The sequence below is a fragment of the Clostridium sp. UBA5988 genome, from assembly GCF_002435615.1.
In the GTDB taxonomy this organism is placed as follows: Bacteria; Bacillota; Clostridia; order Clostridiales; family Clostridiaceae; genus Clostridium_J; species Clostridium_J sulfidigenes.
In genome coordinates this window covers 7,772-65,442 of sequence record NZ_DJBA01000029.1, presented here as the reverse complement: position 1 = coordinate 65,442, position 57,671 = coordinate 7,772, and the positions used below count along the sequence as shown (strand labels likewise).

Sequence of the window (57,671 nt, the reverse complement as noted above, 5' to 3'; positions counted from 1 at the left end):
ATGAAGAACAATAAATTAATAGATGATAAGTTTAACAATGGAAAAGAGACATATTTTCACAAGCATTCGGAATTAGATGATATTACTATAACAGAGGAACATGAAGATGACATTGTAAGTCTGTATAATAATGGAATTGTGAAAGATATAAGAGATACTAGTAACACCAATGAAGAAGTAAAAATAATTAAGACTAAAGAGTTTTATGGTGACAAAGATAAAGGGTCTATATTAGAATCTAAGGAGAAAGACTGTAGTGAAAAAAGTTGGGGAGCAACATTAGTGTTTTGTATACTTTTAGGTTTTATAGGCTTCCATAGATTTTATGTTGGAAAAGCAGGAACTGCAATATTAATGTTACTTACACTAGGTGGTTTTGGCATATGGATTATAGTAGATTTAGTATCTATAATAATAAATAGTTTTACAGATGAATATGGTAGAATTGTTAAAAGAAAAAAGTCCATAGATTAAAATTAAAAAGATGTGGTAAAACATATCTTTTTTAAGTATTATTGAATAATTTTAATAGATTTGATAATATTCATCTTATATAGTACACGAAGTAAAGATTAAGGAGAACAGTTATGGAAAATAAGAAAATTGGTGAGTTTAACAAAGGGGATAGAATTGAAAGTTTTTTCTTAGTAAAAAATGCAGAATGTAAAATAACTAACAATAGTACTACAAATAAATATTTAGATCTTATGTTAATAGATTCAACTGGGGAAATAAATGCAAAGCTATGGGAATGTAATGAAAATATTGAAGCTTCAATAAAGGATAATATACTTGTAAAAGTAAGAGCTGTAGTTAATGAATATAGAGGGAAATTACAGTTAAAGATAGAGAAAATTAGACCAGCTACAGAAGAAGATAATGTTAATATAGATGAATTTATACTAGTTGCTCCTTATAAGTCTGAAGATATGTTTGAAACTCTATTAGATTATATAGAGAAAATACAAAATAAAGATATAAAACATATTACAGAAAATATTATCGGTAAATTAAGTTACAAGTTAATGCATTATCCAGCTGCTAAATCCAATCATCACGCAATTAAAGGTGGTCTTTTATATCATATAACCACTATGTTAAATGCAGCAGAAAAATTATTAGGTATATATAATTACCTAAATAAAGATTTATTGTATTCAGGTATAATTCTTCATGATATAGCTAAAATAATGGAGATGGAATCTAGTGAGCTAGGAATAGTATCTAAATATAGTACGGAAGGCCAGTTACTAGGACACATAATACAAGGCATTGGCTTAATTGAAGATGCTGCAATGGAAGTCAATGCAGATAAAGAAATAGTTATGCTATTACAACATATGATATTAACACATCACTATGAGCCGGAGTATGGAAGTCCTAAGAAACCTATGATACCCGAAGCAGAAATGTTACATCATTTAGATGTATTAGATGCTAGAATGTATGATATGCGTAAAGCTACTAAGGATTTAAATCCAGGTGAGTTCTCTGAAAAAGTATATAGTTTAAATGGAATAAGTATATACAAATCATTCATATAAATACGAATAATATAAATATAAAAAGTGTAATATATTCTTATAGAATATATTACACTTTTTAAGGTTTAAGATAATATTATAATAAATTTAATTATAATAAAAAGCTAATTATATATATTATATTAACAAAATATATTGTATAAAGCCATTTGTATATTATATTTTAGGAGATTTAAAGTTTATTATCAAGAAATAATAAAAGCACTCTATGTTAGAATAGAGTAAATAAATAATGGGAAAAATAAATTTCTAAAGAAATATATTTACGAAGAATTTTAAATGTACTATATAAAATATTCGTATTTTTTATTGAAAATACTACATCTCTTTGTTAATATATTTATGGGGTGATTAACATGTATAAAAATTATGATATTATAATTGTTGGTGCAGGAGCTAGTGGTGTTTTCGCAGCCTATGAATTAACAGCTTTAGGCTCAAAGGCTAAAGTACTAATGATAGAAAAGGGAAATAGCCTAGAAAAAAGAAAATGTCCCATAGATGGGAAAAAAATAAAAGCTTGCATTCATTGTAAATCTTGTGACATTATGAATGGTTATGGTGGTGCTGGAAGTCTTTCAGATGGTAAGTATAATATAACTAATAACTTTGGTGGAGATTTATATAAATATGTGGGTAGGCAAGAAGCCTTAGATCTTATGTATTATGTAGATAAGGTTTTATGTGATCATGGTGGAAGTGATGCAAAGTTATATTCAACTGCGGATAGTACACTAAAGACTGAGGCACTAAAACATGATTTACATCTTTTAGATGCTAAAGTTAGACACCTTGGTACAGATAGAAATGTAAAAATACTAGGTAATTTATATAATAAGATAAAAGATAATATAGAGATGAAGTTTAATACTGAAGTTATGGATATAGAAAAGCACGGTAAAGAGTTTATAGTAAAAACTGAGGATGAAGAATTTAGATGCAAAGATATAATAGTTGCCACAGGAAGATCGGGATCTAAATGGATATCTAAGGTTTGTACTAAGCTAGGTATAGAAAGTAGAAGTAATAGAGTAGATATAGGTGTTAGAGTTGAACTACCTGCAGCTATTTTTGAACACATAACAGATAAAGTATATGAAAGTAAAGTTGTATATAGAACTAAGAAGTATGGAGATTTAGTCAGAACATTTTGCATGAACCCACATGGTGAGGTAGTTAGTGAAAATACAAATGGAATAGTAACAGTAAATGGGCATAGCTATTCAAATCCAGAACTTCATACAGAAAACACAAACTTTGCATTATTAGTTACTAATAATTTTACAGAACCATTTAAAAATAGTAATGAATATGGTGAATCTATAGCAAAACTTAGCAATATGTTAGGTGGCGGAGTATTAGTTCAAAGATTTGGAGATTTAGTACAGGGGAGAAGAACTAATGATCATAGAATGAGTAAAAGTTTTACTATTTCAACTTTAAAAGCTACACCGGGAGATTTAAGCTTAGTTATACCAAAGCGTCAATTAGATGCTATAATAGAAATGATATATGCTCTAGATAATATAGCACCAGGAACAGCTAATGAAGATACATTGTTATATGGTGTAGAAGTTAAGTTTTATAATTCTAATATAGAAGTGGATAATAACTTAGAGACAAAAGTAAAAAGTCTTTATGTATTAGGAGATGGATCTGGAGTTACACATTCACTATCACAAGCATCTGCTAGTGGTGTTTATGTTGCTAGAATATTAGATGAGAAATATAGTAAGCTAGTTTAATTTATAATAAGTTTTACTAATGAGTAAAAAAGGAGATGTAGAATATGTCATCATTTGTGGTATTAGGAGCTCAATGGGGAGACGAAGGAAAGGGTAAAATGACTGATTATCTTGCAGAAAGTGCAGATGTAGTTGTTAGATTCCAAGGAGGAAATAATGCAGGTCATACTGTAGTAGTGGGAGAAAAAGAGTATAAGTTACATTTGATTCCATCAGGAATACTTTATAAAGATAAACTTAATGTAATAGGCAATGGAGTGGTTGTAGACCCAGAGGCTCTATTTACAGAAATGGATTATTTAAAGGGATTAGGAGAAAATATAACACCAGAGAGATTAATAATAAGTGACAGAGCTCAAGTTATAATGCCTTATCATAAAGTATTAGATGCTCTTAAGGAAGAAGCTAGAGGAAAAAACGATATAGGTACTACTAAAAAAGGAATAGGACCTTGTTATACTGACAAAGTTGAGAGATGTGGAATAAGGGTTTGTGATCTTATTAAACCAGAAGTATTAAAAGAAAAATTACAAGAATATCTTCCAGCTAAAAATGATTTAATAGTTAAAATTTATGGTGGAGAAGCCCTAAGCTTTGATGAGGTTTTCCAGGCCTATTTAGAATATGGTAAGAGAATGAAGCCGTTTGTAGATGATGCATCAGTTAGAGTTTTTGATAGCATAAAAGCAAATAAAAATGTATTATTTGAAGGAGCTCAAGGAACACTTCTGGATATAGATTTTGGGTCATATCCATATGTAACATCTTCTAATACAGTAGCAGGTGGTATATGTACAGGTGCTGGTATAGGACCAACTATGATAGATAGTGCTGTAGGAATTGTAAAAGGATATACAACTAGAGTTGGAAAAGGACCTTTTCCAACAGAACAAGAAAATGAAGTGGGAGATTGGATAAGGGAAAAAGGATTTGAGTACGGAGTTACTACAGGAAGAAGTAGAAGATGTGGTTGGCTTGATCTTGTTATATTAAAAAGTGCTGCTAGAGTTTCTGGATTAACTAGTTTTGGAGTAACTAAGATTGACACATTAGCGGGGCTTGATAAAATACAAGTTTGTGTAGGATATAAGTTAGATGGAAAAGTAATAGACTATTTCCCAGCTAGCCTTGAAGACTTAGCAAAATGTGAACCTGTATATGAAGAATTTGATGGATGGGATGAAAGTATAAAAGATGCTAGGAAATATGAAGACCTTCCAGAGAATGCAAAGATATACTTAAGAAAAATAGAAGAATTCACTGGTGTTAGAATATCTATAATATCAGTAGGTCCAAAGAGAGATCAAACTATGAGAATCGCAGATCTTTAAAAGTACGTCATCGCAAGAAATATTAGAAAAATTTAATTCAAAGTTTAAAACTGATAAGAAATACATTTATTTCTTATCAGTTTTATTTTTTAAAATTATTAAATGAAGTGGTATATAAAATCACACAAATTACCTTGAATAATAGCTCTTATGCTAATATGTAATCTTAATCCTTTAGTGCATTATAGATGGCGTTCACAGCAGCGCTAGAGGAGCTCCAGCACCATTGCAAATTAAAACCACCACAATCACCATCAACATCTAAAATTTCACCACCAAAGTATAGACCTGGAGTTAGTTTAGATTCTAAAGTTATAGGGTTTACCTCTGTAGTATCTATTCCACCGATGGTAACTTGAGCATTTTCAAAAGAGTTGGTATCAATAACTTGAAACTTCCAATCACATAAAATCTTATAAAGTTTAAATCTATATTCATATTCTAGGGAATATGTAGGAATGTGAATGTCAGTAATTCCACACTCTTTTAATATAATAGGAATAAGTTTTTTATTTATAATTCCTACTAAATTGTCTGAAATACTTCTATATGAGAACACTGCAAAGTGTGTTTCAAAAAAATCTACTATATGGTCATAATCTGAATTAAGTAAATTTACATGTATAAAAACTGATGACTTATTTAGAATTCCTTTAGAAGCAATTCTACTAAGCTGTAGAATTGGAGGACCTGATATACCATAGTCTGTGAATAAGATTTCGCCAAATTCTTGTTTTTTAGTTTCACCATTTATTTCTATATTACAAGAGCTTTCAAATTTCACTCCAGAAATGGCCTTAAGTCTATCATAGTTTAGTTTTAATTGAACTATACCGGGTGTTAAGTTTATTAATTTATGGCCAAAGTTTTTAGCTAGTTTATGACCAGAGCCATCAGATCCCGTTCTAGTATAACTTTTTCCTCCAGTACATAAGAGAACTTTTTTACATGTATATGTAGTTGAAGAAGTAATAATTTCAAAGTAACCCTTCTTTGTGTTAACGATATTTAAAACTTTTTCACTCATGTAAGTAGGTATATTTCTTTCAGATAAATTCATTCTAAGAATATCTAATACGGAGGATGCTTGAAGAGATAAAGGATATATCTTTCCAGAATCTAAGGTACATGTATGTATTCCTATGGATTTAAAAAAGTTAAGGGTATATTCTAAATCATAGGTATTAATAATATCTTTAAAAAAGTTATTATTATCACTATGAAATCTTGATAAGGACAAATTTTCGTTTGTTAAATTACAACGTCCATTACCAGTAATTAATAATTTTTTACCTATTCTATCGCTACTATCTATTATAGCTACGTCTATACTTAAATCTTTTGCTTTAATTGCAGATACTATGCCACAAGATCCACCACCAACAATAATTAAGTCATGATACAAAATAAAATCACCTCAAGCCTTTAAATGTATTTTATAACATATTAACTAATATATTAACTATAGTATATAGAATTATACTACATATTAAAACTATAATATAAGTTTATTATTAAATTATAATATATCTAATAAATAATATATTTTGTATATATAATTTTGGAGAAAAAAATAAAAAAAATTATTTTTAAAATTTTGTTGACAAAAGTTTAAATTTTTTGTATTATAATAAATGTCGGATGACCCGGCAAACACAAAACAAAAGCAAAATGACATATGGCTCCTTGGTCAAGCGGTCAAGACACCACCCTTTCACGGTGGTAACAGGGGTTCGATTCCCCTAGGAGTCACCATACTAGGTCGCATAGCTCAGCTGGGAGAGCACCTGCCTTACAAGCAGGGGGTCACAGGTTCGATCCCTGTTGCGACCACCACATAATTTAATGTGGCCCAGTGGCTCAGTTGGTTAGAGTGCCGGCCTGTCACGCCGGAGGTCGAGGGTTCGAGTCCCTTCTGGGTCGCCACTTATGCTGGCATGGCTCAACGGTAGAGCAGCTGATTTGTAATCAGCAGGTTGTAGGTTCGATTCCTATTGCCAGCTCCAAAGATTCTGAATTAATTCAGAATCTTTTTTTATTTTTTGAATTAATACATAAGTAAAAAATAATTAAATATATAAAATTAAGGACATATTTTAATTTAAAATAAATTATTGTCATAAAGGTATATAATTATATCTTTACAAACGAATATTTGTTCGTTAAAATAAGAATGTAAGTTAATTTTGAGGATGTGATATTTGTGGAGAATAAGTCCGAGAGAATAATATTTCACATAGATGTTAACTCTGCATTTCTATCATGGACAGCTATAAATTTATTAAGATGCGGAGAAAGTGAAATAGATATAAGAAAAATTCCTTCTATAATAGGTGGAAGTATAGAAGATAGAAGAGGAGTAGTTTTAGCAGAATCAATTCCAGCTAAGAAATTTAATATAATAACTGGAGAACCTATAGTAGCCGCATTGAAAAAGTACCCTCAATTAAAAGTTTATCCACCAGAACATAAACTATATACAAGGTTTAGTAATGATATGTATAAATTGTTAGAGCCATATTCTGATTTTATTGAAAGATATTCTATAGATGAAGTTTTTATGGAAGCAAGTCATTTTAAATATGACTACATGGAAAAGGCTAAGGAGATAAAAAGAAAAATAGAAGAAGACTTAGGTTTTACAGTAAATATAGGAATAGGAAATAATAAGTTATTAGCTAAGATGGCTAGTGATTTTTCTAAGAAGAATTCTATCCATACATTATTTAAAGAAGAAATAAAAATAAAGATGTGGCCACTTAAAGTAGGCGATTTATTTATGGTTGGAAAAGCAGCAGAAAAAAAGCTTATAGATTTAAATATATTTACAATTGGAGATTTAGCAAATTATAATTTGAGCATTTTAAGAAATATATTTAAGAGCTATGCAAATATAATTTATGAGTATGCTAATGGAATAGATAATTCACCCATTAACTGTGATAATTATGTGGATGTAAAAGGCATAGGAAATTCAACTACTACAAGCAAGGATATTTTAAGTATAGATGAAGCTTTAAAAGTATTATTGTCACTTACTGAAAGCGTAGCTAAGAGACTTAGAGCTAATAAATCTTTATGTGGTATTGTAGCTGTATCAATAAAGTCGAATATATTTACAACTTATTCTCATCAGAAAAAGTTTTTAACTCCAACAGATTCCACTGAAGAAATTTTTAAACTAGTGAAAGTAATATTTAAGGAGATGTGGCGTAGAGAACCCATAAGATTATTAGGAGTCAGAGTAACTAAGTTGAGTGATAATAGTATATATCAAAAATCTTTATTTGATGATGAAAAAATAGATAAACAAAGAAGCTTAGATAGTACCATAGATAAAATAAGAGAAAAGTATGGAGATTCATCCATAATAAGATCTACTTTTATAAGCTCAAATAATAAAAGGGGCTTAGAAGATGAAAAGGCAGAAGATTTTTTAATGATGGGAGGTCTTTATGATTCTTCTAAATAAAAAAACATCCTAACTTAATATAAGTATAAGTTAGGATGCCTTCAATCAAATGAAATTATTTAGAAGATGCTTTACTATTTAAATTTTTTTGAAGTCTTATATCATCACCATAAAACTTAAACAAAGAAAAATTACCAAAAAGTCTAGATGTAATACGTTCTGAATAGATAGATAATAATTCATCTAAAGAAAAGTTACTAGATATTAACATTTTTTTATTTCTTAGAAGCTTTGTATTCAGTAGGTTAAATAACTCAGATATAGCAAATTCTGAGGATACTTCTGTACCTAAGTCATCTATTATAAGCAAATCGCAATTAATTAGGTGATCTTCTAGAATTGAATTGTTATTAAATCTAATATCTTTTAAGTTTTTAATCAATTCTTCAGAAGTCTTATACACTATAAAATATCCATTATCTATTAATTCTTTTGCGATACAGTGAGATAAAAATGTCTTTCCAGTGCCTGGATTACCATAAAAAAGAAGATTTTCTGATGTTGACTCAAAGTTTGCTATATATCTAAAACATTGATTTACAATGCTTTTCATATTTTCCTTTGGACTATATTTTTCACGACCAATTCTTTTATCACTATAGAAGTCCATATTAAAATTAGCAAAATTATGATCATCAGAAACTATGAATAAATCACTATTTCTATAATAAATACTATTAAGTTTTTGTTTATAGCAACTACATTTTTGTAATCCAATAAATCCAGTATCATTACATTTATTACAATTATAATGAATATCTAGATAATCTAAAGGATAACCGTTTGATACCAGTAACTCAGTCTTTTTAACTCTTAAGTTAGTTATATTTTCCCTTAATTCTTTTAAATGTTGTTCTCTATTAGGTGCATCCTGAAAGGCTGCTAGGGAAACCTTAATACATAGCTTCCCAATATGATTTTCAATATCATCTATTTCGGGAACACGTTTTTTTACTTCTGATTTTCTTAATTCTAAAGCATTTTTTTGATTTTTCTTTATTTTATCATAAAGTTTCATAATTTCTAAATGATATTTATTAGTCATTATTATCCCATCCTAAAAGTTTTCTTTCTAAATCTTCAAAATCATAGGTCCTTTGATCGTAACTATGAAATTTACCTTTACCTTTTTTTGTATTGGTATTTGAAACTTCATTAACAATAGGTTTAAAATTAATTTTTTTCTTATCTTTTAACTCAATATCTTGAAGAGTTTTAATTTTGTCTTTAAACCAACTATTAAGTATACCATCAATATATTTAAAGTCGGCTCTACTCAGTCTTTCAAAACATATGTCACAAGCTTTATATATAATTTCTAAAGAAAAATTATATACATTTAACCATTTTTCCAAAAGCTCTTCTTGAGGTTTCATAACATCACCATTTTTCAGACCTAAATAAGTTAAGATCTTTCTTATATTAATCCATTTATCCTCATGCTTTTTTATATAGTCTTGTGCTTCGTCTATACTAGTTATATTGTTATCACTCCAAGATACGGCTATTTTCTCAATATATCTATAGTCAGATTTTCCTTTAGAAACACAATATTCTATAAGTAAAAGTATAATTTCAGGAGAAAAATTAAAGTCGTTTTGCCATCCGAGATAAGTAGTCATTTCTTTGGGCGAAAGTGGACGTGCTAATAATCTTTCTATATCTTGCAACATATCTTTAACCATAGAATTATCTAGTTCTTTTAATAAATTCACAGATTTTCCGTTATCGGGAGCCTTAGTTAGTTCTAAGAATTCTATATTATAATTTCCCATGTTATCTATGGGAACTAATCTTATAACACCTTCGTCATTCCAATAATTCCAAGCATTTATTACGTCAGTTTCTAATAAGGATAGAGCTGAAGCTATAAGAGTTGAGTTTACACCTATTTCTCCACTAACACAATATTTAAGACCAAGTAAATAAACTTTTATATACTCGCCTCTCGCTTTTGCCATGAAGTTATCTATAAACACATTGCTTACGGGAGTATAATTTAAATTTTTGGTTTTAAACATAAAAGTACTCATAGAATCTCAACCTTTCCATGTTATCGTAATGTAATAGCATTACATTAAACTCTTGTTGAAAACTAAGGTTATAATTATATATAAGTAAATAAATTATTTATTTGTTATATAAGTTATATCTTATTGCTCTATTTTTATAACCTTTTAGAATAAGTTTCAATTAAGAATTATATTATAACCTTAGTATATCATATAGTAAACCTATTAAAAGTAAAATTTAATAATTAATAAATGTATAGATAATAGTATATAAAATTAATATTTTATTAATAATAAAATTGACTGTTGTTTTGTACATTATGTTTAAAATATTTTCAATGGGGTATATTATCATTGTAGTAGGGAGGTAATACAATGATGAAAAATATACTACGAGAATTAGTCATAGTATGTGTATCACTCTTATGTATTTTAACTATGATTACCATGAATCCGGTAGAAGCAAAAGAAAATGTAAAAGCGAATGAAAAAATAAAGGCAGTAGTTATGAAATCAGATGGTGTAGAAATTGGCATAGTTGCTGATGAAGCTACAGGTAACAATGCTCTTAATAAAGTAAGAGATATCTATATAGATACATGTAATATAGATAATGTTAAAGAGATTGCTGTTAATAATAAAATAGTATATGAAAAAATAATTTGTAATAAAGAAGATGTTTTAAGTGAAAGTGAAATTTCTAATAAAATAATAGTATACAATAATACAAATGATAACAGTTTAATTAACTTTACAGTTACAAAAGAAAATCAGGTTAAATATATACAAAAGGCTAATAATTCGCAAGTTGCTTTTACACCTCTTAGTAGGGGGAATACCCAAATAAATAGAGAGGTTTTTTTACACAATTCAATAACAACACCTATAAAAGGTATACTAACTTCTACTTTTGGTGAGAAGAGAGAAGGATATTATCATAAGGGAATTGATTTGGCTGCTAATACAGGTACTGAAATTCAAGCTGCATTAGATGGAACAGTGAGCTTTTCAGGGATAGCAGATGGGTATGGTAAAGTAGTAATAATCGACCATAGTGATAACTTGCAGACTGTATATGCGCATTGTAGCAAATTAAATGTGTCTGAAGGTGAACAGGTTCTAAGAGGGCAGGTTATAGCAGAAGTTGGTAATACTGGAGATAGTACAGGTCCACATCTACATTTTGAGATAAGAGTAGATGGAGTTCCAATAGATCCTTTAGGATATACAGGGATAATTGGATATTAAATTTTTAATAAAGTCTAGATTTATCTAGACTTTATTTTTGGTAAAAATGAATAAATTGTGACAAGTTAAATTATTTGTAAAAATAAAAGTGAAAAATATATATTGACTTTATTTTTCTTTAGTAATATACTTTGATTATCAAACTATTTGAAAGTCAAACAAAAGGGGAATAAAGTAGAATGAAATCCTTAAATTCAAATAAATACGTATTAAATGAATTATTAGTAACTATATTTAATGACATTTTAGAGATCGAACAAACTGCACTACAAGAAGGAGTACTTAAAGATTTATCGGTTACAGAGATACATACTATTGAAGCTATAGGAATGTATCATCCAAGAACTATGACGGAAGTAGCAAATGATTTAAATATTACAGTAGGCACTTTAACTACAGCTATAACGAAACTCGTGAAAAAAGGATATGTAGAACGTACAAGAGGAGAAGAAGATAGAAGATCTGTAATGATAGCTCTTACTAGAAAAGGAAAGTTAGCATATAGAGTTCATGAAAAATTTCATCAGGACATGATTAGTGAAACTATAAAAGGCTTAACAGATGAAGAGGAAGAAGTACTAATAAGATCTCTAGAGAAAGTAAATAGCTTCTTTAAGTCAAAATACAATCTTAAAAAATAAGTAAAGGAGAATAAATGTGATTGGTTCAAGAATACTAGGAACAGGTTCTTATACACCATCTAATATAGTTTACAATAAAGATATAGAGAATATTGTAGATACTTCAGATAGCTGGATTAGAGAGAGAACTGGAATTGCGGAAAGAAGAATTTCTACTGGAGAAGATACTTCAGAATTAGCAATAAAGTCAGCTTTAAAGGCTTTAGAAGATAGTAATGTAGATGGTAAAGAAATTGATTTAATTTTAGTGGCTACAGTTTCACCAGATAGTTTAATTCCATCAGTTGCATGTAATGTACAAAAGGAAATAGGTGCTGTAAATGCTATGGCTTTTGATATAAATGCTGCATGTAGTGGGTTTATATTTGCGCTAGATATAGCTAAGGGATATATAGAAACAGGTAGGGCTACAAAGGCTTTAATAATTGGAGCAGAGGTATTATCTAAAATCGTCAATTGGGAAGATAGAAATACTTGTGTATTATTTGGAGATGGAGCAGGAGCTGTAGTTATAGGAAAAGATTCTGAAGAGTATATAAGTTATATCAACTGTAAAAGTGTAGGATCTAAAGGTGAATCCCTTACTTGTGACATACTTCCTATGGAGAATATATGTACCAAGGAAGTTATAAATAATAATAATAAGATTCAGATGAATGGAAAAGATATTTATAAGTTTGCTGTTAAGGTTATGGAAGAGGAATTTAATAGAATTATTGAAAAAAGCAATATAAAAAAGGAAGATATAGATTTTATACTTCCACATCAAGCTAATATAAGAATGATAGAAAGTGTTAGTAAGAAAATTGATATACCTTTATCTAGATTCATTATAAATTTAGACAAAAAGGGGAATACATCTAGTGCAAGTATTCCAATAGCTTTAGATGAAGCAAATAAAAATGGTCAAATTAAACAAGGAAGTAACATAGTAATTATAGGATTTGGTGGTGGACTAACCTATGGTAGTGCACTGTTAAAATGGAATAAATAATTAAAAGTATATAGGAGGAATAAAAAATGGTATTAGAAAGAGTAAAAAAAGTTATAGCAAAAGAACTAGGTGTAGAGGTAGAGGAATTAAATATACAAGCAAGTTTTACAGATGATTTAGGAATAGATTCTCTAGAAATATTTGAAATTGTTATGAGTTTAGAAGAAGAGTTTGATATTGAAATTCCAAATGAGGATATAGAAAACATAAAAAATGTTCAAGATATTTCAAGCTATATCGAAAGCAAAGTTAATTAAAACAAAGGTCAGATAGCTATCTATCTGACCTTAACCATAGGAGGTATATATGTTCAAATCAGATATATGTGAAGCTTTAGGAATACAATACCCAATAATTCAAGGGGCTATGGCTTGGATTGCAGATAGCGTATTAGCAAGTAGCGTATCAAATGCGGGAGGGCTTGGAATTATAGCGGCAGGAAATAACTCTCCAGAAAATGTTAGATTAGAAATAAGAAAAGCTAAAGAACTTACAGATAAACCTTTTGGAGTAAACATAATGCTTCTTAGTGATAATGCTGATGAGGTTGCAAAGATTGTTTGTGAAGAAGGAGTAAAGGTTGTTACAACAGGTGCAGGAAACCCAGGTAAATACATGAATATGTGGAAAGAACATAATATTAAGGTTATTCCAGTAGTAGCTTCAACAGGGCTTGCAAAACGAATGGAGCGAAGTGGAGCAGATATGCTAATTGCTGAAGGTTGTGAAGCTGGTGGACACATAGGAGAACTTACAACTATGGCACTTCTTCCTCAGGTTGTAGATGCTGTAAATATACCTGTTATAGCAGCTGGTGGTATAGGAGATTCTAGAGGAATGTTGGCTGCATTAGCATTAGGTGCTAATGGATTTCAAATAGGAACTAGATTTCTTGCAGCTAATGAGTGCACTATTCATGAAAATTATAAAAAGAAGGTAATAGAATCAAAGGATATAGATTCAGTAGTTACAGGTAGAAGTACTGGGCATCCTGTAAGAGTTCTTAGAAATAGATTATCTAGAGAATATTTAAGACTTGAGAAGTTAGGTACATCAGCTGAAGAGCTAGAACAATTAGGGGTTGGTGGACTTAAAAAGGCTGTTATAGACGGTGATGTAGATAATGGTTCTATTATGGCGGGTCAAATTGCAGCTTTAATAAAAAAGGAAGAAAGTTGTGAAGAAATAATCAAGGATTTTGTAGAAGGTACTGAAACTTTACTAAAATCAATGATAAATAAATTTTAAAATTGAGAGGTAACTATGAAAAATATCGCATTTATTTTCCCAGGCCAAGGAAGTCAGTACGTAGGTATGGGAAAGGAAATACATGAAGAATTCTTAGAAGCTAAGAAAGTATTTGAAAAAGCTAACAAAATTTTAAATAAAGATATAAGTGAGTTATGCTTCAATGGTCCAATAGAAGAACTAACCTCTACTGAAAATAATCAAGTAGCTATAGTAACTCTTTCAATAGCATTATTTGAAATTTTAAAATCTCATGGAATAAATCCTAAGGTTGTTGCAGGATTGAGCCTTGGAGAATATTCTGCTTTAATCTCAAGTGGAATTATGAATTTTGAAGAAGGATTAAAAGTAGTAAGAGAAAGAGGAATATTCATGAAGGAAGATAGTGATAAAACTAACGGCTCCATGGCGGCTATCATTGGTGGGAAAATAGAAATTATAGAAGAAGTCTGTAATGAACTTAGTGATAAAGGAATAATAGGTATAGCAAATTATAATTGTAGTTCTCAAATTGTAATTTCAGGAGAGGATTTCTTAGTAGAAGAAGCTATGAGAAGTTTAAAAATTAAAGGTGCTAAGAAAATTGTTAAGTTACCAGTAAGTGGAGGATTTCATACAGAATTAATGGAAAATGCATCTAAAAAATTAGGAGATGTATTAAGTGAGGTAACTTTTAATGAAAGCAATATAGAAGTAATACCTAATGTTACAGGAGAGGTTTTACAAAATGTAATGGAACTTAGACAGTTGTTAGAAGCTCAAGTTAAATCTTCTGTGAAATGGCAAAAGACCATAGAAAATATGATTGATATGGGAATTAATACTTTTATAGAAGTTGGACCAGGAAAAGCCCTTAGTGGTTTTGTAAAGAAGATAAGTAAAGATGTAAAAATATTAAATGTTGAGGATAAAGAATCAATTTATAGTACATTGAAATATTTACAAGAAGCTCATGTATAGGAGAGGATATATATATGTTTAAAGGAAAGAATGTGGTAGTTACTGGAGGAAGTAGAGGTATAGGAAGAGCTATAGCTATAGAGTTTGGTAAAAAAGGAGCTAATGTGGTTATAAATTATGTTAGTAGTGATGCAGAGGCAGAAAAAGTTGCCGAGGAAATAAAAAGTCTTGGAGGAAATGCTATTTTAGTAAAAGGAGATGTAAGTAGTTTCGAAGAAGGAAAAAAATTAATAGATGAAACGGTAAAAGTTTTTGGAACTATAGACATATTAATTAATAATGCAGGAATAACAAAAGATGGATTAATTATGAGAATGAAAGAAGAGCACTTTGATAAGGTTATAGATATAAATCTTAAGGGTGTATTTAATACTTGTAAGAGTGCAGTGTCTCACATGCTTAAACAGAGAAGTGGAAAGATTATAAATATTTCTTCTGTAGTAGGAGTTGTAGGAAATGCAGGGCAGGCAAACTATGCAGCATCTAAAGCCGGTGTGATAGGTCTTACTAAGTCAATAGCTAAGGAAGTAGGAGCTAGAGGAGTAACCGTAAATGCTGTAGCACCAGGATTTATAAAAAGTGATATGACAGATGTATTAAGTGAAAAAGTAAAGGATGGTATGTTAGGGTTAATTCCTTTAAATAGATTTGGAAATGTAGAAGATGTAGCAAGGACTGTAATTTTTCTTGCATCAGAGGGTGGAGACTATATAACAGGTCAAGTTATAAATGTAGATGGCGGAATGGTAATGTAGTTATTTAAGGAGGACTTATAAAGTGAATAGAAGAGTGGTAATTACAGGTATGGGAGCATTAACTCCTATTGGTAATGATATTAACAGCTTTTGGGATGGAGTTAAGAATGGTAAATGTGGCATAGATTTTATAAAATCTATGGATGTAGAAAAGTTTAAAGTTAAAATAGCTGCAGAGGTTAAAGATTTTGACCCTACAGAAGTTATTGATAGAAAAGAAGCTAAGAGAATGGATAGATATTGTCAACTTGCTATGGCAGCAGCAGAAGAGGCAGTAAAATCTTCAAATTTAGATTTAGATAGTATTGATAAATATAGATTAGGTGTTTTAATTAGTTCAGGAATTGGCGGACTCGATACATTAGAACATGAATATAAAAGAATGTTAGAAAGAGATACAACTAAGGTATCACCATTTTTAATTCCTATGATGATAGAGAATATGGCAGGAGGAAATGTTGCTATAAAATATGGTGCTAAAGGGCCATGCCTATCTGTAGTGACAGCTTGTGCTACAGGAACTAATAGTATAGGTGAAGCTTTTGAGATGATAAAGGCCAATAGAGCAGAAGTAATGATTACAGGTGGGACAGAGGCATCTATAACATCAATAGGGCTTGCTGGATTTACTGCATTAACGGCTTTAAGTAAGAGTGAGGATCCTAAAAAAGCATCTACTCCTTTTGATAAAAATAGAAGTGGATTCGTAATGGGCGAAGGAGCAGGAGTTTTAATTTTAGAAGAGCTCCAGCATGCAAAGGCAAGAGGTGCAAAAATATATGGTGAAGTTATTGGATATGGAGCTACTTGTGATGCCTATCATATCACTCAGCCTAGTGCTGATGGAGAAGGGGCAGCAAGAGCTATGCAACTTGCCATAGAAGAAGGAAATGTAAGTTTAGAAGATATATCATATATTAATGCTCATGGAACTAGTACTCCATATAATGATAAATTTGAAACTATAGCTATTAAAAATTTATTTAAGGAGCAAGCCTATAAGATCCCAGTTAGTTCTACAAAATCAATGACAGGACATTTATTGGGAGCATCAGGTGCTATAGAATCAATTGTATGTATAAAAGCTTTAGAGGAAGGGTTTATTCCAGCTACTATTGGTCTTGAAGAGAAGGATGAAGATTGTGATTTAGATTATGTTCCTAATATTGGAAGAAAAGCAGAACTAAAATATGCTTTGTCTAATTCTTTAGGATTTGGTGGTCATAATGCTACACTTTTATTTAAGAAATGGGAGGAATAAATTATGAATTATGAAGCAATTGAAAGGCTAATTAAATTAATAAATGATTCCGATCTTAAGGAATTAGAACTAGAAGAAGCAGGACTTAGAATAAGGATGAGCAAAAATGATTCTAGCAAAATTATTTATAATGAAGATGCTAGAGCATTAAATCAATCTAAAATGACAGATAAATGTGAGGCAGAGTTTGTTAGTCATACTAATAATGTAAGTGATAATACTTCAGTAATATCAACAAAGCATGAAGAAATAATTACTGAAGAAATAGCTACTGAAGAGAGTAATTTAGAAGAATGCTTTATAGTTAAGTCACCTATGGTAGGAACATATTATTCTTCACCTACAGAAAATGGAGAACCTTATACAAAAATAGGAGATTCAGTATCAAAGGAGTCAATTCTGTGCATAATTGAAGCTATGAAATTGATGAATGAAATTGAATGTGAAGTTGAAGGAACGGTGGCTAAAATATTTGTTAATAATGGAGATGTAGTAGAATTTGGTCAGCCTATAATGGCGATAAAACTTTAGAAATATAGATTATATAAAGGAGGTAGTATAAATAATGTTAGATGTAATAGAAAGTGATGTAATAAAACTCAATATAAAAGAAATACAAGAAATAATACCTCATAGATATCCATTTTTATTTGTAGATCAAATAGAAGGTTTAGAACCAATGAAAAAAGCAGTAGGATATAAAAATATAACTATGAATGAATATTTTTTTCAAGGTCATTTTCCTAAGGAACCAGTATTACCTGGAGTGATAATAGTAGAAGCGCTTGCACAAGTTGGTGCCATTGCATTACTTTATGATGAAAAGTTTAGAGGCAAGATAGCCTACTTCGGTGGGATAAAAAATGCTAGGTTTAAGAGAAAAGTTATACCTGGTGATAGGTTAAAACTAGAAGTTGAAATTATAAAGATAAAAGGACCAATGGGTATTGGTAAAGGAATTGCCACAGTTGATGGAGTAGTAGCTTGTGAATGTGAATTAACCTTCGCAGTAGGAGTATAAAAGTAAGAGAGGTAGCCGTATGTTTAAAAAGATATTAATTGCTAATAGAGGAGAAATTGCAGTTAGAATAATTAGGGCTTGTAGAGAAATGGGAATACAAACTGTAGCTGTATATTCTGAAGGTGATAGAGAAGCTTTGCATGCACAAATGGCAGATGAGTGTGTTTGTATTGGACCATCAGCCTCAAAGGATAGTTATCTAAATGAAAATAATATATTAAATGCTACTATTTTAAAAGGTGCGGAGGCTATTCATCCAGGGTTTGGATTTTTATCTGAAAATAGTAGATTTGCCAAGATGTGTGAAGAGTGTAATATTAAATTTATAGGTCCAACAGCAGAAAATATAAACAATATGGGAAACAAGTCAAAAGCCAGAGAACTTATGGAAAAGGCTAATATACCAGTAGTACCAGGATCAAAGGGAATTATAAATAATGAAGAGGAAGCTATAGTAATAGCTAAAGAAATAGGATATCCAGTAATGATAAAGGCCTCTAGCGGAGGCGGTGGAAAAGGAATTAGGATTGTAAATAATGAGAATCAGCTTATAAGTGATTTTAATGCAGCAAAGAGAGAAGCAAAAGTTTCATTTAACGATGATTCGATGTATATAGAAAAGTTTATAGAAAAACCAAGGCATATAGAAATACAACTCATAGCAGATAATTATGGAAATATAGTATATCTAGGCGAGCGTGAATGTTCTATACAAAGAAAAAATCAAAAGGTGTTAGAAGAAGCACCATCAGTATTTATAGATGATAGTATGAGAAAAAAAATGGGAGAGACTGCAGTTAAAGCAGCTAAATCTATAGGGTATATAAATGCTGGAACTATAGAATTCCTAGTAGATAAGCATAAGAAGTTCTATTTCATGGAGATGAACACTAGAATACAGGTAGAGCATCCTGTAACAGAAATGGTAACAGGAGTTGACTTAATAAAAGAACAAATTAGGATAGCTTATGGAGAAAAGTTAAGTTTTTCACAAGAAGATATAAAAATTACAGGTCACTCTATTGAGTGTAGAATAAATGCGGAGGATCCTTATAAAAATTTTAGACCTTGTCCAGGTGAAATAACTAATTTATATGTACCTGGTGGAAATGGGATTAGGTTAGATTCTGCCGTATATCAAGGATATAAAATTCCACACTGCTATGATTCAATGATTGGTAAACTTGTAGTTCACGGTAAAGATAGAGAAGAAGCTATAAGCAAAATGAAAAGAGCATTAAGTGAATTCATAATAGAAGGAGTTAGTACTAACATAGACCTTCAGCTTGATATTTTAACTAATGAGAATTTTGTAGAAGGAACTTTTGATACAGGGTTCTTAGAAGCATATCTTAATAAAGTTAAATAGTTTAAATCTAAATGAGGTAATTATATGAAAGATTTAAGGTCATTATTTAAAAAAAATGTTTATATTGAAGTAAAACCGAGCAATAAAGAGGGCGAGATAAAAAAGAGACCACAAGTACCTGATGGAATGTGGATTAGATGTCCTAAATGCGGTAATACCATATATAGAGGCGATTTAGTAAATAATTTAAAAGTGTGTTATTCTTGTGGAGGACATTTTAGACTTACAGCAAGAGAAAGAATTAAGCAAACAATTGATGAAGGAACATTTAAAGAATTATTTGCAGATATGATTTCAGACAATCCTTTAGATTTTCCACAATACACGGAGAAGGTAAGTAAGATACAAAGAGTTACTAATATGAAGGAAGCTGTTATAGCTGGTATAGGAAAGATAGATGGTAATACTGTAGTTATATGTGTTATGGATAGTAATTTTCTTATGGGAAGTATGGGAAGTGTAGTTGGAGAGAAGATTACACGAGCTATAGAATTAGCAACAAAGGAGGAACTCCCAATAGTAATATTTACTTGCTCTGGAGGAGCAAGAATGCAAGAAGGAATATTTTCTCTTATGCAAATGGCCAAAACGTCAGCAGCATTATCCTATCATAATGATAAGGGGTTGCTATATATATCTGTACTAACAGATCCAACCACCGGAGGTGTAACAGCAAGTTTTGCAATGATAGGAGATATAATACTTGCTGAACCTAATGCACTTATTGGATTTGCAGGACGAAGAGTTATTGAGCAAACAATAAAGCAAAAGCTACCAGATAATTTTCAGACAGCGGAATTTCTTTTGGAAAAGGGCTATGTAGATAAGGTTGTACACAGAAAGGATATAAAGAGTACTCTTAGTACTATTATAAAAATACATGTGAATTGAAGATACAAGGAATAGAGGTGTTGGAAGTAGATGGATAACAAGTTTAGCTCGTGGGAAAAGGTAAGTATAGCACGTAGTATTAAGAGACCTACAGCACTTAACTATATTAATAGTATATTTGAGGATTTTATAGAGTTAAAAGGCGATAGAGGCTATGGCGATGATAGTGCCATAGTAGGTGGTATAGCTAAATTTGAAAATAAAAGTGTTACAGTTATTGGAATACAAAAGGGCAATAGTACTAAAGAAAATATAGAAAGAAATTTTGGAATGCCAAAGCCAGAGGGATATAGAAAAGCATTAAGACTTATGCTCCAAGCAGAAAAATTTAAAAGACCTGTAATTATTTTTGTAGACACTCCAGGTGCCTTTTGTGGAATAGAATCAGAAGAGCGCGGTATAGGGGAAGCAATTGCTAAAAACCTTATGACTATGAGTAATTTAAAGGTTCCTATAGTTTCTATGATTATAGGAGAAGGTGGAAGTGGAGGGGCACTAGCACTTGCTGTTGCTGATGAGGTATGGATGCTTGAAAATTCTATATACTCAATTTTATCTCCAGAAGGATTTGCATCTATTTTATATAAAGATGTTACTAAAGCTAAAGAGGCAGCTGAAATAATGAAAATAACATCTTCAGATTTATTAGGTTTAGGAGTTATTGATAGGGTTATCAAAGAACCTAAAGGAGGAGCACAGGAAGACTCAAATAAAATGATTTTAAGTATAAAAGCAAATTTAAAAGAAGTATTAGAAAGATTAAGTAAAGAACCTGTAGACTCTTTATTGACTAAGAGATATTATAAGTTTAGAAAATTAGGTAAATATATAGAATAAACTAATAAAATATGGTAATATATGACTAATTATAATATAGTATTGATGTAAATTGTTTTAACTTATAGTAAAATGATTATAATACTAATAATAATTGGTCTTATTTTATTTTGTTAATATATAATTAAATAAATAATTGAACTAGCTATTATAATATAGAAGAGACCATAATTAAAATTAAGTATATAAAATGAATGTAGTAAAAGCTAGATAAATTTATAAATGAGAGGAATATGATATATGAATAACAAAGTAGTTTTAGTAGTTGATTCTGGTAGTGATTTACCTATTGAATTTATAAATCAACCCAACATAGTAGGTTTACCTATTGGGTGTAATTTCAAAGGCCGAGATATAGAGGATTATTTTGGTCAGACTTTGGATATTAAAGAGTTTTATGATGGTTTAAGAGCTGGAGATATGTATACTACATCCCAGATTAACGTATATAAATTTGAAGAAGCTTTTAAAAATATAGTAAAAGAAGGAAAAGCAATTATTTATATAGGACTATCTTCAGGGTTATCAGGAACTGTAAATAATGCAATAAATGCGTCTTTAAGTGTGAAAGAAGAATATCCAGATTGTGATATAACTATAATAGATACATTATCTGCTAGTATGGGAATAGGATTATTAGTATATAAGGTTTATGATATGATGAAAGAAAATAAATCAAAAGAAGAAATAGTTGAGTTTGCGGAAGGAATAAAACTAAAAATAAATCATTACTTTACAGTAGATGATTTAAAACATTTAAAAAGAGGTGGAAGAGTATCAAGTTCTGCTGCAACGGTGGGAACTTTACTTAGTGTAAAACCAGTACTTCATATGAATAATGAGGGGAAACTAATACCTCTTAGTAAGGTTAGAGGTAGAAAAAAGGCTATGCTAGAGCTTGTAAAAAAATTTGAGGAAAGAAGTATAGGAGAAGAACAACTAATAACTATTTCTCATGGAGATTGTTTAGAAGATGCAAAGTTGTTAGAAGAGTTCTGTAGAAAAAGCGGAAGAGTTAAGGATTGTATAATTAATAATTTAGGACCGACTATAGGTAGTCATACTGGAGCAGGATTATTAGCACTATTTTTTGTTGGTAATGGCAGAGAAGAGTAAACAAATCAGTAGATTGTGAGTATATAAGTATTATAGAGGTTAAATTAGAACCTAATTAGCTTTAATATTTAAGATGGGAGGTTGATTATGAAGAGTATAAGACTACTTAAAATAATCAAAAGGATCAAAAGGAAATCCCAACTTAAAGATGAGATAATCAATAGAAAAAACTATGTATATAATAGAGCGAGAGCAAAGGCTTATGCTGAAGCTTATGCAGAGACTCCCAATTTAAAAGAATACCCTGTATTTAAGGATAATGACTGTACTAATTTTATAAGTCAAGTTTTAGTAGCAGGTGGAATGAAAATGAAGGGGGCAGATTATAGAAAGTTTACAGATTGGTTTTGTTATACTAAAGATCCAATGGCTTTAAAGAAAGTTTCCCTGACATGGAGAAGTGCGGAATACTTTAGAAAATATTGGGGAAACAAAGATGGCCAAGGAAATAATATGGCAGATGAATTTAAGGAGTTAACAGTAGAAGAAGCAATAGCTAGGTTTGATGAACTATATACTTATATTATGATAGGTGATGTTATACAATATGCAGACAATAACAAAAAAATATATCATTCTCAAGTAGTACATGCTAAAGAGTTTAATGTAGCATTAAATAGAAATGACTTATTTATAGCTCAGCATTCATTAAATAGAAAGCATGTATCTTTATACGAATACTTAAAATTATTAAAGAACAAAAAGGGAAGACGTATTTATATTTATCATTTTTAATTGTTTAAAGTTTTGTAGATGTATTTCTACAAAACTTTTTTATTTATTATTTACTATTAAAATATGGTAAGAAGGAATAAGTGGTATAATAGAAGTAAAACATATAGTATATAAAATAGAGTAATTATGTAATAGATTTATATATGAATGTAAGAGGTTAATTATGATGGAGGTTAATATGGTTAAATTAAATAGAAATGATAGTTGTTGGTGTGGAAGTGGATTAAAATATAAAAAGTGTCATATGGAGCAAGATAAGTATTTAGAAAAGTTAAGTGAACAGTATGGATATAAAATACCAAGAGAAATTATAAAATCTCAAAAGGATATAGAGGGAATAAGAAAAAGTTGTGCTCTAACTAAAGAGATACTAGATATGGTAGAAGAAAAAATAACAGTAGGAATATCTACAGAAGAAGTAAATAGATGGGTCCATGAATATACAGTATCCCATGGAGCATATCCAGCCCCTTTAGGATATCATGGTTTTCCTAAGAGTACCTGTGTATCTATAAATAGTGTGGTTTGTCATGGTATACCAGACGAAGAAACTATAATAAAAGATGGTGATATAGTTAATGTAGATGTAACTTGTATTCTAGATGGTTATTATGGTGATTCGAATAGAACATTTCTCATGGGAAACGTTAGTGATAAAGCAAGAGATTTGGTACAAACTGCTAAAGAGTGCTTAAAGGTAGGAATAGAGCAAATAAAACCTTTTAATACTTTAGGCGACATAGGATTTGCAATAAATCAGCTTGCAACTAGCAAAGGATATTCTGTAGTTTATGATTATGGTGGTCATGGTGTAGGTAATGAATTTCATGAAGAACCTTTTGTACCTCATATAGGACAAAAGGGCGAAGGAATGATTCTTCTACCAGGAATGACATTTACAGTAGAACCAATGATAAATGAAGGGGTACCAGAAACTGTTGTGTTAGATGATAACTGGACTGCTGTTACAGAAGATAACAAGTTATCTGCTCAGTGGGAACACACCATATTAGTTACTGAAGATGGTTATGAAATATTAACTTAATTTATATTTGTATACAATAGGGTTAAAATTTAATATTAAATTGAAGATTTTTGTCTAAAAATAGAAGAAATTATTTTGTCATTAAGAAAATGTATAAGTACATTATTATGGTGCTGTATGGTATAATATGTAATAAAGATAGATAGTTGGGAGTTATTTAACAATAATCTACATTAAACTTAATATTATTTTAATTAGGTAGGTACTAAATATGAAGATAATTAATGAAAGATATAAAATAGTGGAATTATTAAACCAAAATAGAATTTATTCTGTATATGAAGCCATAGACATAAATAATAACATGTCTATGGTAAACATTTATGTTGTAAATAATTCTAATATAGAAAATAAGATAATTAATTATTGTATATCTGAATATGAAAAAATACCCACTATAAAAAATGATGTTATAAGAATTTTAGATTTTGGTGTAGTAAACAGTGTAGATAATAAAGATAAGATGGATAATTATTATTACACTACAGAAGTTTATAGTGATTACAAGTTATTGCTAGATGCTGTAGAAGGCATTTCTGAAGAAATATTAATTAAAGTATTTTTAGAAATATGTGTAGTAGCACATAATCAAAGTTACAATTATATGAAAGTAGTTCCATTTAGTGATGACAATATATATGTAAGTTTAGATTTTAAAGTTAAACTAAAAGATAAATTAACCACACTTTTACAATCAAGAGAAACAGGCATAGCTAGTTATTCAGAAGACATAGAAGAGGTTACTTCTAATAAATTTAAAGAAGAAAGATACTATATAAATAGATTATGTGAAATATTAATTAGTATTTCATTAAAAAATAAAGGAAGATATAGGGATTCTAAAACTTGTAAAATAATTACAAAACACATGGAAAGTAATGAAGGACAAGAATATAAAGAGTTGTTTGGAGTAAAACTATATAATTTAATAGATAAACTATGTAGTAGTAGAGATAACTCAATAAATAGTATTTTTGATATTATTAAACAAGTTAATTCCATATATAACATGAACTTTAAATATGAAGTTAATAGTGAAAAAAGAGAATTAAATTTTAATATCCCATTAATAGGTAGAGATGAAGAGCTAAAAATGATTATGGAGTCCATTAATCATATAGTTAAATATCATGAAACTAAAAATATTATATTAATTCATGGTGAAATAGGAATAGGTAAGACTCGGTTATTAAAACACATAAAATACATTATGAATGTTAAAGAAAATAAAAGACTTAGATGTTTTTATATGAAAAGTAATAAAGAAGAATCTACAAAGGTTACTATTGCACAGTTATTAAGAAAAATAGTGAGTATTGCAGATAAAAATTTAATTAGCAAATATAAGAAAGAAATAATGCTGCTAGCTCCAGACATTTATGGAGATAATAATAATGAAAATTTGGGATATTTTAAACTAGAAAATAAAGAAAGACTTATACTTATAGCTAAGATATCATCATTTTTACAAGAGTATTACTATGATAACCCAGGGGTAATTATCATAGATGATATGAATATGTATGATACATTAACACTAAATTTAATTCAATATATGTTGAACAACACCTATTTTAGGACTAATGTTCTTATTATTATTGGATATAGGGATGGCGATTGCCTTAATAACAATAATTTTACACAGTTTATTGAATACATTGCAGACAAAGTTGCATTAAATGTTCACCTTAGATCATTAACGGAGAGCAATTCTGCAAAGATGCTAAGAAATATACTAAATGTTGAGAAGATATCCGATGAATTTATAAGTACATTTTATAAATATTCAATGGGAAATCCATTATTCATTGAAGAGTCCTTAAAGGATTTATGTAATAGAGAAATCATATATTTAAACGAAGAAAATGGTAGATGGTATAAGCCTGATAACCATGATATGTATATGCCAGTGAATATGGAAAAGGTCTGTGAAACCCAATTAAAAGATGTAGACAAACTATCCTATGAAATTTTATATATAATTTCATTCTTTTATACACCAATGCCAGTAAGAGTATTAAAAGATGTACTTACAACAAATGAAAGTGATGTAGATAATGTAGTTAATCAGTTGGTAGCTAAGGGTATATTATATAGTTCCATAGGCGATAATGGATTTGTGTATACCTTTTATAATAAATTTTTAAGAAGTTATCTATATAAGGATTTAGAGCAATCTACAAAGGAAGATATTCATAGGAAAATTGTAGTAGTACTTGAACGATATTGCTATGATGAATTAAATATCTATATAGAAGAACTTATCTATCATCTTGAGATTTTAGGGCTTAGTAGAAAACTTATATACTACTATAAGAAAAACGAGCAGAGATTAGAGAATATAAACAGTGTGAATGAAGCTATAAGATATAGTTTTAAGATTCTTCAAATCATTGATAAGTTTGAAAATAGATATGAATTTATTAATGATGAAATAGAAACTAATATGAATTTAGGTAAGTTATACAATAGTATATCTGAAAAAAGTGTGGCATTAGAATATTATATTAAAGCTCAAGAACTATGTAAGTTTCAAGATAAGATAATTACTAATATAGATATTATGGTAGAAATGATCTGGATATACATAGATTTGTGTATGGAAGAAGAGATTGAGAACTACACTAAGGAAATATCAAAATCACTAGAAAATGTAGATTATTTAAAAGGCACTATAGAATACTTAAGAATAATAGTGAGAAACTCATACAATACTGGAGAGTATGAGAAGATTAAAGATGTATGCAGGGAAGGAATAAGGCTTTGTAAAGAAGAGCATATGGATTATAAAGTTGGTTTCTATAATAGTTATTGTAATGCATTGATTGCCCAATGTAAGGAAGAAGAAGCTTTAAAGATATTAAAAGGAACAGTTACTGAATGTTATGAAAAGAACTATACTAAGGCACTACCTAGAATATATAATAGCATTGGAGTTATATATGGAGACTATTACCAATATGGTGATGAAGCACTGAATTGGTTTGAGAGGCTTTATGAAATAAGTAAGATTGAACAAAATAAATTTTATGAAGTAATAGCTTTATCTAATATGGGATTTTTTAGTTATGTTTTAGTAAATTATGATGAAGCATATAGGTATTTAAATAAGGCTTCCAATATAGCTACTCAAAATGAATTGATATATATGAATTTTTATAATTATGTATATATGGCATCTACATTATATAAACAAGGAAAGTATTCTGAATGTTTTAGATATATAGATATATGCAACAAATATATAGAAAGAAATTCAATTTTTGAGCAAGAATTAGTTCCATACTATATATTAGAATATTATATGAATTCCTTAATTGGTAATAGACAAAAAGCTATGGATTATTTATTAGAAGGTAAAAAGGCTTTTGATAATACGAATTCTTTAATGAAATATAAAATGGAGCTACTTTGTATTATAAACAAGATACTTTTAGATAGAAAAATGAAAAGTATAGAAGAGGTAATTGAGGCTAGTGAAAAGATATTATATGTTGATTTAAGGGTGTCAATGTTATCCGATGGAGTTTTACAACTTTTAAATCAAGACTTAAATGGTGTAGCTACAGAAATATTTTATTACATTAAAAAGTTTAAACATGAAATAAAGTCTGATCTTAATAAGTTGACTTTAATATATATTGAAGCAGTTATAGATAAATCTATGCCTATAGGTGCCTTAGAGGAGGCATTAGCTCTATACAAAGATATTAAAAATTCTAATTTATCCTGGAAAATATATTATAAAATAGGATATACCTATTATGAGAATGGAAATAGGGCTAAAGCAGCGTTATATATTTCAGAAGCCTGCGATATAATACTGGATATATTATTGCAAGTTCCTAAGAACTATAGGAAATCTTTTTTACAGAATCAAGGAAACATGGTGGATTGCTTTCGAATACTATTACAAATAAAAGGTTACTATAATCAAAGAAAAGGAATAAAGTTAGACCAAATAAATATTAATACAACAGAAAATATTGAAGATTTATTTCAAATCATATTAGAGAGTGATTTTATAAATGAAGAATTTATAAAATCCTTAAAGGATTCATCTAAGGATTATCTTGCAGATATTGACAGCATTGAGGACTTACTAAATAACTTATGTGGAAATAGTCAAGAAAGTATGGACATCATATGCAAATATATAAGTTATATTAGTTTAGCAACGAAAACTAATATAATAATAGAGAATAATAATAGATTTTCTGTAGTGTCAAGTGATGGAAATGATGTAGAACTGCCAGATGATATGTCTATAGTTAACATAGCTAGAAATAAGGGAATACCTATTAGGTTAAGTAGAAAAGTTATTTGTGATGCCAATGGGAATATACTAAGTTATGATATCGAAAATGATATAAAAGCAGCTATGTGTATACCAATAACTCAAATTTCTAAAAATAGTAGAGGTATGAGTAAATATGATTATAATCATGATGTGTTAGGATATGTATATGTGGAAAGTAAAAGAAAATTAAATAACATAAATGAGGAGACAATGCATCGATGTGTAACTATAGGTAGAATTTTGTACATGATAATTGATAAACTTAATATAAAAAGAAATTCTACTATAGACAAGTTGACTAACACATTAACAAGAAGGTATTTAGAATCATTTATTCATGAACAGATAGACAGATCTTTTAATTTTAACTCTGAATTTTCAACTATAATGGTAGATATAGATAAATTTAAAACCATTAATGATACCTTTGGACATAGAATGGGTGACCAAGTATTAAGTAAGATATGTGAAGTAATTATAAAAAATATTAGACAAGATGATGCAGTAGGAAGATATGGTGGAGAAGAATTTATTATAGTATTACCTAATACAGGTATAGAGGAAGCTAAGATTATAGCTGAAAGAATTAGAGTGAAAATTTATCAGGCAAAAGTTATGGGAGATAAAAGAGTAGTAACAGTAAGTTTAGGCGTAGCTAATTATCCTAATCATACGACTACCTATGAAGAGCTTATTGAAAAAACAGACCAAGCTTTATATGCAGCTAAAAATAGTGGTCGTAATGCTACTAGAGTATGGGAAGAATCCTATGGTTCTAAAATAAGCACTACAAATAAATTAAGTGGTATATTTGTGGGTAGTGAAAATCAAGACTATAAGAATGTCTCAACTTTAATTGAATTCATAGATTTGATTAATTCAGAGGGAAATGTAGATGAAAAAATTGCCATTACAATTAATAGAATTACAGAAATTATTGAAGCTGATTCATGTACATTATTTACCATAAAACAAGGGGAATTAGTCAATAGATATTCTAAAACTATAGATGAAACACTGGATGAATTTGATGAAATACGTAAATACAATAAGATTAAGGCTACAATAAATTCAGGAGAAAATATTTGTGGAGTAGATTGGGATTGCATAGATGAATATGATGAAATTAAAAACATTCCTGATTTAAAATCTAATATTATAGTTTTATTAAAAGATAAAATAGATATAATTGGAGTAATATACTTAACAGCTTCAATTAATCATAAGGAATTTACTTATGATGAATTAAATTTTGTTAATACTTTAGGTAAAATAATTGTTCCAATCCTAAAAGAATATCAATAATATTAAATTTATAGGTATGAAATTAGAGAGCTAGTTTCATACCTTTTATCATAAATAGATAATTAATAAAAACTTAAAAGTATATATTTTTATATATAGTATATATAAGATATACTTTAAGTAGGAGTTATAGCGCTTTTCCATAGGGAAAGGTACTTATAAGTTATTTTAAATTTATATTAAAATATAATAATGAATATTAAAGTTTGGGAGATAAATAATAGTAGTACTATTAAAAGATAAAATAATAAAATAGCAGGAGGAGAAAGATGAATTATAATTTGGGAAAAATATATCATGGATTTAAGTTGCATAGAGAAGAAAAGGTTGAAGAAATAAATTCTATAGCTAGAGTTTTTATACATGAAAAAACGGGGGCAAAATTATTACATCTGGAAAATGATGATTCTAACAAAGTATTTGCAATAGGGTTTAAAACACCACCAAGCGATGATACTGGAGTTGCTCATATATTAGAGCATAGTGTATTATGTGGTTCACGCAAATTTCCTACAAAAGAGCCCTTTGTAGAACTTATAAAAGGATCATTAAACACGTTTCTAAATGCTATGACCTTTAGTGATAAAACTATATATCCACTAGCAAGTAAAAATGAAAAGGACTTTTTTAATTTAATGGATGTATATTTAGATGCAGTATTTTATCCTAATATATATAATACAAAGGAAATTTTAATGCAAGAAGGTTGGCATTATGAATTAGAAAATGCTGAAGATGAGCTAACTTATAAGGGTGTAGTTTATAATGAAATGAAAGGAGCATTTTCATCACCAGATGGAGTGTTAATGAGAGGAATTCAAAAATCTTTATTTGAACATAATACCTATGGATTTGAATCAGGTGGAGATCCAGAATTCATACCAGATTTAACTGAAGAGGAGTTTTTAGGATTTCATAGTAAATACTACCATCCGTCTAACAGCTATATATTCTTATATGGAGATGGAAACTTAGATGAGAGATTAGCATTTATTAATGACAATTACTTAAACAATTTTGAAAAAAAGGATATTGATGCTGAAATATTACCAGAGAAGCCTTTTAAAGAAATGAAAGAGGCTGTAACAGAATACTCTATTTCTAATGAAGATAATGAAGATGAAAAAACTTTCATGGCATTAAACTTTGTTACTGGAGAATGTACTAATGATGAATTATATATTAGTCTAAGTGTTTTAGAATATCTTTTATTAGAAACTCAAGGAGCTCCATTAAAACAAGCAATCCTTGATGCTAACCTAGGAAAGGATGTATATGGAAGTTTTGATAATGGGATTCTACAACCGGTATTTAGTATAGTACTTAAAAATAGTGATGCAAGCAAAAAAGAAGAATTTAAGAATGTAGTGTTTGATACATTAAAATCATTGGTTAAAAATGGAATTGATAAAAAACTAATAGAGGCATGCATAAACATTACAGAATTTAAGTTAAGAGAAGCAGATTTTCAGGGCATGCCTAAAGGGTTATTCTATTATATGACAGCTATGGATAGCTGGCTACATGATGGAGATCCGTTAATTCACTTAAAATATGAAAAAAATATGGAAAAAATAAAGAAAGCACTAACTTCAAATTATTTTGAACAATTAATTGAAAAATATATATTAAACAATAATCATAGCTCATTAATAGTGTTAGCGCCTAAAAGGGGTTTAGCAGATGAAAAGGATAAAAAATTAAGAACTGGATTAATGGAATATAAAGAAAATCTGTCTGTTGAGGAAATACAAGACATAATTAATGAAACAAAGTCTTTAATAAATAGACAAAATACTCCTGATCCAGAGGAAATATTAGAAACAATACCAGTATTATCTATAGATGATATAGACGAGAAAGTTGAAGAATTAGGTGTTATAGAGGAGGATGCTTCCGGAGTGAAACTACTTCATCATGATGCATTTACAAGTAAAATTGCTTACTTAGATTTCATGTTTGATAGCAGAACCATAGCACAAGAAGATATTTCCTATCTAAGTCTATTAACCACACTACTAGGAAAAATTAATACTAAAACCTATAGTTATGTGGATTTATCTAATGAAATACTAATTAATACAGGTGGAATATATTTTAAAAATGAAGTATATGGTGATAGTAAAGATGTTCTTAGATATAGTACTTACCTTGAAGGACATTGTAGTGTAGTAGTAGATAGAGTTCCAAGAGCTTTAGAAATATTGGCAGATATAATTAAGAATACATCCTTTGAAGATAAAAAGAGAATAAGAGAACTTATAAGAGTTTTAATATCAAGAATAGAAATGAAGCTTATGGATAGAGGACATCAAGTTGCAACTACAAGATTAGGAGCTTATTTTTCTCCTGCTTATGAATATATAGAAAAAACTTCAGGATATGAGTACTATAAATTCTTAAAGGAGATAGAAAATAACTTTGATGATAGAATAGATACTGTTATTTTGAAATTTCAAGCTATAATGAATAAGGTATTTAATAAAAATAGCTTATTAGTGGCAGTAACTGGTAAAGATGAAGAGGTTAATGCTGTAAAGAAGAATATTTCAGAAATATTAGAAGTATTATCTGATGAAGAAGTACAAATTAACAAGTATGGCTTCCATGAAGAAAACAAAAATGAAGGAATGCTTACTCCATCTAATGTTCAATATGTGGCAAAGGGATATAACTATAAAAAATTAGGATATGAATACACAGGAAAGTTATTAGTGCTAAAAACTATAATTGGCATGGATTATCTATGGAATAAAGTTAGAGTACAGGGTGGAGCTTATGGAGCTTTTGCTAATATAGTTAGAAGTGGTAATTTTATGTTTGCTAGTTATAGAGACCCTAATATAAAAGAGACCTTAAAGACTTATGATAATGCAGCTAAATACTTGGATAATTTTACAACTACAGATAGAGAAATGCTAAAATACATTATAGGAACTATAAGTGAACTAGATATGCAATTAACTCCATCCATGGCAGGAGATGCAGCAGTTAGCTATTATATAAGAAGAATATCTAAGGTGGATAGACAACAGGAAAGGAAAGAAGTGTTATCTACTACAGTTAAGGATATTAATAACTTCTCAAAATTAGTAGCAGATGTTATGAAGATGAATTATATAGTGGTTCTTGGTAATGATGGTAAGATTAAAGAAAATAAAGATGTATTTAAAAACTTAGAAAATGTGTTTAACTAAGGGGGGAGAAATTTAATCAGAAATTATAATTTACTTATGAATTCTGATTAAAATTAACTATGATAAATGATAGTATATATGGAGAAGGAGAGATCACTCTAGAAGATGCAATAGGAGAAATGTTAGTTAATGAGGGTTTAACTATTTCTACTGCAGAATCCTGTACAGGAGGAATGGTTGCAGCAAGATTAATTAACTATCCTGGTATATCAAAAAGTTTACTTGAAGGAGTAGTAACCTATAGTAATGAAGCTAAAATCAATAGAATTAATGTAAAAAGAGAAACCCTTGAGAAATTTGGAGCTGTTAGCCATCAGGTAGCAGCTCAAATGGCTGAAGGAATAGCTAAGACTTCAGGAGCTGATATAGGAATATCAACTACAGGAGTAGCAGGGCCAGGTGGAGGAACTGCTGAGAAACCAGTAGGAAGAGTATATATAGGATTATATTATAGGGGCAAGGTTTCAACAAAAGAATTAAACCTTTCTGGAAATAGGCAAGAAATAAGAGAAAAATCTACTATAAATATTTTAGATATGTTAAGAAATGAATTATTAAATGATAAATTAATATAAAAAAGTAAAGCACCCCATGTAAATTAGGGTGCTTTACTTTTTATGTTTATGCTTATTTTTATTATCCTTATTAATTAAAATAGAAGACAAATCAGTACCAATTAAGTTATTAATATTTATATATCCATTACCTTGTTTATATTTTTTATCATTTATCAAGGTTGAATTTATTCTCAATAAAGTATATATATCATCAAAGGTAAACTCGTTGTTTATTTCAAATAATAGTGCACAGATACCTGCTATAAAAGCACAGGATATAGAGGTTCCACTACGAATAGTATAAGGAGAAGTAAGAGGTGGGGGATATATTTTTTCACCATCTCTCTCAGATATATAATTACAGTCAGTGTTTAAAGATATAATATCATCACTGGCAGCAACAAAATCAGGTTTTTTTAATATTTTATTAGAGCCGCAACAGGAATAATCACTTATTTTATAAGTAGAATTTGTATCTATTCCACCTATTGTAAGCACTTTATCAGATAGAGCAATACCTTTTATAGTATCTTCTTTATCTTCATTATTACCAGCAGGTACAACTATTATTATGTTTTTATTTCTAAGTATAGTAAAAATTTTATCATATAGAGATAAAATAAACTTATTTAAAGTAGTTATTTCAAAAGGTGCACATACTATTTTTATATTAAATTCATCAATACTATTATATAAACATTCTAAAGCAAATAAAGTAGCTGAAATATACCCTTTACCAAGCTTATTAAAGGCTTTTACCATAACTAAATGGCTATCAACAGCAATGCCATGTTGTTTTACTTTTTTATTTGTACCTTCTCCACATATTAATCCAGAAATAAAAGTCCCATGACCATTGTCATCATAAGGATATGTTGAACCATTAATTATATCAATAAATTTTTTTACTTTATTTGATGGGGTAGATAAATCTATATGTGGATACACGCCACTATCAATAATACCAATACCTATGCCTTTACCGGAAACCTCTTTATTTTTTAACACTTCAAATCTTTTGTTATCTAAAAAAACTCCATTGGCATGAAGGATATTTTTGTTGCATAAAAATGCTATGTCGTCAATGCATATATATTTGACTTCCGGAAGCTCTATAATTCTTTTAATAGCCCTTTTGGTAGCAAGTACACATAAACAATGCAAGGATTTAATATTATACAAGACTTCACCTTTTGAAGATTTAATGTTTTTCTCTATTGAATTTTTAATGCTACCATATTTAATTATTATTCTATATCTATTATAAATATCATTATCCATCACATTTTTAAGAGTTGGATCAAGTTTTTTATTAAAAAGCATAAAATACTCCTTATATACTTATTACACTTATTAGTATATGTAAACTAGGAGTATTTGTTAAAGCTTTTATTTATTATAAAAATAAAAGCTAAGATTAAGAATTTTTATATTCTAATCTTAGCTTTTAAAGCTTTGTAAATTTTATTATAAATTATATATGTTCTTACACATAGAGAAAAATGCTCTTGCAATAGGAGTAAGAGTTCTTTTAGAACTTACTATTAAGAAAAGATCTCTTCTTAAGTCTACATTTTCTACTCTACTTATACGCATGTTACCACTAATAAAGCCATCATCACATAGGCTTTTACTAATTATAGAAATTCCTAATCCTAGATTAATAAGTTTAAGTTGAGCATGTACACTATTTACCTCACAAAGAACTTTTAATTTCTTAGGATCTATTTTGCTTGCATGAAGCTGAGCTTCTAAAGTATGTCGAGTGGCAGATTCCTTTTCTCTTATTATAAAAGGGTATTTTATTAAATCATCAATAGAAATAGTTTCAGGTAAATTTAATTTTGGATTAGAAACAATAACAAGTTCATCTTCCATTATCTTATAACTATTTATTTTTGAATTATCTATGATTGTACCAACTAAACCAATTTCACATTTAAGATCTATAATATCTTTAATTATAGATACAGAACCTTGTTCTTTAATGTTAAATTTAACGTTTGAGTAGAGTTCACTAAAGGTTGAAACAAGAGTAGGTAGTAAGGAATTGCATGGAGTAGTGCTAGCAGCAATGTTTAAGACACCAGTAATATTATTATTGAAATTAGATAGATCGGTGATAGCATTATTCCTTAAATTTATAATATCATTAGCATATTGTAGAAAAGATTCTCCTACAGGTGTAAGATTAACTTCCTTAGATGTTCTATCAAATAATTGAATATTAAGTTCTTTTTCTAAACTAGAAATATGAGAACTTATAGTAGGTTGAGATAGGTAAATAGCATTTGCAGCCTTAGAAAAACTTCTAAGTTTAGACACTGTAATAAATGCTTCTAATTGTTTGAAATCCATAGTCTACCTCCTATTAATAATAATTTAAGATTTAATAATTCGATTTATATGAAAAAAGATTTCTATTTGAGAACTGTTAAAACTCCTTACGAAAAAATAGAAAAGATAGAAGCTATCCTTTCCATTTAAAAACTATAATTCCAGCTATCATTATGATAACACCGATGCATTCTCGTATTCCATATCCAGCTTCAGTAGAGCCAAACCAACCAAAGTGATTGATAAGTGCAGCTGCAATAAGTTGGGCAATAAGAATAGTTGCTACAGCTATAGCCGGACCAAGACTAGACATACCCTTAATTACTGTAAACGTAATAACAGCACCCAATACTCCGGCCAAAAGGTAAAGTTTGTTAGCATCTTTTAAATTTCTAAAGGTACCGTCACCTGCAAAGAATAACACTATTAGGGCAGTTATAAGTGCAATAGCTTGGGTTAATACTGTGGTCTCCCATAGTCCAATTTTTTTTGAGAGTTCTGTATTAAATACACCTTGAACACTCATAGTTACCCCTGCAATTATTGAGAAAATTATACCCAACATAAAAACTTTCACCATCCTTTTAAAGATAGCTTACCCTAATATGGATATAATTATTTAAAAATTTAAGGGGTATATCTTCTCTTAATCTTATTAACTATAAAGTTAAAATCATAGAAAAGAAATTGTTTTTAATATTAAAACTCTTTTAAATCATAACTTTTAACTAAGGTATCTCGTCTATTGTTAAGTTGTTTCCAAATCTCGATTTTATTTATCTTAGTAAAATTAAACAAATCAGTTTTATCTTTATTTTCATCTAAGGTAAATAAGTTATTTGAATAGGCCTTTCTAATTGCGTTGTTAGCATTAGAAATAGGCATGTTAAAATAGGATAGTGTTGAGAAATCTTTAACACTTATACCATGAGTATTAAACATGTCAAACATGCTTCTAGATATCTTGTTTATGTATCCTTTATCTTTAACTTTTAAGTTTACGGTATTAGATGTATCGTTGATGAAAATGTCATTATCAATTCCAACTTTAAATTTTTTATAAGGAGATAAAATTTTTGAGATTATCTCATCTAATTTATCAAGCTCTGTATTAGAGACAGAACCTAGAGGAATGTACAAATTAGATATGTTTTTATACAACTTATATTTCTTATTTAAAAATTTTTGGATAGATATAATGTCATCAACAGATTTATCATCCACCAATGCAACTAAATAATATTTCATTTTTTCCTCCCGAATGTAGATTTTTATTATAAAGTATTATATCATTATAAAATACTTTAACGCTACAATTAACAGTATTATAACATATAATAATAGGTTATAATAGACATATATAGTTAATTATATTTTTACTTTTATATGTATATAAAAATAAAAATTAAAAATTACACTTATAAATTTAAAATTTTTATTAAAATATACGAACATTGTGATATAATTATAATTATGAGATTTTAACATTTAAAAATTAGGTTTAATTGACATAGATATAGATAGACATGGAATTAAGTTAACATATGTAAAGTATGGACATTATATAAATAGTGAGGATGATACCTGTATGGAAAAATTAGTTATAAATGGAGGCAATCCATTATTTGGAAATGTAAATATTAATGGCGCAAAAAATGCAGCTGTAGCAATTTTACCAGCAGCAATTTTAGCATCTAAGGGAGTTTGTACAATAGAGAATGTTCCTAATATAGAAGATATAAATTGTTTAGAAATTATTTTAGAATATTTAGGATGTAAGGTAGAATCAAGTTGTAATTCAATAAAAATTGATAGCACAAATATAGTAACAACCAATGCTACAATCCCAGAAGTAAGAAATATGAGAGCATCCTATTACTTATTAGGATCATTATTATCTAGATTTAAAAAAGCTAGAGTAGAACTTCCAGGGGGCTGCCCTATTGGAGATAGACCAATAGATCAGCATATCAAAGGATTTGAAGCCTTAGGAGCTACAGTTACCATAGAACATGGTGCAGTAAATCTGGTTGCAGAAAAATTAGTTGGAACAACTATATATTTTGATGTAGTTAGCGTAGGTGCTACTATAAATATCATGCTTGCAGCGGTTCTTGCGGAAGGAACTACAGTTTTAGAGAATGCAGCAAAAGAACCACATGTAGTAGACGTGGCCAACTTCTTAAATACTATGGGGGCAAATGTAAAAGGTGCTGGAACTGATGTAATAAAGATTACTGGAGTAGAGGAACTTTCAGGATGTAATTATTCAGTAATACCAGATCAAATTGAAGCTGGAACTTTTATGATAGCAACAGCAGCTTGTGGTGGAGATGTTACATTAAATAATGTAATACCAAAACACTTAGAATCTATTTCAGCAAAGCTTTTGGAAATGGGTGTAGAAGTTATAGAAGATGAGGATAAAGTTATAGTTAGAAGTGGAAATAACCTTAAAGGTGTAAATATAAAGACTTTACCATATCCAGGATTTCCAACAGATGTACAACAACCAATGAGTACTCTTTTAACTATGGCGCAAGGAAGAAGCATTGTAAATGAAAGTATATATGAATCAAGATTTAAGCATATAGATGAGTTAAAGAAGATGGGTGCAAATGTTAAAATAGAAGGTAGAATAGCTATAATAGATGGAGTTAAAAATTTATCTGGAGCTAATGTTAAAGCTACAGATTTAAGAGCAGGTGCAGCTTTAGTTATTGCAGGTCTTTCAGCCCAAGGAAAAACTGAAGTTGAAGGCATTGAACATATAGATAGAGGGTATTTGTATATAGAAGAAAAATTTAAAGCTTTAGGTGCAGATATTAGAAGAGTAAATATATAAGTTTTATATGTATTTTAGATACTAGATTGAGGAGATAATTATGAAATTTTGCCCATTATTTAGTGGTAGCAGTGGGAATAGTATATTTGTATCAGAAAACAATAGTAACATTCTAGTGGATGTGGGAATGCCAGGTAAGGCTATCGATAAAGAATTAGGGGACATAGGTATAAATCCTAATTCTATAGATGGTATATTTATTACTCATGAACATTCAGATCACATTAAAGGGGCCGGAGTATTTTCAAGGAAATACGATATTCCTATATATGCACCAAGTCTCACCTGGGAAGCCATGGATGGGAAGATTGGAAGTATTAAGGAGAAAAATATAAAAATAATTGATGGTAAGTTTACTGAACTTAATGATTTGACCATAGAGAATTTTCCTATACCTCACGATGCAGCATGCCCTAGAGGTTATAGAGTACATGGCTCTAAAAAATCATGTTGTATAGCTACTGATTTAGGTCACTTTTCTATAGAAGTAAAAATGGCACTAGAAGATAGTGATATGATTTTAATAGAGAGTAATCATGATATAGAAATGGTTAAGTTTGGACCATATCCATATCCATTAAAGCAAAGAATACTAAGTGCAAAAGGACATTTATCCAATGAAGATTGTGGTAAAGCTATAGTAGATATTTTAAAAGGAAATCATAAAACTATATACTTAGGGCATCTAAGTAAAACAAATAATTATCCGGAGCTTGCTTATGAAACTGTAGCAAGTGTATTAAGGGAAAACAATATTAGGGTAGAAAAAGATATAGAATTAAAAATGTGCAATAGAGATAGGCATAGTATATTATCAGAAATATAAACAGAGTTCTTAGCTTATTTGAAGCTCTAGAAATCGTTATCCAGGGACGTAGCCACTCTTTATTCCCACTTTGAAGAAGATGGAAGTATTAGATTGGGTAGTCATCGGATAAAAAGTTTGGTTAGTAATAGGAGGTGTAGAATGAAAAAGAAGACCTTTAGTTTAGTATTAACAATAACAGTAGTTGTAATAGTACTAGTTGTAGGCGGAATTTACCTTACAAAAACTATGAGTATAAAGAAAGATAAGGCAAGTATAATAAGTAAAGAGAAACTTGAAAATACTAAAGGAGCTACAGAGGATGATGGCTATATTGATATAACTCTATATTTTGGAGGAGATGCTGAAAAGTCTGAGATTATAAAGGAAGAGAGACTAATTAATAGTGAGGATTTAATAGGTGAGATGATCATGCAAGAACTCATCAAAGGACCAGCTAAGGTTAGTGAAAAAAGCAAGCCTATTTTACCAAAGGAAACAAGACTTTTAAGTTTTTCCATTAAGGATGGCATAGCAAATATTAATTTAAGCCCAGAAGCTATGTTTCAAATGTCTGAAGTTCAAGAAGTAACAATACTTAAGTCTATATCAAACTCTTTGAGTCAGTTGAAATCTGTGAGTAAAATAATGATTACAGTAGATAATCAAGGTGTTGAAAGTTTAGGTGGAAACTATAATATATCAAAACCATTTACCAAGGATGAAATAGTTACTTTAAAAATACAGAAATAAGATATTATTGAAAGATAAATAAAAATTTATTATAATTAATAAAATAGATAAACAAAATTTGTTATAAAGAAGGAGAAAATAACATGAGTATATATAGCAATTGGACAAATTATGTTGTAGAGTATGTAAAAGAAAATGGAGAACCTGCATTTTGGAAAGAGTATGCAAAGGTTGAAAAATCAATATATACAAAAGCTTTAGCAATTGATGGCGGTGTTATTAGTGGAAAGTTCTCTGAACTAGTTAAAGAATTTGACGTTAATGAAATTTACTTTATGGGATTCTTAGATGGAATAAATGAAAGTATAGATAAAGAATTAGATCTTGAAGCTATAGAAAGTGATTCAGAAGTTAGCTTCAAAATAGATTATGAAAAACTATACTTCAATATGCTTGATTCTAAAGCAGACTATCTTTATACATTATCACAATGGGATAGAATATTCTCACCAGAAAAAAGAAAAGAGATACAAAAAACTTGGAGAGAATCAAAAACAGTAATAAATGAAGTTAAAATCGGTAGAAATGATGCATGTCCTTGTGGAAGTGGTAAAAAGTACAAAAAATGTTGCGGAAAATAATATAAATATTAGCCCTAGTGAATTTTTTATTCATTAGGGTTTTTTATATATGTATTATTGTAAGATATTCTATATATGGCTATGATATAATTAATTATATGATAAATTTATAGGGGGATTGTTTATGGATAAAAATATGAAATGGCTAAAGGAAAGTAGGGTTAATGGTACAATTAATTCACTTAAAAAGAATGGTATGAATGGCTATTTAGTAAATAGTCATGAGGAACTCATTGAGAAAATTAATGAACTTACCAATGATGATGATACAGTAAGCTGTGGTGGTTCAATGAGCCTATTTGAAACTGGAGTTATTGATTATTTAAGAAGTGGAAAATATAATTTCCTAGACAGATATGAGGATGGGTTAAGTAAGGATGATTTGAAAAAATTATATAGAAACACTTTCTCTGCTGACGTATATTTTACTAGTACTAATGCAATTACAGAAAAAGGCGAGTTATACAATGTAGATGGCAATGGAAATAGAGTAGCAGCTATGTTATATGGTCCAGATAAAGTTATAATTATAGCAGGAATAAATAAAATCGTAGAGAATATTGAAGAAGCCATTAAGAGAAATGAAAGAGTATCAGCACCTGCAAATTGCAAAAGATTAAATAGAGTTACTCCTTGTGTAAAGGTAGGCCATTGTATGGATTGTTCAAGTGAAGACAGAATTTGCAATGAATATACTATAATAAGAAGACAGGGAAATAAGGATAGGATACATGTGATTTTCTTGAATGAAGAATTAGGATATTAATTTAAATACGAATATTAGAGTAAGTGCTTTGGCAAAATAAGTTAGTCTAAAATATTTTGCTAAAGCACTTTTTTATAACTATATGAAAAATAATGAAAATTAAAGAAAAGTTAAGAGAATGAAAGCTTATCTATCTATATATACTAATAGCATGGTTGAATAAAATGATATTTGAGGTAAAATATTATTAGATAATGATTGTTAAATAACAAACGTTGTTATGAGATTATAATTAAATAACTTTTAGAATATAATATAAGAATAAATTTTATTTAGGTGTAAATTATAGGAGGTCATGTATTATGAAAATTGCAGTAATAGGATGTACGCACGCAGGAACAGCAGCGGTAGTAAATGCAAAACAACTTTATCCAGATAGTGAGATTACAGTTTATGAGAGAAATGATAATATATCTTTCCTTTCTTGTGGAATCGCTTTAAGTGTATCTAATGTAGTAAATGAACCAGAAAAATTATTTTATAATTCCCCAGAAAATTTAAATAACCTAGGTATAAACATGAGAATGAATTATGATGTAACTGATATTGATATGGATGAAAAAATAATCACAGCTACAAATTTAAAGACTGGTGATATAGTAAAAGAAAAATATGATAAATTAATTTTAACCTTGGGATCGTGGCCAATAGTTCCTAATTTTGAAGGAAGAAACCTAAAAAATATATTACTATGTAAAAATTATAGTCATGCAAAAACAATTATAGAGAAATCAGCTGATGCTAAGAATGTAACAGTTGTAGGAGCTGGATATATAGGGGTAGAACTTGCTGAAGCCTTTGAAATGAAAGGTAAAAATGTAACCCTAGTTGATGCAGAAGACAGAATAATGAGTAAGTATCTTGATAAAGAATTTACAGATATAGCAGAGAATGAATTTAAAAACCGTGGAGTAAAACTAGCTTTAGGTGAAAAAGTTCAAAGGTTTGAAGGAGAAAATGGTATAGTATCTAAGGTAGTAACTGATAAAGGAAGTCATGAAGCAGATTTAGTAGTACTTTGCATAGGATTTATACCAAGTACAAGTTTAGTAAAAGGAAAATTAGACACTCTTCCAAATGGAGCAATAATAATAGATGAATATATGAGAACTAGTGTTAAAGATGTGTTTGCAGCTGGAGATTGCTGTGTTGTAGAATATAATCCAGCAAGGGATAAGAGATATATTCCTCTTGCAACTAATGCTGTAAGAATGGGAACCTTAGTTGCTAAAAATCTAGTAAACCCAACTCTTAAGTATATGGGAACTCAAGGTACTTCAGGAATAAAGATATATGATAAATGTATAGCATCAACAGGGTTAACAGAAGAGGTTGCTAAGAAAACCACATCTATGGAGATTGACTCAGTAATGGTTAGTGAAAATCATAGACCAGAGTTTATGCCAACCTATAAGGAAGCAACCATAAAGCTTGTTTATGACAAAGCTACAAGAAGAATTCTTGGAGGACAGATTATTTCTGATGAAGATTTAACTCAACACATGAATACCCTATCTGTAGTAATTCAAAATAACATGACCATAGAAGAACTGGCAATGACAGATTTCTTTTTCCAACCACACTTTAATAAACCATGGAGCTTATTAAATACTGTAGCTCTTAAAGCACTAAAGTAATATATAAGTTATATTATATATAATTTAAAAATAACTCATCATAATTAATATGGTGAGTTATTTTCATAGTAAAATAGATTACTTTGATAAATTTAATAAAAGTAATGAGATAACAGTTAAAGTTTCTATGAAATCTGTTTATTAGAGTTAGATTCGCTGGATTTACAATTATTATAAAAATTATTTAAAAAATTATAAACTTCTCCTGAATAAAATTTATCACTAGTATTTTTATCCATCTTGGACAATAAGACTTGGCGAGTGATAATATCATTTAGATTAACTTCTTTACAATTTTTCATAATATCGTACATTATCATAAAAGTCGTAGTTCTTTCAAGTCCTTCATTGCCATGGAAATGAAGCCAACTGCCCTCAGGTTGATTTTTTACAACTTCAATAAAATAATTTACCATAGCCTCTGTAGGTAAATTTTTATATGTTACAGGAATACGAATATAAGATAATGAATAAGCTTTAGACTGCTCAGCTTCATTTTGAACCTTTGAAGGTATAATAACGTTTTTAAAACCCTCTAAAGCAATAGGTTTATTAAGTGGAATAGATTTTAATCTAGAGTTTTCATCAGCAATGATTTCATTTACTGTTAAGCCTCTATTTGCATCGTTGTTAGCATTTTGCCAACTTACAGGAATACCATCAATAAATCCATGGGATTCTTCTCTTAAGTCAATAATGGTTATAGGCAAATCATTACCTATAGAATCCTTCATTAAAGGAACTCCAGTTTTAGAAAATTGGCCACTACCAGAAATATTAAGCTTATCTAGACCAGACAAATTTATATTTTCTGAAGGAGTAATTTTATCTGTGCTCTTTCTAAAATATTTTGGTAATTCAAAAGCAGTTGGAGAATCAACTGTTAACTTTACATCTGGAATAGGAGTAGCATAACATACAACATAATTAAAGGATAGAATTATAGTTAAAAAAGCAAATAAATTAATCTTTAAAAATTTTTTCATATTTAGACACCACCTATATAATATTTAATTAATATCTATTATAATTTTACCTATGACATTCTAAATTATTCATAGTAAAATATAGGTATTATTGGTGTAGTGATAGTATATTTTAATGTAAAACTATACAAATAGATTAATATAAAACTATTTAAATATGGAACTATAAAACTAGAAAAATAGTTAACTATGAAACTATATAACTATATAAATAGTTAACTATTTGTTCTGTTCATGCGGGTTTCAGAGGTTTTGCTGCTCAAATAGTATTATGAACTTATTAGTTAAATTAAAAAATTAGGAGGAAATTTAGTGAATATAACATTAATAACTGTAGGAAAAATAAAAGAAAAATATTTAAGAGATGCCATAGATGAATATTCTAAAAGATTATCAAGATACTGTAAGCTTGAAATAATAGAACTTCAAGATGAGAAAACACCAGATAATGCATCAGAAAAGGAAGAACTTCAAATAAAGGATAAAGAAGGTCAAAGCATATTATCAAAAATTAAAGATAATGCTTATGTTGTAGCTATGGATTTAAAAGGAAAACAAATTTCATCAGAAGAATTTGCAAATTTCATAGATAACTGTGGATTAGAAGGAAACTCTAATTTAGTTTTTATCATAGGAGGAAGCTTAGGTCTATCAGATCAAGTTATAAAAAGAGCTAATTACAAAATATGTTTTTCTAAAATGACCTTTCCCCATCAATTGTTCAGAGTAATGCTTTTAGAACAGATATATAGGGGATATAGGATAATAAAGGGTGAACCGTATCACAAGTAAATGAGGTTTATTGACTTAGGCATTGAAATTACTTGGTTAAATCTGTTTTTATAGGTTAAAACACCGTATCACAAGTAATGATAAATTAACAAAATATGTTATAATAAAAGAGCAAAATACTTTTCAAGTGCTATACAAATAGTAATTTATAGAGGTGGAATGATGTATAAAGATATATTAGTAAAAGGCATAAAAATTAAGATTATAGGAGATAGTGTTGCTGCTGGTGCTGGTAGTTCCATGAGTTATAAGACTGAAGAACTGATGTTTGAAGAGGATGGAACAAAATATTTTAGAAGAGTGGCACCTAACAGTTGGTGGGGCTTATTGGAGCAATACTTACATAATAATTATATTACATGACTGTTGAGAATAAAGGATGTGGAGGAGCATTTTCGTATCAGATAAATAAGTATCTCGATACACTAATATCAAGTGATGATAACTTGGTATTTGTTTTAATGGGATTGAATGACCGTAAACGTAAGAATGGTATGGGAGAATTAAAGGCTAATTGTGAATGTGTTGTTGATCAATTGATTAGAAAAGGGAAAATGGTGGTTCTATTAACCCCAACACCATCGGTTCATAGTAATGAGTATTATCCGAATAGGATTTATCATACCGATGAAGTTGTTGGAATTTTACGTGACATTGCAGATAGTAAAAATTTTCTATTAGTCGATAACTATAAGTATATAACGGAGCACCTTGCAAAAAATCAATTAGTGATTGATGATGTCATTTATGGTGAGGGATGTATAAATGATGGTTTGCATCCATCAGATTATGTGCAGAAATTGATATTTCAGAATTTAATTGAAACATTACAAATATGATTATAAATTCCAACTTATCGAACAGTTAATAATTTTAAATGTAAAAAATTATTTATGTTTATTTTTTATAAAAATTTGATATAATATAAATAAGAAAAGCTTAGTGCTGGTAACACTAAGCAATCCTTAGAACATTTATTTTGTTTTAGGGCTATTGGATTAGATTTATGTTATAAATTATGAATCTTAGAAAAAGTGCTAATCTTCGTTGGATGGAGCACTTTTTTCTTTGCTTTTAACTTCTATATCAAGACCAAGAAATTTAATTTTAATTCTTAAATGATGTATAAAAAGATTATGTTTTAGAATTAATCTAATTACATAAATAATAGATATACACTTTATAAAAGTATCAAACATATCCAATACCACCCCCTAGCTATAGTGAAATAGTTCACCAATAGCCCAGGAGGATAAAACGTTCAAAACCTCCGTAGCCATCCTACTACGGAATTTCAAAATATCACCTTAGAATTATACCATAATTATGTAGAATATATACACAAGAATAAAATGGAAAAACCTCACTTGAAGTAGTTATGGAGAACCGTACCATAAATAAATGCGGTTTGCTTGTAAAGTATTGATATTACTGGGTTAAGGTTTGATTTGTTAGTGGAAATACCGTATCATAAGTAATAAGGGTAATAATTATATTGGTGAGAGGAATTAGAGTGAATTATACTAAGAAGGATATAGAAAACATATTAAATAAAATAATAGCAAATGAAAAATTTACGATTGTACCAGTTGGTAATCATAATATAGGAAGACATTTAGTATATAAAATTGATACAGGCAGCACTAAATATATTTTCAAAATTAGATAAAGAAAATATATTATCTATATTCAAAGACTTAGGTGAAGCATTAGGTAAAATACATTCAGATAGGGTCTTTAATTATGCAGATGGATGGGATGAAAAAATAAAAGCTGATAACTTTCAAAATTATAAAATTAGAAAGTTGGAACAAAGAATAGAAGAAATAGAAAACCAAAATTTACCATATAAAGAACTATTATTTGAAGCTATAGATATTATTAAACAAAATTATAAAGAGATATTTGGTGTTACTGAATTTAGATTAACACATAATGATTTTGATGGTAGAAATGTATTGGTTGAAGAGAATGCAGGAATCTATAAGATTAAAGCGATAATAGATTTTGAGCAAAGTTATCCTGATAATTGTGAGAATGACTTAGCTAATTTATATTTCAAATATTTTATTGTAAACAAACAGTATGAGAAGTGTTTCATTGATGGATATAGGCTATATATGAAAATCGATGATAATTTTCATAAGAAGTTAAAGTATTATTTAATACTTATGGTAATAGAACACTGTAGTTGGTCATATGAAAAAGCAAATGATTATTATATTGAAAATATTGAGTTCTTAAATAAAATCTTATAAATATTAGAATTAAAAAATATAAAATATATATGTTTATTTTTTATAAAAATTTGATATAATATAAATAAGAAAAGCTTAGTGCGCTAACACTAAGCAATCCTTAGAACATTTATTTTGTTTTAGGGCTATTGAATAAAATATTATATTATATTGATTTAAGAGTTTAAAGCACTAATCATTGTCGGATGGGTGCTTTTTCTCTTTGCCATTAAGTTCTATATGAATACCAAGAAATTTAATCTTGATAATTAACTTAGAAATAAAAAGATTATGTTTTAATACTAATTTAATAATATAAATAGTAACAAAGCTTTTTATAGTTAATTCTAGCATATTCAATACCACCCCCTAACTATGATGAAATATCACCAATAGCCTAGGGAGATAAAACGTTCAAAACCTCCGTAGCCATCCTACTACGGATTTCAAAATATTACTTTAGAATTATACCATATTTATGTAGAATATATACACAAGAATAAAATGGAAAAACCTCATTTAGAATAGTTACGGAGAGCTGTACCATAAGTAAGCCTCTAAATCTTTGATTTAGTTAGGCGAACTTACTCAGCGAACGAAGTGAGTCGAGTTTCCTTTAAGATTAGGTGAGATTTATAGCCTTAGGCATTGATATAACTTGCCTAAAGTCATTTTTATATGAGAAAATACCGTATCATAAGTAATGGTACATTTACAAAATATGTTATAATGAAATTAGGAACAAGTTTAAGTAGTAGACAAATAGAAATTTATAGAGGTGATTTTATGGAAGATTTGGTATTAAAGAAAGTATCAATAGAATATGGTGATGACATATTCTCATATAAGAATGAGTTTATTAAAAATAATGAATCAATGGATGGAACTGGTTTCTTAAGAAATTCGAATTCACCACAAGAATATATTGAAAAGTCATTATTGAATGAAACAGAAGAAGTAGATGGAAGAAAAGTTACATCAACACAATTATTAGCAATTAGGAAAAGTGATAATCGTATTGTTGGAATGATACAAATAAGGCATTTTTTAAATGATTATCTTTTACAATATGGTGGTCATATAGGATATTCTGTAAGAAAGTCTGAAAGAAATAAGGGATATGCAAAAGAAGAATTAAGGCAAGCATTAATTTATTGTAAGAACATATTACGTATTAATAGAGTTTTATTAACTTGTGATAATGATAATTTTGCTTCTCAGAAAACTATTTTATCTCAAGGTGGAAAAATAGAGAATGAAGTATTAATTGAAGATGAGAATTGTATTATTGAACGATATTGGATAGATTTATAAATTTCCAATTTATTTATTAGTTAAAAAGTTTTTATAGAGAAAAGTTATATATGTTTATTTTTTATAAAAATTTGATATAATATAAATAAGAAAAGCTTAGTGCTGAGAACACTAAGCTAATCCTTAGAACATTTATTTTGTTTTAGGGCTATTGGATGAAATTAATAAGTTTAATTAAGAAAAGGTGCTAATCTTGTGAGGATGGAGCACTTTTTTCTTTGCTTTTAACTTCTATATCAAGACCAAGAAATTTAATCTTAATTTTTAAATGATGTATAAAAAGATTATGTTTTAGAATTAATCTAATTATATAAACAACTGATATACACTTTATAAAAGTATCAAACATATCCAATACCACCTCCTAGCTATAGTGAAATAGTTCACCAATAGCCCGGGAGGATAAAACGTTCAAAACCTCCGTTAAGGCTGTTTTTATAGGTGAAAAGACCGTATCATAAGTAATTAAAATTTAACAAAATATGTTATAATATAATTAAGAATAAATTTGAGGAAGAGATAAATAGTAAATTTGCAGTTAACATACTTTATATAGAATTAACTGTGAAAGGAGGAGTTTATTATGAAAAACAAGAAAAATAAAGAACTTTTATGGAGGGGTTTACCTCTATAAATTATGGAGGAAATATGTTTAAAGATAAATTTAAAATTACTAATATTCCTACAGTTTTGTGGGGAGAAAAGAGTGAAAAACTTTTTATTGCAGTACATGGAAATATGTCAGACAAGGAAGATGTTGTAATTCAAATTTTAGCTGAAGAAGCACTTCAAAAAGGTTATCAAGTATTAAGTTTTGATTTACCAGAGCATGGTGAAAGAAAAAGTGATGGTATTCCTTGCAAAGTACAGTTTTGTGTTAATGAGTTATCTATAATTATGAACTATGCAAAAGAACATTGGAAAGAAGTAAATTTGTTTGCATGTAGTATGGGAGCTTATTTTAGCCTTTTAGCGTATCAAAACGATGTATTAAGAAAGGCATTATTTTTATCACCAGTAGTTAATATGGAAAGAATTATTGAAAATATGATGCTCTGTTTTAATGTAACACCAGAGCGGTTGCAAAAGGAAATGACAATAGAAACACCAATTGGTCAAAAGTTGTATTGGGATTATTTCTGTTATGTAAAGCAACATCCTATTAATACATGGAATACAGATACAAATATTATGTATGGAGCTAAAGATGAATTGTGTGAAATTGAAACTATTAATTATTTTGTTAAAAAATACTGCTGTGGATTAGAAATCATGGATAAAGGAGAACATTACTTTCATACAGAAGAACAGTTGAATGAATTCAAGCATTGGTTACAAAAGCATATTGATTAACAAGTTCTCATTTAAGGTTCAGTAATATAAATAGTAAATTTGTAAGGTGGGATAAGATATGGCTTCTAGTCAAGAGTATTTAGATTTTATTATTGGGCAATTAGATACGCTGGACGATATTTCCTTCAGAAAAATGATGGGAGAATATATTTTATATTTTCGAGGGAAAATTTTTGGTGGAATATACGATGACCGGTTTTTGGTTAAGATAACCAAGACAAGTAGACACTTGATGCTAGGAGCAATTGAAGAGTTGCCTTATGATGGGGCAAAACCAATGTTTTTGGTTGACGATGTTGATAATAAAGAGTTTCTATATCAACTGATTACAAAAATGTATGAAGAACTTCCTGCTCCAAAAGTAAAAAAGTAATTTTTGAATTCTAATTTATGTGTTAGTTAAAGATTTTTAAATAGAAAAAATTATTTAGGTTTATTTTTGATAAAAATTTGATATAATATAAGTAAGATTCTAAATCTATGATTTAGTTAATCGAACTTATGCAAAGCTAAATAAGAAATGCAGATAATAAAAAAGTAGAGTGCGCTAACACTCTGCTATATACAATTCTAGTTGCTTAGGCAACTGGTATCACATATTTTTATGGTAATAAAAATAGTAGCTTTCAAATTGCGCGTGGGGCTACTATTTTTTTGATATTTTATCTATAAGTAACACTATAAATGATGTAGCTCTTTTCTAATCTCAAAGAGGAATTGTCCTAAAATTATCGAATAAATATATAATTAGAAATATTTATATATTTGGGAGGAGTTTATGGAAGATAATACAGAAAAAATAAAGTTAAGTTTTTGGAAGAAAATAACAGGTAGCATTCAAGGAATAGCGCATTATGAGAATGTGTTAAAAGAAACTACTGGGAAGGCAGTACTATATTTGCTATTAATATCGTTGTTTCTTGGAGCTATTGGATCTATAAGAGGATCTATTGAGGTTAATAATGGCATATCAGAGTTTATAAAAATATATAATGATAATTGTCCAAACTTTGAGCTTATAAATGGAGAGTTAAGTGTTGAGGGCGTTATGCCAATGGTTTTATCAGAGGATGAAGATAATTATATTATTATAGATACAACTAACAGCACTAATCCTGATGTTCTAGATTCTCATAGTAAAGGTATTTTAATACTAAAAGATAAAATGATTCAAAAAGAGAACCAATTACAAACTCAAGTGACCGAATTCAAATCATTACAAGGATTAACCATAAATAAAGATATAGCATATAGCTACTTTCATTATGCAAAGATTATTATACCATTTATTTTTATTGCAAATATCCTTGGGTATTTCTTGGGTGGACTCTTAAGTGCTCTATTGTTAGCTCTATTTGCTCTTATAATCAATGGAATTTTTAAAACAAAATTGAAATATGGACAGTTGTATAGATTAAGCATTTATGCACTAACTACTCCGCTTATAATAAATACAATCTTGAAAATTTTAAGTATAGAACATTTTAGTTTCTATTGGTTAGTATATCATACTATAGCTTATGTTTATATTGGCTTTGCACTGAACAAACTAAAAAGTTCTAAGAATAATATTTCATTAGGTGTATAAATCAAATAAAAAGGTTAATGTCATAAATATTTTGGTTAATGGTACCATAAGTAACGATGACTCTCTATATTATATATGTTTAGGGTATTAAAATTCCCTTTATGATATGCAATGAAAAGTATATTAAGGGGTAGCGCCAACATTTCCGACAAAACCCACGCTAAGGAATTAAATGGATAAAAAGTTCACCTTTTATCCACTCTAAGCCATTTTATGGATTATTAATATTCAACGGTCTTAATTCATCCGATTCAAGAACATTTTTAACATCAAAATTATATTCGCCAAGTAAATTAATATGTTCCCATCCTAATGGGGATATATGCTTAAGTAAACTTTCATCAAAGGTATAATTCTGTTTTAAATGATCTATAGCCTTTTGTAAATAAGTTGTATTCCAAATGCTGATAGCATTAATTAAAATATTCAGAGCACTTGCTCTTTGAAGCTGATCCTGTAACTCTCTTTCTCTAAACTCTCCACGTTTACCAAAGAATATAGCCCTAGCAAGGGCATTCATAGCCTCACCTTTATTAAGTCCTCTTTGAATACGCCTTCTAAGCGCTTCATTAGTTATATAATCTAAAATAAATATAGTCTTTTCTATTTTTCCCATCTCTCTTAGAGCTGTTGCTAAAGCGTTTTGTCTTGCATAAGAACCTAATTTACCCATAATAAGAGAACCTGTTACTTTCCCTTCCCTTATGGAGTGTGATAATCTTAACACATCATCGTAATTTTCCTCAATAATTTTAGTGTTTATACGTCCATTCAAAATGCTCTCAATTTTAGGATAATCACTAGCCTTTCCAGCACAATATAATTTAATCTCTGATATATCCCTAATTCTCGGTGCAAAGCGAAAGCCCAGTAAATGGCTTAATCCAAATACCTGGTCAGTGTAACCGGCTGTATCTGTATAATGTTCCTCAATATTTAAATCTGTTTCGTGATAAAGAAGTCCATCAATTACATGTACTGCATCCCTGGCATTAGTATTTATAACCTTAGTGTAAAAAGTTGAAAATTGGTCACTTACAAATCTATACATGGTAGCACCTTTGCCAGTTCCATAATGTGGATTAGTGTCAGCATGTAAAGAAGAAACACCGACCTGAACACGCATGCCATCACTGGATGAAGTGCTGCCATCACCCCAAAAGGCTGATAAAAATAATTTATGATGATAATTTACAAGTGTAGATTGTGCTTTTTTCATAGCATCATCATATAATCTCCATTGTGCTGTATTAGCCATTTGTCTATAAGATATACCAGGAGTTGAATCAGCCATTTTTGACAACCCTATATTAGTTCCCATAGCCATAAGAGCTGCCATTAGTATGGTTTTTTCTTCACCTTTAGCAACATGTCCACTTGAAGCATGAATAAAATTTCTATCAAAATCTGTCCACTTTGATACTTCCAAAAGTAAATCAGGAAGTTTAATTCTAGGTATCATTTTATATAACTTTTGACTTAATAGAATAGCTTCAGGAGGGGTATCTTTTTCTAATTTATCAATATGTATCCTAGAATTTTCAATTGCTACACCTTCTAATGTATCAATATTTTTTGAGAACCACTTTAATCTACTGTTCAACGATTCAATTCTTTCTTGTAGGTATTCTCTCACATCTAGGTTTACTGCAAGTCTTGTACCTATTTTTTTAACAGTGTTCCATTCCTCATGTGGTATAAGATACTCCTCAAAGTCTTTGAAATTCTTGCTTCCTTCAACTGAAACATCTCCAGAACGTATTCTATTTTTAAGTTCACTAAGTGTTGCTATTTCATAATAGTGGCGGTTTATTGAACCATCTTTTTCAAATAAACATTTATTCCAACGGTTAGATATAAAATCCGTTGGAGCATCTTCAGGAACTTTTCGATTTCCATTCTCATTCATATTATTTAATATTTTTATAGCTTCAATTAAGGGTTTTGAAGCATTATTCGTTGAATTGAACTTTATATGCTTAACTAAAATAGGTGTGTATCTACGGAGTTGATTATACCTACTGTCTAACAAATCAAGATAATCATAACTTACAGGCCTTGCTAGCTTTTTAGCTTCCTCAACAGATGCTACAAGCTTACCCCATGGCATTACAGATTCTAGTATTTTAAATGGATCCAAATTCTCATCCCTTGCTTTTATTAAAGCAGCCCCAATGTCTATATAGTGAATAATCTTTTCATTCAATGACTTACCATTTTGTTTCTGTAATTCCTCTTGTTTCTTACGCCCTTTGGACAATAGAATATTTATCTGTCTATCATGTATTTCAATTGCTCTATCTATAAGATTTTGGCTTAATTCATATAGATATAAAGCCAATATTGCATATCTCTTTTTTTCTTCAAATCGTCTTAATGAAAATGGTTCGTATTTAGAGCCTAACCTAGATAACTGACGAATTCTATTTGGATGCAATCCCACAATATTAAGTTCAAGTTGTAAGCTTCTTATCAATTCTAGTCTTTCTACTACTTCTGCAAATGCTTTTGGTGATGAATGTCCTTGATCTTCTTTTAACCAGCCAAGTTTTGTTTTTGTATCCTCAGTTTGAGCATTTATAAGCATATCTAATTTATACTTTTGTTCACTTGTAATACTATTATTTACAATTTCAATAAATTCTTCATCAGCCTTTGCTATTACTTCACTTACAATTTTTTCAATGGTTGTAATACCTGGTAGTATCATCTTTTGTATTTTAATTTCGTTGATTGCTAATTTCATGAGATTTATGACATTATCATTTTCAATGGCATAAGGAAGTAAAGTTTGTATTAAAGATTGAGTATGTTGGTCAGTATAGTTTTTAAATCCATATATTTCTCTAATCTCCTGTAGATGTTCTAACCTCGTATTCTCCCTTTGAGCATATAATTCAAGCTCTTTTGGGCTAACTTGTATTTGTTCTGCAATATAATTTAAAACACTTTCAGGAATATTATTTATACTGATTAAAGACCAACCTGGATTGCGTAGTAAGGCTAATTGAATAGCGAAGCCAAGACGGTTATAATCTCTTCTATGTTTGTTAATAATGCCAATATCATAGGTCGAAAAAGTATAGTATTTTACAATTTCATATTCACTAATATTTTGTGGTATTTGAGTAAATTCAAGTCTCTGATCCTCTGTCAGTAAAATTTCTGGTGTTGCCACTATATTCAACTCCTTGTTTTAATTACTAGAACTATTTATTGTTATTAATATACCGATAAAGAGTAGTTTTGCTTACAGCAGTTGCTTTCGTAATTTCAGAAATGCTGTAGTTCTTGCTATTATACATCTTAATTGCTAGCTTAATATCTTTATCATTTATTTTGGGACGTCCACCTTGTTTACCTCTTGCACGTGCTGCATTAAGTCCTTCTATTGTTCTTTGAGATATAAGATCTCTTTCAAATTGACTAATACCTGCAAAGATAGTAAACATCAGTTTTCCTTGAGCTGTTGTAGTATCAACCCAAGATTCCTTAATTGATTTAATATTAGCACCTTTTTCTTCAATCTGCTCTACAAGACTAAAAAGATCTTTAACGTTTCTACTCAATCTTGTAAGGTCTGCTATAATTATTACATCACCCATACGAAGTTGATCTAATATTTTATTAAGCTCTGGCCTCTCCTTTTGTATACCAGATACCTTTTCTTCATAATTCTATCACACCCAGCCTGCCTTAAAATGTCTATTTGTCTATCTAAGCTTTGTTCCTCAGTACTTACCCTTGCATAACCAATTTTCATATTACCACCTCACTTAAACAGTACCAAAAACGTGCTATGGTAGTCAATTATGGCACTATGTTTTTGGTAATAGTTTTGGTTCTATAAAGTATAAAAATAGGAACTAAAAAAGTATATATCTTTTTTAGTACCAAAAACGACCATTTATGATACTTTTACAAAAAATAAAAACAAGAGTATTGCACTCTTGTAGATAAATAATATAAATGAGTAAAGATTTAACATACTGAAAGACCTGTAATAAATAGTATATTCATAAATCTACTCATAGCAACTTCTTACGAGATTAATATATTATCAAAACATCAAAACTCACCGATCAAGCTTCAATTCAATCTCGATCGGCAAGTAATAAACTATAATCCTTGATTATTATATTGCTCTCTTTTAGCACAATCCCATTAACATATAAATGTATTGTTATAGATTCTTAACATTCAATGCTCTGAAAGAATTTAGTACTGCCAGGATAGTAACACCTACATCCGCAAATATAGCGGCCCACATAGTAGTTATCCCTAAAGCACTTAAAAGAAGCACAACTATTTTTATACCAATTGCAAATACTATATTTTGATATGCAATTTTTAGTGTCTTTTTAGAAATTTTCATTGCAGTAGCAATTTTAGAAGGTTCATCAGTCATAATGACAATATCAGCAGCTTCAATAGCCGCATCAGAGCCTAAACCACCCATTGCTATACCAATGTCTGCTCGTGCTAAAACAGGAGCATCATTGATTCCGTCACCTACAAAAGCAAGTTTGCCTTTTGCAGATTTTTGTGAAAAGAGTTCTTCCATTTTATCTACTTTATCACCTGGTAACAATTCAGCATAAAATTTATCAAGACCAAGCTCTTTAGCAACTTTTGCACCAACATTTTTATTATCACCTGTAAGCATAACCGTTTGTTTAATGTTAGCTGCCTTTAGTTCTTTGATTGCCTGTGCTGAATCTTCCTTTACCTCATCAGCAATAACAATGTAACCTGCATATTTGTTATCAACTGCAACATGTACAACAGTACCAATCAATTCCCCCTTAAAATAAGAGATGTTCATCTTTTTCATGAGTTTGATATTACCTGCCATAACCTTTTTTCCATCAACTGTTGCACTAACACCATGACCTGATATTTCTTCCACATCTGAAATACGTCCATTGTCGATTTCTTTGCCATAAGCTCTTTTTAATGATATGGATATTGGATGATTAGAATAGCTTTCTGCATAAGCAGTTAACTCCAATAAATCTTCTTTTGAAATTCCATCAGCGTGAATTTCCTGTACATTGAATACACCTTTTGTTAGTGTTCCAGTTTTATCAAAAACAACAATTTCAGTTTGTGCTAATGCTTCCAAATAGTTACTACCTTTGACTAAAATCCCCTTTCTTGAAGCTCCACCTATTCCACCAAAGAAACTTAAAGGAATGGAGATAACAAGAGCACAAGGACAAGAAACTACAAGGAATGATAATGCTCTGTATATCCAATCACTGAAAGTAGCACCATCTATAACAAGAGGTGGTACAATAGCAAGTATAGCTGCAATAATTACTACAACAGGAGTATAGTATCTAGCAAACTTCGTAATAAATTGTTCTGAATTGGATTTTTTGCTACTTGCATTTTCAACCAAATCAAGAATTTTGCTTACGGTAGATTCTTCAAATTCCTTTGTAACCTCCGCAGTAATAACTCCATTAATATTGATGCACCCGCTTAGAATATCACTTCCTACTTCTACTTCACGAGGAACAGACTCACCAGTAAGTGCTGATGTATCAAGCATCGAACTTCCATCAATAACCTTACCATCAAGAGGAACTTTTTCTCCTGCTTTAATTACAATAATGTCTCCAATTTTTACTTCATCAGGGTCCACTTTAACAAGTTCATCGCCTTTTTTTAGATTGGCATAATCCGGTCTAATGTCCATAAGAGTTGCAATTGACTTTCTTGACTTATCAACCGCGTAGCTTTGAAATAGCTCGCCAACTTGATAAAATAACATAACTGCAACACCTTCTGGATACTCACCGATTAAAAATGCACCAATTGTAGCAATACTCATTAAAAAACTTTCGTCGAAAACCTTACCCCTAAAAATATTTTTAACAGCTTTTTCAACTACATCTCCACCTACAATAATGTAGCTTATTACAAACAGTGCAGCTTGTAACCATTCAATATCTAAATTAATGATCAATGCTGCAGCAAACACTACTGCACCAATTCCTATTCGCCAAATACGTTTTTTCATGATTGATCAACTCCTTTAAATTTTTTTCATAACAACATGAGATTCAATATCTTTAACGATTTTTT

General features: G+C 29.2%; 51 protein-coding genes, 4 tRNA genes and 2 pseudogenes (1 of these 57 cut by a window edge). 43 read left to right on the top strand and 14 right to left on the bottom strand.

Translation table 11 applies throughout. The features are described from left to right. The 4 genes from B3J31_RS07520 to B3J31_RS07505 form a co-directional block, all read left to right on the top strand. On the top strand, positions 1-474 hold the 3' portion of the coding sequence (locus B3J31_RS07520) for a TM2 domain-containing protein (protein WP_346873847.1). It extends 12 nt beyond the left edge of the window; only the last 474 of its 486 coding nucleotides appear in the window; the start codon falls outside the window, past its left edge; the stop codon is at positions 472-474. A gap of 113 nt (positions 475-587) precedes the next feature. Further along, the gene (locus B3J31_RS07515) at positions 588-1,544 is read left to right on the top strand and encodes a 3'-5' exoribonuclease YhaM family protein (protein ID WP_346867547.1); all 957 of its coding nucleotides are present in this window, start codon (positions 588-590) and stop codon (positions 1,542-1,544) included. 356 nt (positions 1,545-1,900) lie between these two features. Further along, positions 1,901-3,289, top strand: a complete 1,389-nt coding sequence (locus B3J31_RS07510; protein WP_346867548.1) for an NAD(P)/FAD-dependent oxidoreductase — start codon at positions 1,901-1,903, stop codon at positions 3,287-3,289. A gap of 44 nt (positions 3,290-3,333) precedes the next feature. After that, entirely contained in the window at positions 3,334-4,620 is a 1,287-nt protein-coding gene (locus tag B3J31_RS07505; RefSeq protein WP_346867549.1) for an adenylosuccinate synthase, read from the top strand. 166 nt (positions 4,621-4,786) lie between these two features. On the opposite strand, the gene B3J31_RS07500 is transcribed toward B3J31_RS07505, so the two are convergent. Continuing rightward, positions 4,787-6,025: an NAD(P)/FAD-dependent oxidoreductase gene (locus tag B3J31_RS07500; protein WP_346873846.1), complete on the bottom strand. Its 1,239-nt coding sequence runs from the start codon at positions 6,023-6,025 to the stop codon at positions 4,787-4,789. Positions 6,026-6,300: 275 nt separating this feature from the next. Here B3J31_RS07500 and B3J31_RS07495 point away from each other — a divergent pair. From B3J31_RS07495 to B3J31_RS07475, 5 genes are all read left to right on the top strand, one after another. Then, positions 6,301-6,375 (top strand) — tRNA-Glu (locus tag B3J31_RS07495). 5 nt (positions 6,376-6,380) lie between these two features. After that, positions 6,381-6,456, top strand: a tRNA-Val gene (locus B3J31_RS07490). A 13-nt stretch (positions 6,457-6,469) separates the two neighbouring features. Continuing rightward, positions 6,470-6,546: transfer RNA gene (locus B3J31_RS07485), tRNA-Asp, on the top strand. Positions 6,547-6,551: 5 nt separating this feature from the next. Further along, positions 6,552-6,626 (top strand) — tRNA-Thr (locus B3J31_RS07480). A 197-nt stretch (positions 6,627-6,823) separates the two neighbouring features. Continuing rightward, entirely contained in the window at positions 6,824-8,092 is a 1,269-nt protein-coding gene (locus tag B3J31_RS07475; RefSeq protein ID WP_346873845.1) for a DNA polymerase IV, read from the top strand. Positions 8,093-8,147: 55 nt separating this feature from the next. On the opposite strand, the gene B3J31_RS07470 is transcribed toward B3J31_RS07475, so the two are convergent. Beyond that, positions 8,148-9,137: an ATP-binding protein gene (locus B3J31_RS07470; protein WP_150844371.1), complete on the bottom strand. Its 990-nt coding sequence runs from the start codon at positions 9,135-9,137 to the stop codon at positions 8,148-8,150. Continuing rightward, on the bottom strand, positions 9,130-10,125 hold the full coding sequence (locus B3J31_RS07465; RefSeq protein ID WP_150844370.1) for a DnaD domain protein: 996 nt from the start codon (positions 10,123-10,125) through the stop codon (positions 9,130-9,132). Before B3J31_RS07465 ends, B3J31_RS07470 begins: the two co-directional genes overlap by 8 nt. Positions 10,126-10,479: 354 nt before the next feature. On the opposite strand from B3J31_RS07465, the gene B3J31_RS07460 reads away from it, so the two are divergent. The 19 genes and pseudogenes from B3J31_RS07460 to B3J31_RS07370 form a co-directional block, all read left to right on the top strand. Continuing rightward, entirely contained in the window at positions 10,480-11,352 is an 873-nt protein-coding gene (locus B3J31_RS07460; protein ID WP_346867552.1) for a M23 family metallopeptidase, read from the top strand. A gap of 179 nt (positions 11,353-11,531) precedes the next feature. Then, positions 11,532-11,993: a MarR family winged helix-turn-helix transcriptional regulator gene (locus tag B3J31_RS07455; protein ID WP_035134559.1), complete on the top strand. Its 462-nt coding sequence runs from the start codon at positions 11,532-11,534 to the stop codon at positions 11,991-11,993. Positions 11,994-12,009: 16 nt separating this feature from the next. Then, positions 12,010-12,987, top strand: coding sequence for a beta-ketoacyl-ACP synthase 3 (locus B3J31_RS07450; protein WP_150844368.1), 978 nt, complete (start codon positions 12,010-12,012; stop codon positions 12,985-12,987). Between the two features lie 26 nt (positions 12,988-13,013). Then, positions 13,014-13,244, top strand: coding sequence for an acyl carrier protein (gene acpP / locus B3J31_RS07445; protein ID WP_035134562.1), 231 nt, complete (start codon positions 13,014-13,016; stop codon positions 13,242-13,244). A gap of 49 nt (positions 13,245-13,293) precedes the next feature. After that, positions 13,294-14,235: an enoyl-[acyl-carrier-protein] reductase FabK gene (gene fabK / locus B3J31_RS07440; RefSeq protein ID WP_150844367.1), complete on the top strand. Its 942-nt coding sequence runs from the start codon at positions 13,294-13,296 to the stop codon at positions 14,233-14,235. Positions 14,236-14,250: 15 nt separating this feature from the next. After that, the gene (gene fabD / locus B3J31_RS07435; protein ID WP_346867554.1) at positions 14,251-15,195 is read left to right on the top strand and encodes an ACP S-malonyltransferase; all 945 of its coding nucleotides are present in this window, start codon (positions 14,251-14,253) and stop codon (positions 15,193-15,195) included. A gap of 14 nt (positions 15,196-15,209) precedes the next feature. After that, a complete protein-coding gene (gene fabG / locus B3J31_RS07430; RefSeq protein ID WP_150844365.1) occupies positions 15,210-15,950 on the top strand; it encodes a 3-oxoacyl-[acyl-carrier-protein] reductase in 741 nt (246 codons plus the stop codon). Positions 15,951-15,972: 22 nt separating this feature from the next. Further along, positions 15,973-17,211, top strand: coding sequence for a beta-ketoacyl-ACP synthase II (gene fabF, locus B3J31_RS07425; RefSeq protein ID WP_346867555.1), 1,239 nt, complete (start codon positions 15,973-15,975; stop codon positions 17,209-17,211). A gap of 3 nt (positions 17,212-17,214) precedes the next feature. Continuing rightward, positions 17,215-17,742 carry an acetyl-CoA carboxylase biotin carboxyl carrier protein gene (gene accB / locus B3J31_RS07420; RefSeq protein WP_346867556.1) on the top strand — a complete coding sequence of 176 codons (528 nt, stop codon included), beginning with the start codon at positions 17,215-17,217 and terminating at the stop codon, positions 17,740-17,742. 61 nt (positions 17,743-17,803) lie between these two features. After that, on the top strand, positions 17,804-18,232 hold the full coding sequence (gene fabZ / locus B3J31_RS07415) for a 3-hydroxyacyl-ACP dehydratase FabZ (RefSeq protein WP_414632071.1): 429 nt from the start codon (positions 17,804-17,806) through the stop codon (positions 18,230-18,232). Positions 18,233-18,251: 19 nt separating this feature from the next. Further along, positions 18,252-19,601, top strand: a complete 1,350-nt coding sequence (locus B3J31_RS07410; RefSeq protein ID WP_150844361.1) for an acetyl-CoA carboxylase biotin carboxylase subunit — start codon at positions 18,252-18,254, stop codon at positions 19,599-19,601. Positions 19,602-19,625: 24 nt separating this feature from the next. Continuing rightward, positions 19,626-20,492, top strand: a complete 867-nt coding sequence (accD, locus tag B3J31_RS07405) for an acetyl-CoA carboxylase, carboxyltransferase subunit beta (protein ID WP_346867558.1) — start codon at positions 19,626-19,628, stop codon at positions 20,490-20,492. Positions 20,493-20,522: 30 nt separating this feature from the next. After that, a complete protein-coding gene (locus B3J31_RS07400; RefSeq protein ID WP_035134571.1) occupies positions 20,523-21,329 on the top strand; it encodes an acetyl-CoA carboxylase carboxyltransferase subunit alpha in 807 nt (268 codons plus the stop codon). Positions 21,330-21,569: 240 nt separating this feature from the next. Then, positions 21,570-22,445: a DegV family protein gene (locus B3J31_RS07395; protein WP_150844360.1), complete on the top strand. Its 876-nt coding sequence runs from the start codon at positions 21,570-21,572 to the stop codon at positions 22,443-22,445. Positions 22,446-22,532: 87 nt separating this feature from the next. Further along, on the top strand, positions 22,533-23,180 hold the full coding sequence (locus tag B3J31_RS07390) for an amidase domain-containing protein (RefSeq protein ID WP_150844359.1): 648 nt from the start codon (positions 22,533-22,535) through the stop codon (positions 23,178-23,180). 178 nt (positions 23,181-23,358) lie between these two features. After that, positions 23,359-24,225 carry a type I methionyl aminopeptidase gene (gene map / locus B3J31_RS07385; RefSeq protein WP_346867560.1) on the top strand — a complete coding sequence of 289 codons (867 nt, stop codon included), beginning with the start codon at positions 23,359-23,361 and terminating at the stop codon, positions 24,223-24,225. A 211-nt stretch (positions 24,226-24,436) separates the two neighbouring features. Continuing rightward, a complete protein-coding gene (locus B3J31_RS07380) occupies positions 24,437-29,830 on the top strand; it encodes a diguanylate cyclase (RefSeq protein ID WP_346873844.1) in 5,394 nt (1,797 codons plus the stop codon). A gap of 269 nt (positions 29,831-30,099) precedes the next feature. Beyond that, entirely contained in the window at positions 30,100-33,027 is a 2,928-nt protein-coding gene (locus B3J31_RS07375; RefSeq protein WP_150844356.1) for an insulinase family protein, read from the top strand. 59 nt (positions 33,028-33,086) lie between these two features. Continuing rightward, positions 33,087-33,602: pseudogene (locus tag B3J31_RS07370) on the top strand (nicotinamide-nucleotide amidohydrolase family protein); the annotation flags it as partial. A gap of 33 nt (positions 33,603-33,635) precedes the next feature. Here the strand turns inward: B3J31_RS07370 and B3J31_RS07365 are convergent. The 4 genes from B3J31_RS07365 to B3J31_RS07350 form a co-directional block, all read right to left on the bottom strand. Continuing rightward, on the bottom strand, positions 33,636-34,907 hold the full coding sequence (locus B3J31_RS07365; protein ID WP_346867562.1) for a S8 family serine peptidase: 1,272 nt from the start codon (positions 34,905-34,907) through the stop codon (positions 33,636-33,638). A 144-nt stretch (positions 34,908-35,051) separates the two neighbouring features. Continuing rightward, complete coding sequence (locus B3J31_RS07360; RefSeq protein WP_150844353.1) at positions 35,052-35,942, bottom strand: selenium metabolism-associated LysR family transcriptional regulator; 891 nt, start codon at positions 35,940-35,942, stop codon at positions 35,052-35,054. Positions 35,943-36,054: 112 nt separating this feature from the next. Next, positions 36,055-36,486 (bottom strand): DMT family transporter, encoded by a 432-nt coding sequence (locus tag B3J31_RS07355; RefSeq protein WP_346867563.1) that lies wholly within the window; start codon positions 36,484-36,486, stop codon positions 36,055-36,057. A gap of 134 nt (positions 36,487-36,620) precedes the next feature. Further along, positions 36,621-37,169, bottom strand: coding sequence for a hypothetical protein (locus tag B3J31_RS07350; protein WP_035134591.1), 549 nt, complete (start codon positions 37,167-37,169; stop codon positions 36,621-36,623). Between the two features lie 340 nt (positions 37,170-37,509). Here B3J31_RS07350 and B3J31_RS07345 point away from each other — a divergent pair, with 340 nt between their 5' ends. From B3J31_RS07345 to B3J31_RS07320, 6 genes are all read left to right on the top strand, one after another. Beyond that, the gene (locus tag B3J31_RS07345; protein ID WP_150844350.1) at positions 37,510-38,766 is read left to right on the top strand and encodes a UDP-N-acetylglucosamine 1-carboxyvinyltransferase; all 1,257 of its coding nucleotides are present in this window, start codon (positions 37,510-37,512) and stop codon (positions 38,764-38,766) included. Positions 38,767-38,806: 40 nt separating this feature from the next. Then, entirely contained in the window at positions 38,807-39,592 is a 786-nt protein-coding gene (locus B3J31_RS07340; RefSeq protein WP_150844349.1) for an MBL fold metallo-hydrolase, read from the top strand. A 141-nt stretch (positions 39,593-39,733) separates the two neighbouring features. Then, complete coding sequence (locus B3J31_RS07335; RefSeq protein ID WP_150844348.1) at positions 39,734-40,324, top strand: GerMN domain-containing protein; 591 nt, start codon at positions 39,734-39,736, stop codon at positions 40,322-40,324. Positions 40,325-40,407: 83 nt separating this feature from the next. Continuing rightward, positions 40,408-40,905: an SEC-C metal-binding domain-containing protein gene (locus B3J31_RS07330; RefSeq protein WP_150844347.1), complete on the top strand. Its 498-nt coding sequence runs from the start codon at positions 40,408-40,410 to the stop codon at positions 40,903-40,905. 124 nt (positions 40,906-41,029) lie between these two features. Continuing rightward, positions 41,030-41,671, top strand: coding sequence for a lactate utilization protein (locus B3J31_RS07325; RefSeq protein WP_346873843.1), 642 nt, complete (start codon positions 41,030-41,032; stop codon positions 41,669-41,671). A 302-nt stretch (positions 41,672-41,973) separates the two neighbouring features. Beyond that, complete coding sequence (locus tag B3J31_RS07320; RefSeq protein WP_346867564.1) at positions 41,974-43,308, top strand: FAD-dependent oxidoreductase; 1,335 nt, start codon at positions 41,974-41,976, stop codon at positions 43,306-43,308. Between the two features lie 125 nt (positions 43,309-43,433). Here B3J31_RS07320 and B3J31_RS07315 read toward each other — a convergent pair whose 3' ends face one another. Then, positions 43,434-44,294 carry a fused DSP-PTPase phosphatase/NAD kinase-like protein gene (locus tag B3J31_RS07315; protein ID WP_346873842.1) on the bottom strand — a complete coding sequence of 287 codons (861 nt, stop codon included), beginning with the start codon at positions 44,292-44,294 and terminating at the stop codon, positions 43,434-43,436. Positions 44,295-44,606: 312 nt separating this feature from the next. On the opposite strand from B3J31_RS07315, the gene rlmH reads away from it, so the two are divergent. The 3 genes from rlmH (at position 44,607) to B3J31_RS07300 (ending at position 45,925) form a co-directional block, all read left to right on the top strand. Next, positions 44,607-45,086: a 23S rRNA (pseudouridine(1915)-N(3))-methyltransferase RlmH gene (gene rlmH / locus B3J31_RS07310; protein ID WP_035134602.1), complete on the top strand. Its 480-nt coding sequence runs from the start codon at positions 44,607-44,609 to the stop codon at positions 45,084-45,086. A 162-nt stretch (positions 45,087-45,248) separates the two neighbouring features. Beyond that, a complete protein-coding gene (locus B3J31_RS07305) occupies positions 45,249-45,449 on the top strand; it encodes a hypothetical protein (RefSeq protein WP_346873841.1) in 201 nt (66 codons plus the stop codon). Next, entirely contained in the window at positions 45,446-45,925 is a 480-nt protein-coding gene (locus B3J31_RS07300; RefSeq protein ID WP_346873840.1) for an SGNH/GDSL hydrolase family protein, read from the top strand. The genes B3J31_RS07305 and B3J31_RS07300 overlap by 4 nt, the downstream gene beginning before the upstream one ends. Positions 45,926-46,123: 198 nt before the next feature. Here the strand turns inward: B3J31_RS07300 and B3J31_RS07295 are convergent, their stop codons facing one another. Further along, complete coding sequence (locus tag B3J31_RS07295; protein WP_167403154.1) at positions 46,124-46,285, bottom strand: hypothetical protein; 162 nt, start codon at positions 46,283-46,285, stop codon at positions 46,124-46,126. 314 nt (positions 46,286-46,599) lie between these two features. Here B3J31_RS07295 and B3J31_RS07290 point away from each other — a divergent pair, with 314 nt between their 5' ends. Together B3J31_RS07290 and B3J31_RS07285 are read left to right on the top strand one after the other, a co-directional pair. Next, on the top strand, positions 46,600-46,755 hold the full coding sequence (locus B3J31_RS07290) for a hypothetical protein (RefSeq protein WP_167403156.1): 156 nt from the start codon (positions 46,600-46,602) through the stop codon (positions 46,753-46,755). After that, positions 46,715-47,344 (top strand): phosphotransferase, encoded by a 630-nt coding sequence (locus B3J31_RS07285; protein ID WP_167403157.1) that lies wholly within the window; start codon positions 46,715-46,717, stop codon positions 47,342-47,344. Before B3J31_RS07290 ends, B3J31_RS07285 begins: the two co-directional genes overlap by 41 nt. Positions 47,345-47,515: 171 nt before the next feature. Here the strand turns inward: B3J31_RS07285 and B3J31_RS07280 are convergent, their stop codons facing one another. After that, a complete protein-coding gene (locus B3J31_RS07280; RefSeq protein ID WP_167403155.1) occupies positions 47,516-47,677 on the bottom strand; it encodes a hypothetical protein in 162 nt (53 codons plus the stop codon). Between the two features lie 324 nt (positions 47,678-48,001). Between B3J31_RS07280 and B3J31_RS07275 the strand changes: the two genes are divergently transcribed. Further along, entirely contained in the window at positions 48,002-48,637 is a 636-nt protein-coding gene (locus B3J31_RS07275; protein ID WP_346873839.1) for a GNAT family N-acetyltransferase, read from the top strand. A 187-nt stretch (positions 48,638-48,824) separates the two neighbouring features. Here B3J31_RS07275 and B3J31_RS07270 read toward each other — a convergent pair whose 3' ends face one another. Further along, positions 48,825-48,986, bottom strand: a complete 162-nt coding sequence (locus B3J31_RS07270) for a hypothetical protein (RefSeq protein WP_167403014.1) — start codon at positions 48,984-48,986, stop codon at positions 48,825-48,827. A gap of 299 nt (positions 48,987-49,285) precedes the next feature. Between B3J31_RS07270 and B3J31_RS07265 the strand changes: the two genes are divergently transcribed. The 3 genes from B3J31_RS07265 to B3J31_RS07255 all read left to right on the top strand — a co-directional run bounded on the left by B3J31_RS07265 (position 49,286) and on the right by B3J31_RS07255 (position 51,578). Beyond that, positions 49,286-49,990 (top strand): alpha/beta hydrolase, encoded by a 705-nt coding sequence (locus B3J31_RS07265; protein WP_150844178.1) that lies wholly within the window; start codon positions 49,286-49,288, stop codon positions 49,988-49,990. 58 nt (positions 49,991-50,048) lie between these two features. After that, positions 50,049-50,363 (top strand): TfoX/Sxy family protein, encoded by a 315-nt coding sequence (locus B3J31_RS07260; RefSeq protein WP_035134657.1) that lies wholly within the window; start codon positions 50,049-50,051, stop codon positions 50,361-50,363. 405 nt (positions 50,364-50,768) lie between these two features. After that, a complete protein-coding gene (locus tag B3J31_RS07255; RefSeq protein WP_346873838.1) occupies positions 50,769-51,578 on the top strand; it encodes a DUF1189 domain-containing protein in 810 nt (269 codons plus the stop codon). A gap of 211 nt (positions 51,579-51,789) precedes the next feature. Here B3J31_RS07255 and B3J31_RS07250 read toward each other — a convergent pair whose 3' ends face one another. The 3 genes and pseudogenes from B3J31_RS07250 to B3J31_RS07240 all read right to left on the bottom strand — a co-directional run bounded on the left by B3J31_RS07250 (position 51,790) and on the right by B3J31_RS07240 (position 57,606). Then, positions 51,790-54,756 carry a Tn3 family transposase gene (locus B3J31_RS07250; protein ID WP_150844180.1) on the bottom strand — a complete coding sequence of 989 codons (2,967 nt, stop codon included), beginning with the start codon at positions 54,754-54,756 and terminating at the stop codon, positions 51,790-51,792. A gap of 31 nt (positions 54,757-54,787) precedes the next feature. Continuing rightward, a pseudogene (locus tag B3J31_RS07245) lies at positions 54,788-55,341 on the bottom strand (recombinase family protein). A gap of 420 nt (positions 55,342-55,761) precedes the next feature. Next, the gene (locus B3J31_RS07240) at positions 55,762-57,606 is read right to left on the bottom strand and encodes a heavy metal translocating P-type ATPase (RefSeq protein ID WP_207656735.1); all 1,845 of its coding nucleotides are present in this window, start codon (positions 57,604-57,606) and stop codon (positions 55,762-55,764) included. Between the last annotated feature and the right edge of the window lie 65 nt (positions 57,607-57,671).

Excerpts from the sequence above, each read along its gene's own strand:
- B3J31_RS07320 (WP_346867564.1), top strand. The coding sequence starts at position 41,974 with ATGAAAATTGCAGTAATAGGATGTACGCACGCAGGAACAGCAGCGGTA.
- B3J31_RS07375 (WP_150844356.1), top strand. The coding sequence starts at position 30,100 with ATGAATTATAATTTGGGAAAAATATATCATGGATTTAAGTTGCATAGA.
- B3J31_RS07255 (WP_346873838.1), top strand. The coding sequence starts at position 50,769 with ATGGAAGATAATACAGAAAAAATAAAGTTAAGTTTTTGGAAGAAAATA.
- B3J31_RS07460 (WP_346867552.1), top strand. The coding sequence starts at position 10,480 with ATGATGAAAAATATACTACGAGAATTAGTCATAGTATGTGTATCACTC.
- B3J31_RS07330 (WP_150844347.1), top strand. The coding sequence starts at position 40,408 with ATGAGTATATATAGCAATTGGACAAATTATGTTGTAGAGTATGTAAAA.
- B3J31_RS07410 (WP_150844361.1), top strand. The coding sequence starts at position 18,252 with ATGTTTAAAAAGATATTAATTGCTAATAGAGGAGAAATTGCAGTTAGA.
- map (WP_346867560.1), top strand. The coding sequence starts at position 23,359 with ATGGTTAAATTAAATAGAAATGATAGTTGTTGGTGTGGAAGTGGATTA.
- B3J31_RS07315 (WP_346873842.1), bottom strand. The coding sequence starts at position 44,294 with ATGAAAAAATTTTTAAAGATTAATTTATTTGCTTTTTTAACTATAATT.
- B3J31_RS07335 (WP_150844348.1), top strand. The coding sequence starts at position 39,734 with ATGAAAAAGAAGACCTTTAGTTTAGTATTAACAATAACAGTAGTTGTA.
- B3J31_RS07515 (WP_346867547.1), top strand. The coding sequence starts at position 588 with ATGGAAAATAAGAAAATTGGTGAGTTTAACAAAGGGGATAGAATTGAA.
- acpP (WP_035134562.1), top strand. The coding sequence starts at position 13,014 with ATGGTATTAGAAAGAGTAAAAAAAGTTATAGCAAAAGAACTAGGTGTA.
- B3J31_RS07455 (WP_035134559.1), top strand. The coding sequence starts at position 11,532 with ATGAAATCCTTAAATTCAAATAAATACGTATTAAATGAATTATTAGTA.
- B3J31_RS07390 (WP_150844359.1), top strand. The coding sequence starts at position 22,533 with ATGAAGAGTATAAGACTACTTAAAATAATCAAAAGGATCAAAAGGAAA.
- B3J31_RS07260 (WP_035134657.1), top strand. The coding sequence starts at position 50,049 with ATGGCTTCTAGTCAAGAGTATTTAGATTTTATTATTGGGCAATTAGAT.
- fabK (WP_150844367.1), top strand. The coding sequence starts at position 13,294 with ATGTTCAAATCAGATATATGTGAAGCTTTAGGAATACAATACCCAATA.
- B3J31_RS07325 (WP_346873843.1), top strand. The coding sequence starts at position 41,030 with ATGGATAAAAATATGAAATGGCTAAAGGAAAGTAGGGTTAATGGTACA.
- B3J31_RS07360 (WP_150844353.1), bottom strand. The coding sequence starts at position 35,942 with ATGGATTTCAAACAATTAGAAGCATTTATTACAGTGTCTAAACTTAGA.
- B3J31_RS07270 (WP_167403014.1), bottom strand. The coding sequence starts at position 48,986 with ATGTTTGATACTTTTATAAAGTGTATATCAGTTGTTTATATAATTAGA.
- fabG (WP_150844365.1), top strand. The coding sequence starts at position 15,210 with ATGTTTAAAGGAAAGAATGTGGTAGTTACTGGAGGAAGTAGAGGTATA.
- B3J31_RS07510 (WP_346867548.1), top strand. The coding sequence starts at position 1,901 with ATGTATAAAAATTATGATATTATAATTGTTGGTGCAGGAGCTAGTGGT.
- B3J31_RS07380 (WP_346873844.1), top strand. The coding sequence starts at position 24,437 with ATGAAGATAATTAATGAAAGATATAAAATAGTGGAATTATTAAACCAA.
- B3J31_RS07470 (WP_150844371.1), bottom strand. The coding sequence starts at position 9,137 with ATGACTAATAAATATCATTTAGAAATTATGAAACTTTATGATAAAATA.
- B3J31_RS07465 (WP_150844370.1), bottom strand. The coding sequence starts at position 10,125 with ATGAGTACTTTTATGTTTAAAACCAAAAATTTAAATTATACTCCCGTA.
- B3J31_RS07350 (WP_035134591.1), bottom strand. The coding sequence starts at position 37,169 with ATGAAATATTATTTAGTTGCATTGGTGGATGATAAATCTGTTGATGAC.
- B3J31_RS07505 (WP_346867549.1), top strand. The coding sequence starts at position 3,334 with ATGTCATCATTTGTGGTATTAGGAGCTCAATGGGGAGACGAAGGAAAG.
- B3J31_RS07280 (WP_167403155.1), bottom strand. The coding sequence starts at position 47,677 with ATGCTAGAATTAACTATAAAAAGCTTTGTTACTATTTATATTATTAAA.
- B3J31_RS07300 (WP_346873840.1), top strand. The coding sequence starts at position 45,446 with ATGACTGTTGAGAATAAAGGATGTGGAGGAGCATTTTCGTATCAGATA.
- B3J31_RS07355 (WP_346867563.1), bottom strand. The coding sequence starts at position 36,486 with ATGTTGGGTATAATTTTCTCAATAATTGCAGGGGTAACTATGAGTGTT.
- B3J31_RS07265 (WP_150844178.1), top strand. The coding sequence starts at position 49,286 with ATGTTTAAAGATAAATTTAAAATTACTAATATTCCTACAGTTTTGTGG.
- B3J31_RS07295 (WP_167403154.1), bottom strand. The coding sequence starts at position 46,285 with ATGTTTGATACTTTTATAAAGTGTATATCTATTATTTATGTAATTAGA.
- B3J31_RS07365 (WP_346867562.1), bottom strand. The coding sequence starts at position 34,907 with ATGCTTTTTAATAAAAAACTTGATCCAACTCTTAAAAATGTGATGGAT.
- accB (WP_346867556.1), top strand. The coding sequence starts at position 17,215 with ATGAATTATGAAGCAATTGAAAGGCTAATTAAATTAATAAATGATTCC.
- B3J31_RS07340 (WP_150844349.1), top strand. The coding sequence starts at position 38,807 with ATGAAATTTTGCCCATTATTTAGTGGTAGCAGTGGGAATAGTATATTT.
- fabD (WP_346867554.1), top strand. The coding sequence starts at position 14,251 with ATGAAAAATATCGCATTTATTTTCCCAGGCCAAGGAAGTCAGTACGTA.
- B3J31_RS07275 (WP_346873839.1), top strand. The coding sequence starts at position 48,002 with ATGAGAAAATACCGTATCATAAGTAATGGTACATTTACAAAATATGTT.
- B3J31_RS07305 (WP_346873841.1), top strand. The coding sequence starts at position 45,249 with ATGTATAAAGATATATTAGTAAAAGGCATAAAAATTAAGATTATAGGA.
- B3J31_RS07345 (WP_150844350.1), top strand. The coding sequence starts at position 37,510 with ATGGAAAAATTAGTTATAAATGGAGGCAATCCATTATTTGGAAATGTA.
- B3J31_RS07395 (WP_150844360.1), top strand. The coding sequence starts at position 21,570 with ATGAATAACAAAGTAGTTTTAGTAGTTGATTCTGGTAGTGATTTACCT.
- B3J31_RS07400 (WP_035134571.1), top strand. The coding sequence starts at position 20,523 with ATGGATAACAAGTTTAGCTCGTGGGAAAAGGTAAGTATAGCACGTAGT.
- accD (WP_346867558.1), top strand. The coding sequence starts at position 19,626 with ATGAAAGATTTAAGGTCATTATTTAAAAAAAATGTTTATATTGAAGTA.
- B3J31_RS07240 (WP_207656735.1), bottom strand. The coding sequence starts at position 57,606 with ATGAAAAAACGTATTTGGCGAATAGGAATTGGTGCAGTAGTGTTTGCT.